Origin of the sequence: Acinetobacter sp. 3657, assembly GCF_031456775.1 — a bacterium.
Classification (GTDB): Bacteria; Pseudomonadota; Gammaproteobacteria; order Pseudomonadales; family Moraxellaceae; genus Acinetobacter.
In genome coordinates, this window is sequence record NZ_JAVDVH010000007.1 from 1 (window position 1) to 57671 (window position 57671).

The 57671-nt window shown below is 39.8% G+C and carries 57 protein-coding genes and 1 other RNA gene (1 of these 58 running past the window's edge); 35 read left to right on the forward strand and 23 right to left on the reverse strand.

The annotated features are described in order from the left end of the window. From J2Y37_RS09375 to rimI, 4 genes are all read left to right on the forward strand, one after another. A partial coding sequence (locus J2Y37_RS09375) for a hypothetical protein (protein WP_349032725.1) occupies positions 1 to 101 on the forward strand: 101 nt, incomplete at its 5' end. A 375-nt stretch (positions 102 to 476) separates the two neighbouring features. Then, positions 477 to 1358: a metal-dependent hydrolase gene (locus J2Y37_RS09380; protein WP_241323949.1), complete on the forward strand. Its 882-nt coding sequence runs from the start codon at positions 477 to 479 to the stop codon at positions 1356 to 1358. 263 nt (positions 1359 to 1621) lie between these two features. After that, complete coding sequence (locus tag J2Y37_RS09385) at positions 1622 to 2506, forward strand: metal-dependent hydrolase (protein ID WP_005198079.1); 885 nt, start codon at positions 1622 to 1624, stop codon at positions 2504 to 2506. Positions 2507 to 2611: 105 nt separating this feature from the next. After that, entirely contained in the window at positions 2612 to 3058 is a 447-nt protein-coding gene (gene rimI, locus J2Y37_RS09390) for a ribosomal protein S18-alanine N-acetyltransferase (RefSeq protein ID WP_349032630.1), read from the forward strand. A 3-nt stretch (positions 3059 to 3061) separates the two neighbouring features. Here the strand turns inward: rimI and J2Y37_RS09395 are convergent, their stop codons facing one another. The 4 genes from J2Y37_RS09395 to trxB form a co-directional block, all read right to left on the reverse strand. Beyond that, a complete protein-coding gene (locus tag J2Y37_RS09395; RefSeq protein WP_005198076.1) occupies positions 3062 to 3877 on the reverse strand; it encodes an arginyltransferase in 816 nt (271 codons plus the stop codon). Between the two features lie 28 nt (positions 3878 to 3905). Then, entirely contained in the window at positions 3906 to 4712 is an 807-nt protein-coding gene (aat, locus tag J2Y37_RS09400; RefSeq protein WP_349032631.1) for a leucyl/phenylalanyl-tRNA--protein transferase, read from the reverse strand. Between the two features lie 12 nt (positions 4713 to 4724). After that, positions 4725 to 6281, reverse strand: a complete 1557-nt coding sequence (locus J2Y37_RS09405) for a class I SAM-dependent methyltransferase (RefSeq protein ID WP_349032632.1) — start codon at positions 6279 to 6281, stop codon at positions 4725 to 4727. A 110-nt stretch (positions 6282 to 6391) separates the two neighbouring features. Beyond that, complete coding sequence (trxB, locus tag J2Y37_RS09410; RefSeq protein WP_005198070.1) at positions 6392 to 7342, reverse strand: thioredoxin-disulfide reductase; 951 nt, start codon at positions 7340 to 7342, stop codon at positions 6392 to 6394. A 302-nt stretch (positions 7343 to 7644) separates the two neighbouring features. Between trxB and J2Y37_RS09415 the strand changes: the two genes are divergently transcribed. Together J2Y37_RS09415 and rhtC are read left to right on the forward strand one after the other, a co-directional pair. After that, positions 7645 to 10686 carry a DNA translocase FtsK 4TM domain-containing protein gene (locus J2Y37_RS09415; RefSeq protein ID WP_349032633.1) on the forward strand — a complete coding sequence of 1014 codons (3042 nt, stop codon included), beginning with the start codon at positions 7645 to 7647 and terminating at the stop codon, positions 10684 to 10686. Positions 10687 to 10812: 126 nt separating this feature from the next. Further along, positions 10813 to 11430: a threonine export protein RhtC gene (gene rhtC, locus J2Y37_RS09420; protein WP_005198066.1), complete on the forward strand. Its 618-nt coding sequence runs from the start codon at positions 10813 to 10815 to the stop codon at positions 11428 to 11430. Between the two features lie 38 nt (positions 11431 to 11468). Here the strand turns inward: rhtC and J2Y37_RS09425 are convergent, their stop codons facing one another. The 6 genes from J2Y37_RS09425 to J2Y37_RS09450 form a co-directional block, all read right to left on the reverse strand. Continuing rightward, positions 11469 to 11756: a PA4642 family protein gene (locus J2Y37_RS09425; protein WP_004670118.1), complete on the reverse strand. Its 288-nt coding sequence runs from the start codon at positions 11754 to 11756 to the stop codon at positions 11469 to 11471. A 142-nt stretch (positions 11757 to 11898) separates the two neighbouring features. After that, positions 11899 to 12171, reverse strand: coding sequence for a cell division topological specificity factor MinE (gene minE, locus J2Y37_RS09430; RefSeq protein ID WP_004670120.1), 273 nt, complete (start codon positions 12169 to 12171; stop codon positions 11899 to 11901). Between the two features lie 2 nt (positions 12172 to 12173). Beyond that, entirely contained in the window at positions 12174 to 12986 is an 813-nt protein-coding gene (minD, locus tag J2Y37_RS09435; RefSeq protein ID WP_004670121.1) for a septum site-determining protein MinD, read from the reverse strand. 59 nt (positions 12987 to 13045) lie between these two features. Next, complete coding sequence (minC, locus tag J2Y37_RS09440) at positions 13046 to 13765, reverse strand: septum site-determining protein MinC (RefSeq protein ID WP_349032634.1); 720 nt, start codon at positions 13763 to 13765, stop codon at positions 13046 to 13048. Between the two features lie 106 nt (positions 13766 to 13871). Next, positions 13872 to 14930, reverse strand: coding sequence for a preprotein translocase subunit SecA (locus J2Y37_RS09445; RefSeq protein ID WP_349032635.1), 1059 nt, complete (start codon positions 14928 to 14930; stop codon positions 13872 to 13874). Between the two features lie 4 nt (positions 14931 to 14934). Next, positions 14935 to 15867, reverse strand: coding sequence for an acyltransferase (locus J2Y37_RS09450; protein ID WP_349032636.1), 933 nt, complete (start codon positions 15865 to 15867; stop codon positions 14935 to 14937). A gap of 390 nt (positions 15868 to 16257) precedes the next feature. Between J2Y37_RS09450 and J2Y37_RS09455 the strand changes: the two genes are divergently transcribed. From J2Y37_RS09455 to J2Y37_RS09500, 10 genes are all read left to right on the forward strand, one after another. Further along, positions 16258 to 16911, forward strand: a complete 654-nt coding sequence (locus tag J2Y37_RS09455) for an OmpA family protein (RefSeq protein WP_005198053.1) — start codon at positions 16258 to 16260, stop codon at positions 16909 to 16911. Positions 16912 to 17096: 185 nt separating this feature from the next. Further along, positions 17097 to 19136: a UvrD-helicase domain-containing protein gene (locus tag J2Y37_RS09460; RefSeq protein ID WP_004670132.1), complete on the forward strand. Its 2040-nt coding sequence runs from the start codon at positions 17097 to 17099 to the stop codon at positions 19134 to 19136. 23 nt (positions 19137 to 19159) lie between these two features. Continuing rightward, positions 19160 to 19612: a dUTP diphosphatase gene (dut, locus tag J2Y37_RS09465; RefSeq protein WP_004670134.1), complete on the forward strand. Its 453-nt coding sequence runs from the start codon at positions 19160 to 19162 to the stop codon at positions 19610 to 19612. A 188-nt stretch (positions 19613 to 19800) separates the two neighbouring features. Further along, positions 19801 to 21222 (forward strand): phosphomannomutase/phosphoglucomutase, encoded by a 1422-nt coding sequence (locus tag J2Y37_RS09470; RefSeq protein ID WP_349032637.1) that lies wholly within the window; start codon positions 19801 to 19803, stop codon positions 21220 to 21222. Between the two features lie 13 nt (positions 21223 to 21235). Next, positions 21236 to 22138: an acetylglutamate kinase gene (gene argB / locus J2Y37_RS09475; RefSeq protein WP_004670138.1), complete on the forward strand. Its 903-nt coding sequence runs from the start codon at positions 21236 to 21238 to the stop codon at positions 22136 to 22138. A gap of 126 nt (positions 22139 to 22264) precedes the next feature. Then, positions 22265 to 23041 carry a GNAT family N-acetyltransferase gene (locus J2Y37_RS09480; RefSeq protein ID WP_004670140.1) on the forward strand — a complete coding sequence of 259 codons (777 nt, stop codon included), beginning with the start codon at positions 22265 to 22267 and terminating at the stop codon, positions 23039 to 23041. Between the two features lie 100 nt (positions 23042 to 23141). Continuing rightward, a complete protein-coding gene (locus tag J2Y37_RS09485; RefSeq protein ID WP_349032638.1) occupies positions 23142 to 23990 on the forward strand; it encodes a class II glutamine amidotransferase in 849 nt (282 codons plus the stop codon). Between the two features lie 337 nt (positions 23991 to 24327). Then, entirely contained in the window at positions 24328 to 24783 is a 456-nt protein-coding gene (locus J2Y37_RS09490) for a bacteriohemerythrin (RefSeq protein ID WP_034595086.1), read from the forward strand. 246 nt (positions 24784 to 25029) lie between these two features. After that, the gene (locus J2Y37_RS09495; RefSeq protein WP_349032639.1) at positions 25030 to 26112 is read left to right on the forward strand and encodes a hypothetical protein; all 1083 of its coding nucleotides are present in this window, start codon (positions 25030 to 25032) and stop codon (positions 26110 to 26112) included. Continuing rightward, positions 26112 to 26426: an RnfH family protein gene (locus J2Y37_RS09500; protein WP_349032640.1), complete on the forward strand. Its 315-nt coding sequence runs from the start codon at positions 26112 to 26114 to the stop codon at positions 26424 to 26426. The genes J2Y37_RS09495 and J2Y37_RS09500 overlap by 1 nt, the downstream gene beginning before the upstream one ends. 62 nt (positions 26427 to 26488) lie before the next feature. Here J2Y37_RS09500 and bamE read toward each other — a convergent pair whose 3' ends face one another. Next, positions 26489 to 26887 carry an outer membrane protein assembly factor BamE gene (gene bamE / locus J2Y37_RS09505; RefSeq protein ID WP_004670150.1) on the reverse strand — a complete coding sequence of 133 codons (399 nt, stop codon included), beginning with the start codon at positions 26885 to 26887 and terminating at the stop codon, positions 26489 to 26491. A 111-nt stretch (positions 26888 to 26998) separates the two neighbouring features. Between bamE and fur the strand changes: the two genes are divergently transcribed. Next, a complete protein-coding gene (gene fur / locus J2Y37_RS09510) occupies positions 26999 to 27436 on the forward strand; it encodes a ferric iron uptake transcriptional regulator (protein ID WP_004670152.1) in 438 nt (145 codons plus the stop codon). A gap of 150 nt (positions 27437 to 27586) precedes the next feature. Here fur and J2Y37_RS09515 read toward each other — a convergent pair whose 3' ends face one another. Both J2Y37_RS09515 and J2Y37_RS09520 read right to left on the reverse strand, forming a co-directional pair. After that, a complete protein-coding gene (locus J2Y37_RS09515; protein WP_005198037.1) occupies positions 27587 to 28705 on the reverse strand; it encodes a PilT/PilU family type 4a pilus ATPase in 1119 nt (372 codons plus the stop codon). Positions 28706 to 28732: 27 nt separating this feature from the next. Beyond that, positions 28733 to 29770 (reverse strand): type IV pilus twitching motility protein PilT, encoded by a 1038-nt coding sequence (locus J2Y37_RS09520; protein ID WP_004670156.1) that lies wholly within the window; start codon positions 29768 to 29770, stop codon positions 28733 to 28735. A 128-nt stretch (positions 29771 to 29898) separates the two neighbouring features. Between J2Y37_RS09520 and J2Y37_RS09525 the strand changes: the two genes are divergently transcribed. The 3 genes from J2Y37_RS09525 (at position 29899) to J2Y37_RS09535 (ending at position 31335) form a co-directional block, all read left to right on the forward strand. Continuing rightward, positions 29899 to 30576, forward strand: a complete 678-nt coding sequence (locus J2Y37_RS09525; RefSeq protein WP_349032641.1) for a YggS family pyridoxal phosphate-dependent enzyme — start codon at positions 29899 to 29901, stop codon at positions 30574 to 30576. 63 nt (positions 30577 to 30639) lie between these two features. Next, entirely contained in the window at positions 30640 to 30930 is a 291-nt protein-coding gene (locus tag J2Y37_RS09530; RefSeq protein WP_349032642.1) for a type II toxin-antitoxin system HigB family toxin, read from the forward strand. Between the two features lie 3 nt (positions 30931 to 30933). Beyond that, entirely contained in the window at positions 30934 to 31335 is a 402-nt protein-coding gene (locus J2Y37_RS09535; RefSeq protein ID WP_349032643.1) for a helix-turn-helix domain-containing protein, read from the forward strand. Positions 31336 to 31357: 22 nt separating this feature from the next. On the opposite strand, the gene J2Y37_RS09540 is transcribed toward J2Y37_RS09535, so the two are convergent. From J2Y37_RS09540 to J2Y37_RS09555, 4 genes are all read right to left on the reverse strand, one after another. Continuing rightward, positions 31358 to 34954, reverse strand: a complete 3597-nt coding sequence (locus J2Y37_RS09540) for an AAA family ATPase (protein WP_349032644.1) — start codon at positions 34952 to 34954, stop codon at positions 31358 to 31360. A 9-nt stretch (positions 34955 to 34963) separates the two neighbouring features. After that, entirely contained in the window at positions 34964 to 36214 is a 1251-nt protein-coding gene (locus J2Y37_RS09545; RefSeq protein WP_349032645.1) for an exonuclease SbcCD subunit D C-terminal domain-containing protein, read from the reverse strand. A 167-nt stretch (positions 36215 to 36381) separates the two neighbouring features. Beyond that, positions 36382 to 37083 (reverse strand): BCCT family transporter, encoded by a 702-nt coding sequence (locus tag J2Y37_RS09550; RefSeq protein ID WP_349032726.1) that lies wholly within the window; start codon positions 37081 to 37083, stop codon positions 36382 to 36384. Next, positions 36984 to 38420, reverse strand: coding sequence for a BCCT family transporter (locus tag J2Y37_RS09555; RefSeq protein WP_349032646.1), 1437 nt, complete (start codon positions 38418 to 38420; stop codon positions 36984 to 36986). The genes J2Y37_RS09550 and J2Y37_RS09555 overlap by 100 nt, the downstream gene beginning before the upstream one ends. 472 nt (positions 38421 to 38892) lie before the next feature. On the opposite strand from J2Y37_RS09555, the gene J2Y37_RS09560 reads away from it, so the two are divergent. Then, entirely contained in the window at positions 38893 to 39675 is a 783-nt protein-coding gene (locus tag J2Y37_RS09560; RefSeq protein WP_349032647.1) for a crotonase/enoyl-CoA hydratase family protein, read from the forward strand. A gap of 64 nt (positions 39676 to 39739) precedes the next feature. Here the strand turns inward: J2Y37_RS09560 and J2Y37_RS09565 are convergent, their stop codons facing one another. Together J2Y37_RS09565 and J2Y37_RS09570 are read right to left on the reverse strand one after the other, a co-directional pair. Beyond that, a complete protein-coding gene (locus J2Y37_RS09565) occupies positions 39740 to 40135 on the reverse strand; it encodes an SMI1/KNR4 family protein (RefSeq protein WP_349032648.1) in 396 nt (131 codons plus the stop codon). A gap of 37 nt (positions 40136 to 40172) precedes the next feature. Then, positions 40173 to 40550, reverse strand: a complete 378-nt coding sequence (locus tag J2Y37_RS09570) for a VOC family protein (protein ID WP_349032649.1) — start codon at positions 40548 to 40550, stop codon at positions 40173 to 40175. Positions 40551 to 41045: 495 nt separating this feature from the next. Here J2Y37_RS09570 and J2Y37_RS09575 point away from each other — a divergent pair, with 495 nt between their 5' ends. Together J2Y37_RS09575 and J2Y37_RS09580 are read left to right on the forward strand one after the other, a co-directional pair. Beyond that, the gene (locus J2Y37_RS09575) at positions 41046 to 41492 is read left to right on the forward strand and encodes an ABZJ_00895 family protein (protein ID WP_349032650.1); all 447 of its coding nucleotides are present in this window, start codon (positions 41046 to 41048) and stop codon (positions 41490 to 41492) included. 74 nt (positions 41493 to 41566) lie between these two features. Continuing rightward, positions 41567 to 42475 carry a TIGR01777 family oxidoreductase gene (locus tag J2Y37_RS09580; RefSeq protein WP_349032651.1) on the forward strand — a complete coding sequence of 303 codons (909 nt, stop codon included), beginning with the start codon at positions 41567 to 41569 and terminating at the stop codon, positions 42473 to 42475. Here J2Y37_RS09580 and thiO read toward each other — a convergent pair. Continuing rightward, a complete protein-coding gene (thiO, locus tag J2Y37_RS09585; protein ID WP_349032652.1) occupies positions 42461 to 43582 on the reverse strand; it encodes a glycine oxidase ThiO in 1122 nt (373 codons plus the stop codon). The genes J2Y37_RS09580 and thiO overlap by 15 nt on opposite strands. Positions 43583 to 43592: 10 nt before the next feature. Next, entirely contained in the window at positions 43593 to 44606 is a 1014-nt protein-coding gene (gene hemB, locus J2Y37_RS09590; protein WP_004670174.1) for a porphobilinogen synthase, read from the reverse strand. Positions 44607 to 44779: 173 nt separating this feature from the next. Here hemB and J2Y37_RS09595 point away from each other — a divergent pair, with 173 nt between their 5' ends. The 5 genes from J2Y37_RS09595 (at position 44780) to ssrA (ending at position 51022) form a co-directional block, all read left to right on the forward strand. Beyond that, on the forward strand, positions 44780 to 45277 hold the full coding sequence (locus tag J2Y37_RS09595; protein WP_349032653.1) for a thioesterase family protein: 498 nt from the start codon (positions 44780 to 44782) through the stop codon (positions 45275 to 45277). A gap of 251 nt (positions 45278 to 45528) precedes the next feature. Next, positions 45529 to 46677, forward strand: a complete 1149-nt coding sequence (locus tag J2Y37_RS09600) for an HlyD family efflux transporter periplasmic adaptor subunit (protein WP_349032654.1) — start codon at positions 45529 to 45531, stop codon at positions 46675 to 46677. Between the two features lie 5 nt (positions 46678 to 46682). Next, entirely contained in the window at positions 46683 to 48209 is a 1527-nt protein-coding gene (locus tag J2Y37_RS09605; protein ID WP_349032655.1) for a DHA2 family efflux MFS transporter permease subunit, read from the forward strand. Between the two features lie 301 nt (positions 48210 to 48510). Then, entirely contained in the window at positions 48511 to 50505 is a 1995-nt protein-coding gene (gene ggt, locus J2Y37_RS09610) for a gamma-glutamyltransferase (RefSeq protein WP_349032656.1), read from the forward strand. Positions 50506 to 50663: 158 nt separating this feature from the next. Beyond that, positions 50664 to 51022, forward strand: a transfer-messenger RNA (tmRNA) gene (ssrA, locus tag J2Y37_RS09615). A 361-nt stretch (positions 51023 to 51383) separates the two neighbouring features. Here ssrA and J2Y37_RS09620 read toward each other — a convergent pair. After that, positions 51384 to 51848: a helix-turn-helix domain-containing protein gene (locus J2Y37_RS09620; protein WP_005197971.1), complete on the reverse strand. Its 465-nt coding sequence runs from the start codon at positions 51846 to 51848 to the stop codon at positions 51384 to 51386. A 167-nt stretch (positions 51849 to 52015) separates the two neighbouring features. Between J2Y37_RS09620 and J2Y37_RS09625 the strand changes: the two genes are divergently transcribed. The 7 genes from J2Y37_RS09625 to J2Y37_RS09655 all read left to right on the forward strand — a co-directional run bounded on the left by J2Y37_RS09625 (position 52016) and on the right by J2Y37_RS09655 (position 57451). Beyond that, on the forward strand, positions 52016 to 52882 hold the full coding sequence (locus tag J2Y37_RS09625) for a metal-dependent hydrolase (RefSeq protein WP_349032657.1): 867 nt from the start codon (positions 52016 to 52018) through the stop codon (positions 52880 to 52882). A 15-nt stretch (positions 52883 to 52897) separates the two neighbouring features. Further along, the gene (locus tag J2Y37_RS09630; protein ID WP_349032658.1) at positions 52898 to 53833 is read left to right on the forward strand and encodes a metal-dependent hydrolase; all 936 of its coding nucleotides are present in this window, start codon (positions 52898 to 52900) and stop codon (positions 53831 to 53833) included. After that, positions 53830 to 54741: an alpha/beta fold hydrolase gene (locus J2Y37_RS09635; protein WP_349032659.1), complete on the forward strand. Its 912-nt coding sequence runs from the start codon at positions 53830 to 53832 to the stop codon at positions 54739 to 54741. Before J2Y37_RS09630 ends, J2Y37_RS09635 begins: the two co-directional genes overlap by 4 nt. Positions 54742 to 54775: 34 nt before the next feature. Continuing rightward, positions 54776 to 55216 carry a PaaI family thioesterase gene (locus J2Y37_RS09640; RefSeq protein WP_349032660.1) on the forward strand — a complete coding sequence of 147 codons (441 nt, stop codon included), beginning with the start codon at positions 54776 to 54778 and terminating at the stop codon, positions 55214 to 55216. A gap of 120 nt (positions 55217 to 55336) precedes the next feature. Further along, the gene (locus J2Y37_RS09645; protein ID WP_349032661.1) at positions 55337 to 56020 is read left to right on the forward strand and encodes a glutathione S-transferase family protein; all 684 of its coding nucleotides are present in this window, start codon (positions 55337 to 55339) and stop codon (positions 56018 to 56020) included. Then, the gene (locus J2Y37_RS09650; RefSeq protein WP_349032662.1) at positions 56017 to 56757 is read left to right on the forward strand and encodes an SDR family NAD(P)-dependent oxidoreductase; all 741 of its coding nucleotides are present in this window, start codon (positions 56017 to 56019) and stop codon (positions 56755 to 56757) included. The genes J2Y37_RS09645 and J2Y37_RS09650 overlap by 4 nt, the downstream gene beginning before the upstream one ends. Before the next feature lies 1 nt (position 56758). Next, a complete protein-coding gene (locus tag J2Y37_RS09655) occupies positions 56759 to 57451 on the forward strand; it encodes a hypothetical protein (protein WP_349032663.1) in 693 nt (230 codons plus the stop codon). On the opposite strand, the gene J2Y37_RS09660 is transcribed toward J2Y37_RS09655, so the two are convergent. Beyond that, positions 57448 to 57671, reverse strand: the 3' portion of a protein-coding gene (locus tag J2Y37_RS09660; protein ID WP_004670267.1) for an Lrp/AsnC family transcriptional regulator. It continues 199 nt past the right edge of the window; only the last 224 of its 423 coding nucleotides appear in the window; its start codon lies beyond the right edge, outside the window; the stop codon is at positions 57448 to 57450. The genes J2Y37_RS09655 and J2Y37_RS09660 overlap by 4 nt on opposite strands.

A 57671-nucleotide genomic window follows, 5' to 3' on the forward strand; every position in this document is an offset into this window, starting at 1 on the left:
AATTAATTCACCCAATCGCAATGGACCCAGGTCTACGTTTTGCGATTCGTGAAGGTGGTCGTACTGTAGGTGCTGGTGTTGTTGCGAAAGTAACTCTCTAATCATCTAGAGTAATAAAAAAACACCCCTCTGGGGTGTTTTTTTATGCCTATTGTTTGCTCTTTATTTTCTTGCGTCGGAAAAATTAATACTTAATTAATTTTTCTCTTGCGTCGAAATAAAGCGATGGTTTATTTCTCCTCCATCGGGAAATAATTCCATAAATGATATTTCCCCTTGCGTCGGAAAAATTAATACTTAATTAATTTTTCCTCTTGCGTCGAAATAAAGCGATGCTTGATTTCTCCTCATGTCCCAAACTGATACTTAGCTGTCCTAAACTGCACTTAATTGATACCAATAAAACAGTAAGATAAAACTCAAGAAAATGAACAAAATTACTCAGTGAGAGATTTCACTTAAAAGGAGTAGGCGGCATGAATGCTAAAGTAAATATTTCTAATCGTGCAGGTGCAAGTTTTCCTGTACGTCGCATGAACTTTGACTTTGACCAAGTCCCTGAATATTGGATGAGTGGATCAGCGGGTTTAACTCATTTCATGACAGCTTTGTCTGCGTTGTTTCCTGATGGTGAAAAGCTGTTTATTGATTCTGTTCGCGCAGTACGTCATCATCCTGCGATTAAAGACAATGAAGCATTACAAAAAGAAATCAGTGCTTTTATTGGTCAAGAAGCCATGCATACGCAAGAGCATGTCGGTTTTAATCAGTCCGCACAGAAATATGGTCATGATGTTACAACTTTGGAAAAACGTACAGCGAAACTGATTCAATTCACACGTAAGAATTTTGCGAGAGTGGTTAAGCCATTTGGCATGACACAAGAAATGGTTGATTTAACTGCAACGACAGCATTGGAACACTTTACTGCGACGATTGCTTCTGAACTATTGCGTAATCCGCACATTCAAGAACTGATGACAGATGACACTATGTCATATATGTGGTTTTGGCATGCAGTCGAAGAAAATGAACACAAAGCAGTTGCCTATGATGTTTATGAAGAAATTTTTGGTCGTGGCATCAAAGCCTATGCATTGCGTAATACTGCATTAGTGGTGGCAATGGTCTTTATTTTCTTAGCACAATCATCATTTGTCTTACGCTTGCTTAAACAAGATGGCAAACTGAATCTAAAAGAATTGGGTATGATTTATAAATATGGCTATAGTCCATCAAAAGGGATTATTGCAGGGATGGTTGGTGAGATGCTTGCATATCTGAAACCAGGCTTCCATCCGAACGACTTGGATACTGTACAGTTGCTCAAAGATTGGAAAGCAAAGCTAGGTTTGTGATTTCTAGATTCAGCTATTAACTGTATGTTAAGAAAGGACAATTTTTATTGTCCTTTCTTGTTTTTTTTCATGGAAACTAAATTTTATATTCTTATTCGATAAATTTCCCTTGCTTCGAAATAAAGCGATGCTTTATTTCTCCTCATGTCCTAAGATGATGCTTTAATGACCTTATCTGCACTTATTTAATGCATATAAAAGCGCGTATAACTAATAAATAGAGCGTAATTAAAAAGAATATTTGCATTATAGGAGAACAAGGTATGAATGCTAAAGTTAATATTTCAAACCGTGCTGGTGCCAGTTTCCCTGTACGCCGGATGGATTTTGAATTTGGTGAAGTACCACGTTACTGGGCACATGGCGATGCAGCATTAACTCATTTTATGACTGCACTATCCGCACTCTTCCCAGAAGGTGAGCAATTCTTTGTCAATAGTACTCGTGCCGTGAGAAATGATCCTAAATTAGCTGATCCTATATTACAGAAAGAAATTAGTGCTTTTATCGGTCAAGAGGCGATGCATTCCAAAGAACATTTGGCTTTTAATGCAGCTGCACAAGCCTATGGTTACGATGTGCGAGAAATGGAAGCACAAACTGGACGTTTGATTAACCGTACAGTCGGCATAATTTCACAAGCGCTTAAACCTTTTGGGTTTAGCAAAGAAATGATTGGTTTGACAGGAACGTGTGCCTTAGAGCATTTTACTTCGACGATTGCAGAAGAATTGTTGAGCAACCCAGACATTCAGGCAATGTTCCAAGACGAAACGATGTATCACCTTTGGATGTGGCATGCAGTAGAGGAAAACGAACATAAGGCGGTTGCTTTTGATGTATATGAAACAATGTATGGTCGAGGTGCAAAAGCGTATTTTATGCGTTCATTGGCGCTTGTGATTGCAATGGGATTGATCTTCATCACGCAATCATACTTTACAGCGAAGCTACTCAAAACTGATGGTAAGCTTACTTGGCGTGATACAAAATATATGATCAAATTTATGTATGGCTACAAAGGCTTTATGTCACGTCAGATTCCGACATTACTCGATTTCCTAAGACCTCGCTTTCATCCAAATGATGATGATACAACTGAGCTATTAAATAAATGGCGTACTGAATTAGGTTTCAATCCAAGTTAACTTCAACGGACAGTGAAAACTGTCCATTTTTTTATTCAAATTTTGGCTAAAATTGCTGATAATCGCATCATCATATTTATAGAGTAGTAGATTTTGATCCGATTGATGCAAGAAAGTGATTTGGATAGTGTGGTTGCCATTGAGCGTTTGGTGCAAACACATCCATGGTCTAAGCAACAGTTTCAAGAATCGTTGGCTTCTTATCAATGCACTGTGTATGAGCAAGCACATCAAATTGTCGGTTTTTGCATTTTACAGCCTGTGTTAGATGAAGCAAATTTATTATTGATGGCCATTCATCCAAGTCAGCAAGGGAAAGGATTGGGCTATGTATTACTTGATTATTCAATCGAGCAATTAAAAAATAATCCGATTCAGATTTTTTTAGAAGTACGAGAAAGTAATCGCGCAGCGATTCGTTTATATGAAAAAGCGCAATTCCATCAAATTGATTTACGCAAAAACTATTATCCAAATGGTGATGGTTCAAGAGAGCATGCTGTGATCATGGTCAGAACATGCACTGATGATTTTGCAGCGCTATTTCAATAAACGCTATTTAATAATTAAATTATTCCATTCGGATGGAAGTGTACTCATTAATGAATCTCCAAGTTGCTGTATTTCATTATTGGAGAGTGGACGATTGAGCCTACGCCATTGTCCATCAAGCAATAATTCGAGTGGCGTATATTGGGATTTGTAATTCATTTTTTGTGAGTGGGGAACCCAGTAACCCAGATAGAGGTATTCAAGGTTTAGACTGCGGACATATTCGATTTGTTTGAGGATCGCAAAGACGCCTAAAGAACGACGTTGTTCATCTGGATCAAAGAAAGTATAAACGGCAGATAGCCCATCATCCATGAGATCACAGGTTGAAACCCCAATTAGTTTTTGATCTTTCCATAGCTCTAGAAAGAAACTTTCGGTACAGCTATGTACAAGGAATTTTTCAAACTGGTCAAGGTTTGCTGGATACATATCGCCATCTGCATGGCGTTCATTGATATAGCGTTCGTATAAATCGTAATGTTGTTGCGTCGCTTGAGAAGTGGGCAAAATATTCATTTTTAAATCTTGGTTACGTTTCCATGCCTTTTTCTGACTACTATTCATTTGAAATTCTTGAATAGGTACGCGACAAGATAAACATTGGCGACACAAATGGCACTCAGGGCGATAAACAAAATCCCCACTGCGTCGAAAACCGACGCGAGAAAGTTCCGACAATGTCACCACATCGATACGGTGAATTGGATCTAAAAACACCATTCGAGCTGATTTGCTATCGAGGTAGCTACAGTCATGCGGTGGCGTGATGTAATACTGTAAGTCATTTAAAAGGGACTTGGGTTGGTATGATTTCATGAATCTGTCCCTCCAAGGTGTTCGTCCGTTAACCGTCTAATTTTGCATTAAGTGCTATTGTTTTACTTGAAAATACACGTTCTTGATAGCTTTTCCAATTGATAGGGGGGGCAATAATTACATCTTGTAACGATTTTAGATATATTTGGCGAGAAAGTGTACGTGCGCCTAAACTTATGAGGTGTTCATTGACCAGTTGGCAATCCACCCAAGCGAACTGATTTTCTTGTCCGATTAGCATCAGGGTATAAAATGCCATTTTCGATACATCGGTTTCAGTGCTGAACATTGACTCACCAAAACAGCCTTTGCCAATGCTAACACCATACAAACCACCGACAAGTTGCTGTTGATGCCAGACCTCAATACTATAAGCATAGCCCGCTTTGAATAAAGCACAATAGCCTTGAATAATATCTTCGCTAATCCACGTTTCATTGGTATAGCTACGTGGCATTGAACAAGAGCGCATGACTTCTTCAAAAGCATGGTTAATCGTAATCCGATAATCATGCTTTTTCATATTGCGGATTAAGGACTTGCTTGGTTTATATGATTGCGGTTCGATAATGCAGCGAGGTTCGGGACTCCACCAGCAAATCGGTTCATCTTCATTGAACCAAGGAAATAAGCCGTGGGTATACGCTTCCAATAAAGTAGCAGGGGATAGATCCGCGCCAATACAGATAAATCCATGACCGTCAGGATCTGCTTCTATTGGATTTGGAAAATTGTATTGAGATAAGGGGAGTTGTTGCATATCAGGAAAAGTTAATAGGAATGATTCTAAACTAACTGAACTGAAACAGAATGGCAATCGTTGAACGATCACCATTCCATTGACAGGCTAATTAAATAAACGAAGTTGTTTCGCGATTTCAATTTTTTTACTATCAATAAAGATTTGCGCTTTGCCCTTTATGATCTCAAGGCTCTGAGTTTTATCAGCCACGGTATTGCCATCTTTATCTAAAACTAGCCATCCAAGTTGACTGATAACATTTTGGACATAAATCGCAAAATCACTTGCTGTTTCTAATCCATCAATAAAATGTGCACGATAGAATAGCTGATGGAAGTGTTCTGTTGGAATGCCGATACCAGTAAGTGGGCTGACTAAGACGTTATAGTTTTGATGAAAACTGGCTTGTTTCAGGATGTGATGGTTTAAATCATGGCAGTGTTTAACCGTTTTCTCTTGTGGTTTAAGATTTTGACAAGGTTGCGCCAAACCGAGATGACATAAAATTACTAATGCATTTAAAATCTTTGCGTAGTTTAGTTCTGGAAAACTTTGTTCGAACTCTGCGATTGTTAATGGTTGATAATTATCCTCAGCAAATCGATTAGCAATAGGTTGATAAATTTCTTCAATTAAATTGAATGTACCTAATAGACCATTGATACTTGTTGGTAATTGTTCTTTAGCCGTAAGTAACACAAAAGCGGTCTTGCGTAATTTTTCTTGGACTTGTAGTGGAGTCAAATTGTTCTTTCCACGAATGAATAAGTCTCTCCTAAACTGTGTATTTGCAAAATAGTCTCGGCATTGCTCTTTGAAGATTGGATGTTCAATTGCATCTAAAAACTTTTGATGTTCTTCAGAAAAGTTAATATTATCAAGATGAGAACCTAAATCAGTAGAACCAGCATAAGACAGTTTGATTTCATCAAGAATGCGGACAATCTGTTGAAATGAAAAACATTGCCAATCTTGGTTTAGATATTCATGAATCAAATAGTTGGGATTTTGTTGTTTTAAGTCTGCAACTTTTTGTGTGGCGTTTGGATTACGCTGAGCAAAAATGGGGTTTTGTTTGAGTAACTCATCACTAAAGTTTAGTGCTTCATTCACCTTTTGAATTGGGTTGGTACTTTTACTATTAAATTTGAAATGACTATGAAATAGCTCACGGATTGGCATGTTTGCAGCCCAACCAGTGACGCAGTTATAGCTGATATATACAATACCATTTGGTTTTAGAAATTTTCGAATGAATTTTAATATAATGTGTTGATTTTCATAGCTAATCCAGCTCCATATACCGTGCAAACTGATCGAGTTAAACATCGGCAAATCATGGCGATTCAGAAGTTCCTCAAAGCTATCATCATAAAAAAAATGCTCAATATGGCTTTGTTCTGCTAATTGATTGGCATGTGCTGCATGGGCAGGATTAAAGTCGGTACCGTAAAATTTAGCTTCATTACTTGTGGCGTGAATGTTAATACTAACGCCTTGTCCAAAACCAAGTTCACAATGGGTTTGGTTATCCTGAAAGTCAGGACTTTCGATGCCATTGAGCAGTAAGCAGAATTTTTGAAAATTCGGGCTCAAGTCACGATAATAACCATAGGTATAATTTACTTCTGTTTGATAGCCGTTAGTCCATGTTGTTGTCATTCATACATCCATTATTAAATTTTGTTTAAAAAGTATTCATGTTTTTGATTGTATGAATGATTTATAAAAAAAACCACCAAAAATTTGGTGGTCTTTTCATAAATTGTAAATTAGTTCGAATTGTCTAAATACTTCTCAGCATCTAAAGCAGCCATACAGCCTGATCCAGCCGAAGTAATCGCTTGGCGATAAATACTATCCGCGACATCACCAGCAGCAAAAACACCTTCAATAGAAGCTGCTGTTGCATTACCAGAAGTACCACTTTGCACTTGGATGTAGCCATCGCGTAGGTTAAGTTGACCGTCAAACATACTGGTATTCGGTTTATGACCAATCGCAACAAATAGACCTTGGACTTGAACGTCTTGAGTGCTTGAGTCTTGCGTTGATTTGATACGAACAGAAGTTACACCTGTTTTATCACCGAGCACTTCATCGACCTGATGATTCCAAATGATACTGATTTTGCCTTCTTTTTCTTTAGCAAAAAGATGATCTTGTAAAATCTTTTCTGAACGTAAGCTGTCACGACGATGAACCAAAGTGACATGTGCAGCAATATTAGAAAGATAAAGTGCTTCTTCTACAGCAGTATTACCACCGCCTACAACCATGACATTTTGGTTCTTATAGAAGAAACCATCACAGGTTGCACAAGCACTGACGCCTTGACCCATAAATGCAGCTTCAGATTCAAGACCTAAGTACTGTGCAGTCGCACCTGTTGCAATGATAAGCGCATCACATGTGTATTCAGCCATGTCACCCTTTAATACGAATGGGCGAGTTTTGAGGTCAACTTCATTAATATGATCGTAGACGAGTTCTGTACCGAAACGTTCTGCATGAGCTTGCATACGATCCATAAGTACTGGACCAGTCAATCCTTCAGGGTCACCCGGCCAGTTGTCGACTTCAGTGGTCGTGGTCAATTGACCGCCTAGTTGGATACCAGCGATGAGTGTCGGTTTGAGGTTGGCACGTGCAGCATAAACTGCCGCGCTGTAACCTGCAGGACCAGAACCCAGAATAATTAATCGTGAGTGACGAGCGCTCATTAAAGAACATCCTTCTTATATTGAAAATGCTAAAATTATACGTGAATCCACACAAGATTGGGGGCAAAACCATGTGGATAATATTGATAAGTTCAATCGAAATAGGCTATATCATGTTTGAAGAATTGATTATTTCAAAATTACGTGTCGAAAATGTGAATCGCCCTTCGATGTTAACAACAACAGTAAACAATCGTGCATCTTTTTTTTTAGAACGCGTGCATAATATAAAACTTATTGATTAAGGTAAGTTAGACCTTAAAAGATACCAACAAATAACGAATTGGGTTACAGGATTGTATATGGCTGCGGTGTCAAGTGTTTATGCACAACGCTTTTTAATGACATTATTTTTAATTTCTTTTGGCATTTATTTATTTCTTGCCACAGTGACCTACACACCTTTTGATCCGGGTTGGATGCATATCTCTAGTGATACCCAGCATGTTTCAAATGCAAGTGGGGTCGCTGGCGCTTGGATCGCAGATTTATTATTTGGTTTCTTGGGCTGGGCGAGCTTACTTATTCCTTTATTTTTATTTATAGAGGCAGTACAGGTTTGGTGGCCAAGAAGCTTTCTAAATTTACCTTTTCGCTATGCAGCACAATTCTTTTTGATCTTATCGATCTCTAGTTTATTGTATTTACACTGGAATACGCCTGCGGATACGCTGGATAATGCAGCAGGTGGCATCATTGGTTATGAGTTAGGGCAAAGCTTGTCTCACCTTTTGACCATTTATGGTGCGACATTGTTCTTACTAGCATTTAGTATTTTATTGATTACTTTAGCTTTTGGTATTCAATGGAATAAAACATGGTTGATGTTGAAAAAGACACCTGCCTATTTACAAGATTTATTCTATAGAAATGTGCCGCAGAATGAGTCCGCTTATGACCGTACTGAGCAATTGGCGGAATCAGAAATACCTGCAATAAAAAATAAAGTACCAGTACAGACTGAATCGGATGTGCAGCAAGCAACGTTAACTAGCGCAACGGTAGATGATGTTCAAGCCAAAGCAACAAAAATGGATGATTCACATCATCAGATTTTGGCTGAAAAGTTGTTTGCTGATGTCGTTGCGCGAGAGCAACAAGGTAATCAACCACAACAAACGCCGCAAACCGAAGACTTTGAGCAAACCTTACAACGCGCACATCAGTTTGAAACTGAAAGCCAACGCCTCGTTCAAACAGGTGAGGTATGGCGCGCGCTACAAAGTGATGATGCGAATCATAAACAAGAAATTGATGCGCTGTTAAGAGCTGCTGATGATGAAAATTCTTCTACAGCGCCACAGCCATCGCAGTCAGAACCAGAGATTCAGAAAAGCAATCATCGCCATTTAGACTGGAATGATGATCAAATTTTTGATGAATTATTGGCTGCAGTTCCGAATACCAAGACAGCGACGGATTTACACACACCATTTACGCCAGAGCTGCAACAAAATGCACATCATACGGTGGACATGGATATTGATTTTGATTCGCCCCTAAGTGAATCAACGCCAACAAAAAATCTTTATTCCCAAACATCGCCTGCCAAAAATACACATCTAGATGCACAGGATGATTTCGATCATTTTAATGATCTTTTAGTTGAAAGTGAGCAAGACAAAATAACCACGCCAACAAGCAGTAACCCTCATGTACAACTTGCTGCTGTAAGTACCACCGCTGAGATGCAAAAAGAAAAGTTATCCAAAGAAGCATTTATTGAAGCATGGCAAGAAACGGCTGGAAAAGCTGAAACAGATTTAGATTTAGAAGATGATTTTGATTTGGATGCGCCATTAACGGATACATTTGGGCGTCCAATGTCACGTGCGATGCAGGTTGCGCAGAAACGTCGTGACTTGCCGACTTTACCGGGCTTAGAGTTGCTGGATAAAGTTGATCCAAACAAAAAGGTGAATTTTACTGCGGAACAATTGGCGCGACTTTCTGAATTATTAGAAATTAAGCTACAGGAATTCAATGTAAAAGCACAGGTGGTTGAAGCTCAACCAGGACCTGTGGTCACGCGTTTTGAATTGGATCTTGCACCAGGCGTTAAAGCATCTAAAGTGACCAATATTTCACGTGACTTAGCGCGCTCAATGTCGATGGCATCTGTGCGGGTTGTAGAAGTCATTCCGGGCAAACCTTATATTGGTATTGAAGTTCCAAACAGCACGCGTGAAATGGTGCGTCTGATTGAATTATTGACCATTCCTGCTTTTACCGATCCAAATAGCATTCTTTCTATGGCGATGGGTAAAGATATTTCAGGTAATCCTGTTATTGCAGATTTGGGTAAAGCACCACACATGTTGGTCGCGGGAACGACAGGTTCAGGTAAATCAGTTGCGGTCAACTCGATGATTTTGTCGATGTTGCTGAAATATACGCCTGATCAATTGCGTTTTATTTTAATTGATCCAAAACAGCTAGAATTAGCCAATTATAATGATATTCCTCACTTATTAACGCCTGTTGTAACCGACATGAAAGATGCGGTGAGTGCATTGAATTGGTGTGTAAATGAAATGGAACGTCGTTATAAACTGATGTCATTTCTTAAAATTCGTAAACTCAGTGATTACAATCGTAAAGTCGAAGAGGCGATTGCAAATGGTGAGGATTTAATCGATCCTACGTGGAAACCAAGTGATTCAGCCACCCAAGAACGTGCAGCACGTTTGACGCCGCTGCCTTCGATCGTCATTGTTGCGGATGAGTTTGCTGACATGATTATGCAGGTCGGTAAAAAAGCGGAAGAAATGATTACGCGTTTAGCACAAAAATCTCGTGCGGCAGGTATCCATTTGCTGCTTGCAACGCAACGTCCATCTGTAGATGTGATCACTGGTTTGATTAAAGCCAATATCCCAACCCGTGTGGCATTACGTGTAAACAGTAAGATTGACTCGCGTACGATCTTAGATGCGGGCGGGGCAGAGGACTTGCTTGGTCATGGTGATATGTTGTTCTTAGGGCCGGGTAAAATTGAGCCTGAGCGTGTTCATGGTGCATTCATTAGTGATGACGAAGTCAATCGCATTTGTGATGCATGGCGTGAGCGTGGTGAACCTAACTATGTTGATGAAATCTTGACGCCTTTTGATGAGGAACCGTCTTCACGTGGTTTTGAAGATGGTGATGGTGATCCAAACCGTGATGCGCTTTATGATCAGTGTGTTGCTTTTGTTTTGGAAACACGCAAAGCTTCAACTTCTTCATTACAGCGCAAATTTAGTTTAGGTTATAACCGAGCTGCCCGTATTATTGACCAAATGGAAGAAAATGGTATCGTCAGTGCGATGGGTGCAAATGGCAAACGAGATATTCTCGTTTAACGAGAAAAATCCAATAATAAAGCCTCTATTTAGAGGCTTTCTTTTTATATTTGCTTATTTTTATATAGTAATAATCACATTTTTTATTTAAGCTTACGCTTTGGAGTCCCATTGCTAGGGTGAGCTATGTTAGTTGCATTGAGTACGCTAATCTTCATTCATTTTTGTGCATTAATTACACCCGGACCAGATTTCTTTTTGGTCTCGCAAACGGCAATCAGTCGTTCGCGTAAAGAGGCTGTATTGGTCGTTTTGGGTATTTGCATTGGTGCAATGCTTTGGTCACTATTGGCGTTGATGGGGCTCAATATCATTTTTGAAAAAATGGCTTGGCTTAAACAAGGGCTGTTGATTGCGGGCGGCTTATATTTGTGTTGGCTTGGCTTCCAGATGCTTCGTTCTGCTTTCTCTAAAGGGGATCAGACGGTAAATCCGATTGTCTTACCTCAATCACCTTATTTATTTTTTATGAAAGGATTGCTAACAAATCTGTCTAATCCAAAAGCAATCATCTATTTTGGTAGTGTATTTTCTCTGTTTTTAACCAATCCTTTATTTGATCAGCATCATTCATTGCTGTTTATTATTGTTTCAGTAGAAACTGCGTTATGGTTTACTTTGGTCGCATTTGTATTTTCTCTACCTGCATTTCGCACAGCGTATCAAAACTTTGCTAAATGGATCGATGGTGTTTCAGGTGGGATTTTTACTTTGTTGGGTGTATATTTAATCGGAAGTCGATAAATATTTAAAAAAAAGCCCGCATCATGCAGGCTTTTTTTTTATGCAAATTTTGCTAAGACTTCTAAGAAACCATCTTTTTGACGTGGAAATTGTGCAATTACGTCATGGATGCGTAATCCTTCAGGATTGGTTGCATTCAAATCACGGCCATCAGCCAAAAACTGAGTAATCAATCGCTCATAGTCATTTGGACGCATGTGTTTAAATGCGTGATAGAGGACATGAAAGTCAGCATTGACACCTGTTGGTGGAAGTTGGTTGAGGTAGGCAAAAACACGCTCATCTGACCATTCTTCATTGAAAGTTGCTGGCTGTGATAATGCCATGACAGTCTCCTCAGTCTTTAATAAAGGAAAAATATTCTACTCGAAGCGTAGCTTCTCGTCTTGCGACTGGGCAAAGCGTTGCTTTGCTTACCCAGTCTCATATTTTGCCTTTATTTACAAAAAATCGCTAATGAAAAAACTACTATCGATCTTCAGGTAAATTGATATTCATTTCTAACATTTCAATATTTGCTTCTGAACGAACTTGCATTTGAATATGCTGTTCATCCACACCTCGAACGTAACGACTGACGACCTGCATGATTTCTTTTTTCATTTGGTCAATCTTGTCTTGGCTTAAACGACGACCTAAGCCTTGTTCAGATGCAACAATTACCTTTAGACGATCTTTGGCAGTTTGTGCACTTGATGACTTTTCATCACTGCTAAATAGTTTACTCCAGAATCCTGCCATCATTACGCTCCAAATAGTCTAGCTAACCAACCTCTTGGCTGTACCACAATGTGTCGATAAGGACGTTCTTCACCAAGAAAACGAGCCACTAAATCATCATAGGCTTGACCAGCTTTTTCTTCTGTATAAAGAATAACAGGCTTACCTTCGTTTGATGCTTGAAGTACGCTCGGACACTCAGGAATAACACCCAAAGTCGGAACACGTAAAATATCTTTAGAAATGTCATCAATCGTCAGCATTTCTTGTCTATCTGCACGTTCTGGATTGAAACGTGTGATACACAAGTGCTTACGGATACGGCCTTCGTTTTGCTCAACTTTTTTAGTTTTGCTATCCAACATACCAATGATACGGTCTGAGTCACGAACAGAAGAAATTTCTGGGTTTGTGACAATGATTGCTTCATCAGCATGATACATCGCTAAAATTGCACCACGCTCGATCCCTGCTGGTGAGTCACAAATGATGTAATCAAACTCTTGTGACAATTCATCAATCACGCGGGCAACACCTTCATCACTTAAGGCATCTTTATCACGGGTTTGTGAAGCAGGTAATATGTATAGGTTTTCAATTTCTTTATCACGGATGAGTGCTTGTTGTAAGCGAGCCTCATTATTGATGACATTAACAAAGTCATAGACGACGCGGCGTTCGCAGCCCATGATTAAGTCAAGATTACGTAAACCTACATCGAAATCGATCACAACAGTTTTATGACCACGTTGGGCTAATCCTGTTGCAAAAGATGCGCTGGTCGTAGTTTTACCTACACCACCTTTGCCTGACGTTACGACAACAATTTTGGCCACCGAATCCACTCCTATTTATGGTCATACGCCCCTAAAAGGGCTTTTTTGGTGTTTATAAATTAAAACTGCAAAGTTTCAAATTCAAGCTCTTGCTTGGCGTTTAAATAAATATGTACAGGTTTCTTGATCAGATCTTTAGGAATATCATCTGCAACACAATATGTCCCTGCAATAGAGACCAGTTCTGCTTCGAGAGAATTGCAAAAAATGCGCGCTGAAGTATGTCCACCTGCACCTGCAATGACTCTACCACGTGCATTACCATAAATGTGAATATTTCCAGATGCAATCACTTCAGAGCCGCTGTTCATACCTGCATTTAAGATAATATCGCCTTGATCTTGTACCAAACATTGCCCAGTACGCAAAATCTCATCATGATAAGAGGTGATATGCGTATGCGCTGTGTTTTTTTGTGGTGTTTGTATTGCAGCACTATTCGCTTGCTCTTTAGCTGGGTGAGCCACCACTTGTTCTTTCGATGCTTTAATCCGCTGTAAGGGTTGATCCGCAGGTAAAACAGGGAATTGAATCGCTCGTGCTTCATCACCTAAGAGACCATCAATTACTGCCATTGGTTGTAGGCCTAGATCGATTAACACTTGAATTAAGGCAATGAGTTCTTGTTCAACGGTACTGTCTATAATTACCAAAGTTCCTAAATAAGAACCTTCATTGAGTGTGCTCGTCAATTGCTGTCGGATTGCATTATGGTCATTTGTGTCGAAAGTTAATCGACTAAAATTCACCATTCTGCCCGTAATCCGTATATCAGCCATAATGTATCCTTCAGGGCTTTTAAGCACTCTAGTGTGTTATAAATAAAAGCAAATGCTAGAACAAATTACAGCAATTCTCTAGCTCGAATAGTAAATTTTCTTGTAATCATTCTGCTTTTTTGTTCAATTGAGCATTTTCATCCAGCATTTCTTGCCATTGCTTGACTCGAACTTGTTTGCTTATCGCCTCAATGCTTTCAAATACGACAGATTTAACCAGTTCTTCCAAGTATTGATTATTAATATTTAGCTCACTGACTTTTTCTGCAATCAGTTGAAAATTTTCATTGGGCTGCTGAGGTGAGCCTGCTGTAAAAGGTTCGATTAAACCTGCGCTAATATTTTCCCCCAAGCGTTGTCCAATACTTTGAATCTGTTGCTCAATCCGCCCACCGACGATCGGAATAAGGCGTAATAGCTGGGTCAGTTCAGGGGTATTTTCGATGGCTTGATTGACAATCGCACCTACTTTTTGGGTAATCGCAGGTTGTTGCTGTTGTAAAGCAGTCGCCAAAGATTCTTGTAGCAAAGAGGAAAGTGTCGTCACAAATAACTGGCGGTGATGATCAACCAAATTATGAATGGTTTGTTGATGGCTATTATTGGTTTGTAACTCACGCTTTAGCCCATCAAGTACAGTCAGTACCACGCGATCGGATAACTCTTCCATCACCACACGATAATAAAATAAAAGTGTGCGCTGTATCTTTTCTGGGATCACTTGATAGCCCATTTCATATAAGCGGTAGGCAATAATCCCAGCCCGAAATAAACGTAGGAAACGCAAATAAGGAATAATGGCTAGAATTTCATAGAAATGAACAAACGGGAACCACCACCAACGCGCATGGTGTTTATTGATGATCGCAAAAATCCAACGTATAACCAATTCTGCAATCAAAAAGATAATAAACCAAGCTTCAGTGGTGATAACCCAAGGGTTGAGATGGGTTCGATAGAAATCAAGAACGCTGAGTAGATGAATCTGTTGAAATAACCATTCCCCAAGTGAGCTCATCAGGAAAAGGTTCATACCCAAGCAGAATAAGTTAAATACAATAATAAACACCATAAAGATGTCATAGAGCAAAAACAGTCGGAAAGGCCAACTGTTTTGATCGACACTGTGGTATTTAGATTTTGGCTTCTTATTCTGCTGAGTCATAAATTTACTTAATGTCCGATGTGTTTGTATATTTTTCTTTCATTTGCTGAATGAGCTGATCTTTTTCAGTCCAGATTTGATCGACCCATTTTTGGAAACGTTCACGAAACTCTAGATCATCCTCGTAGTTGCCCCCAAGCACCCAATCAGGAATCTCAATTTTACGTAAATCGACAGCTATGCGGGATACATCACCCAACCAAAAATCGCTATATTCAGGCGGGCCATCTGGATAAACAATGGTCATATCAACAAAGGCATCAACTTTATCACCCAGAATATTTAACGCCAATGCTAAACCACCCGCTTTAGGCTTAAGCAGATTTTTATATGGTGACTGCTGTTTGGCATGTTTTTCTGGGGTAAAACGTGTGCCTTCTAAATAGTTTAATAAAGTAAAAGGCTGACTCAGTAATTGTTCACAGGCTTTGCGTGCTTCGAGCATATCGCGTGATTTAAGCTCAGGATTTTTAGCAATCTGCTCTTTCGTATGACGTTTCATCATTGGGAAGCCCAAAATCTTAAAGGCTTGGCCAACAAAAGGAATAAAAATCAGCTCCCACTTGGTAAAAAAGCGGGTAAGCGGCATACGGGTTAAACCAAAATATTGATTAACCGTGGTGTCGACCCAGCTTTGATGATTACAAATCATCAAATATCGACCTTGTAAGCTTAGATCGAGTTTTTCATCGATGCTGATATCCCATTTTAGGTTAGGCAATACATGCTCAATGAGTTGGTTATTTATCCCAATCCAGCTATTGGCGAGTTGGATATTCGTTTCATCGACTTTCGCAGATTTTTTGAATAATTTTGTCAAACCTAAAGCCAGTACAGGAGGACCATGTAAGAAGGTACTGCCTGTGATGACTGAGCTAACGGTCAATCCTTTACTAATTTTTTGCAATAAAGATGCTTTTTTATTTGAGGTAGACATAAATCAAACCTTGAGTGCAAATGTTTAAAAAATAGATGATCCAACTATAAACAACAGAAATTGAAATACAACCGTATATTTGAGGATCTTGACAATTTTTATATATTTAGATGGGTTAGAGCGCATTTCTACAAAATATTAAAGCTTCTACTGAGGCGTGAAATACCAATTTGTAGTAAACTTAACAATGAAAATGGTGATATTATTTTTGAAAAGAACAGTCAACGTATAACGATGAAGGAAATGTGTTGCTTTATTCAAGTAAAGTGCATCAAAGTATTACAAAAATATAAATAAACTGTTTATTATTAACAAAATATCAATGGTATGGCATCATTTTCTCATTCATCATTCACCAAGACAACAAAATACATAGACAGGAGCTACGCAATGCGTGCATTAATGATTTCAACACTCGTAGGGGCTGGATTGGTACTTTCTGGTTGCCAAACTACTGGTAATAATATTGGCGGCGTAGAATATGATAAGTCTGCTCTAGGCGCATTGATTGGTGCTGCTGCGGGATATGGCGTTTCTAAAGGTAATGCAAATACAAGTAAGCAAAATAACCGTGCTGCGGCGATTGGTGCAGTTCTAGGTGGCGCTGGTGGTTTATATCTCGACAACAAAGAGAAAAAACTTCGTCAACAAATGCAGGGTACTGGTGTAGATGTTGGCCGTAATCCAGATGGTTCTGTTCAATTGATTATGCCTGGTAGCATTACTTTTGATACCAACAAATCAAATATCAAGCCAAATTTCTATACGACTTTAAACAAAGTTGCGCAAGTATTGGCTGAAGATAACCAAAGTGCGATCTTAGTAACTGGTTATACTGACAACACAGGTAATGATTCAATCAATATTCCATTATCTCAAGCACGTGCTCAATCAGTTAAAAACTATTTAGCTGGTAAAGGTATTTCAGGTGGTCGTATTGATGCACAAGGTTATGGTTCATCAAATCCAATCGCAGACAACAGTACTGCTGCTGGCCGTGAACAAAACCGTCGTGTAGAAATCAGCATTTATGCAAAACAGTAATTTTTACTGATTTTTTAAAGAACCACCTTCGGGTGGTTTTTTTATTGCTTAAATTTCTTGCGACAAGCTGTGGCGTGTTATTTGCAGAAGACATCATAATTTATACATATCCCAAGATTTATTATTGGGATTCTAAAACAGAGATGTCTATAATCATGCTCGGAAACGTGAGAGGTATTACAACGATGTCATCTGCCAGTCAATTGAATGACAAGCAACTTGAAGCCATGAAATATGTTCAAGGGCCTTTGTTGGTGCTTGCAGGTGCAGGTTCAGGTAAAACTTCAGTAATTACGAGAAAAGTTGCTTTTTTGGTGCAGCAGTGTGGTATTCCTGCTCATCGCATCACTGCAATGACTTTTACCAATAAAGCAGCACGTGAAATGAAAGAGCGTGTCAGTAAGCTCCTTTCTCGTGAAGAGGCAAAAGGGCTTTCTGTTTCGACCTTCCATACATTTGGCTTAAATTTATTACGCTTAGAATTAAAAAACTTGCCGCTGAAAGCCAACTTCTCAATCTTAGATGCAGATGACTGTAAACGAATTTTGATGGATTTGATGCAGCGTGACAATTTATCAGGTGCTGAAAGCAAAGATTTGATTGCGAAAGCGATGCGAAAAATTTCAGATTGGAAAAACGATCTGGTTTTGCCTGAACATGCACATTCAACCTGTGAAACGGTCGATGATGTTCAGCTTGCGCATCTCTATCAACTTTATGAGCGGAACTTACGTGCTTATAACGCAGTTGATTTTGATGATTTGATTGTGATGCCAACACGTTTACTTCAGGAAAATGCCGAAGTGCGTGATAAATGGCAAAACCGAGTCCGTTATTTGTTGGTGGATGAATATCAAGATACCAACACTGCCCAATATACCTTAGTTAAGCTCTTAGTCGGGGTGATGGGACAGTTCACTGCGGTAGGAGATGATGACCAATCCATCTATGCATGGCGCGGAGCAAAGCCTGAAAACATGGCTTTACTCAAAGAGGATTTTCATAATCTAAAAGTGATTAAGCTTGAGCAAAACTATCGCTCGACTAGCCGTATCTTAAAAGCTGCCAATGCCGTGATTGAAAATAATCCACACATTTTTGACAAGAAGTTGTGGAGTGATAAAGGCCATGGTGAAACCATTCGTATCATCACCTGTTTGAATGATGATGATGAAGCCGAGCGTGTGGTTAAAGACTTAATCACACATAAGCTCATGAATGGTAAAAGCTGGAAAGATTATGCGGTGCTCTATCGTGGTAATTTCCAAGCACGTGTTTTAGAAACCCAACTGCGTCAGTTACAGATTCCTTATAAATTATCGGGTGGCCAATCATTCTTTGCGCGTGCTGAAATCAAAGATGTGATGAGCTATTTACGTTTAATCATCAATCCTGAAGATGACAGTGCTTTCTTACGAATTATTAATACCCCAAAACGTGCCATTGGTCCGGTCACTTTAGAAAAGCTCGGTCTATTTGCACAAGAAAATACTTTGTCATTGCTAACGGCATCATCCGATCAACGTTTGTCGATGGTGTTGCCAAAGAAAGCGACGACACAATTACATGAGTTCGCGGATTTTATTGCTACATTCACTCGTGAACTTTTAGATGATGATGAACCTGTACCTAAAGTCCGTCAGATGATCAACGAAGCTGGCTATATTGATTATGTGCGTGAACAAGCGGCGACACCAGCACAAGAAAAAACCAAGATAGATAATATTGAGACGCTATATACCAGTATCCAAAACCTGATCAATCGTGCCGACGATGTTGATGAGAAAAATATCGAAAGCGTAATTCGTAAACTGGTGTTGTTGGATATGCTTGAACAGCAACAAGAGGAAGAAGACACTGACAAGGTGAACCTATTGACGCTGCATGCTGCTAAAGGTTTGGAGTTTCCTTATGTCTATATGATTGGTTTGGAAGAAGAGTTACTGCCACATAAAAACTCGATTGCAGCAGAAACCATCGAAGAGGAACGCCGTTTGATGTATGTGGGGATTACCCGTGCGCGTCAGGGCTTAACACTGACACTGGCAGAGCAGCGTAAAAACGGTGGGCAAATGCGTCAGATGACACCAAGTCGCTTCTTGGATGAGCTACCGCAAGATGAGCTGGAATGGCATGGTCGTAAGAAGAAACTTGCGCCAAATGTTGATCCGAAAGAGCAGGCGCAGCATTATCTCGCAAATTTAAAAGCTTTATTGAAACGTTAAGAAAGTGTAAGTAGGAAGTTGAAATGAAAGTCCAAGTTAAAGTATTAGATGCACGTTTAGGTCAAGAGTGGGCATTGCCTTCGTATGCAACGACAGGTTCAGCAGGTTTAGATTTACGTGCTTGCTTGGATGAAGCGATTGAGATTGCTGCAGGTGAAACAGTTTTAGTCAAAACTGGCTTGGCGATTTACATTGAAGATCCAAATTTTGCGGGTTTGATTTTGCCGCGTTCTGGTCTAGGTCATAAGCACGGTATCGTGTTGGGTAACTTGGTTGGTTTGATTGATTCAGACTATCAAGGTGAGTTGATGGTGTCTGTTTGGAATCGTGGACAAAACACCTTCCGTTTAGAACCTGGTGAGCGTTTAGCACAATATGTGCTCGTACCTGTTGTACAAGCACAATTTGAACAAGTGAATGAATTTGTTGCGACTGAGCGTGGTGCAGGTGGTTTTGGACATACAGGCCAACAATAACGTTTCAATTAATCTTTTGGAGTGCAATGTTCTCGCGTGGAACGTTGCATTTTTCGTATTGATTGTTGCTTAAATATATATTAAAAAGCAGCTGACGATTTATTTTAATTTTTCTCAACAAGGGTGCGTTAATTTCTTAATAGTATTTTTTTGAATAGTCTTTTGATTATAAAAAATAGGGGCTTACTGTGAATATAAAACATACATTTCCTCTGAATATTTTTCGTGCTTATGATATCCGTGGAAAATTGAGCAAGCTAACGCCTCATGTTATTCGTTCAATTGCCTACGCTTTAGTACTACAGTATAAAAAAGCTGAACAAAACCAAATCGTAATAGGGTACGATGCGCGTTTAACCAGTCCAACTTATGCCAATATTATTCAGCAAATATTTGAACAACAGGGTTTTACAGTCACCAACATTGGGTGTTGTTCATCACCAATGATGTATTACATTGCGCGAGATCATGGTGGTAATGGCATCATGGTCACTGCAAGTCATAATCCAAAATCGGATAATGGGATTAAGTGGATTTTGAGTGGTGAACCACCGAATCCTGAAGCGATTCAAAAAATAGGTCAATTGGCTCAAGTCTCTTTGACTGATTTAAATCAAACATATGATTTTGAAAATGTATTGCATAAGATTATTCCTCAGTACTGTTTGCAGTATCAGCAATCATTGCTCAGCGATATTCACTTATCACGCCCTTTGAAAGTTGTTTTAGATGGTTTGCATGGTTCGGCTGGTCGTTGCGCAAAACAGGTCTTAGAAAAATTAGGTTGCGAAGTGATAGCTTTACGCTGTGAGGCAAATGGTGATTTTCCAGATCATGCACCTGATCCATCGCATGCCGCACATTTAAGACAATTACAAGCCGCAATTATTTCTGAAAAAGCAGATTTAGGCATTGCTTTAGATGGAGACGGGGATCGGGTGGTTCTACTGGACGAACACGCGCATATTATTAGCCCTGATCGTTTATTGTCTTTGTTCGCACAAATGTGTTTGTTGCAACATCCACATAAAGAAATCGTATTTGATGTGAAGTGTTCTCGGATGGTTGCAGATACGGTGCAGCAACTCGATGGACAAGCGAAAATGATTCGTACAGGCAGTAGTTTCTTACGTGCTTATTTATCACAGTCGCAAGGTGAAGCCGTGTTTGGCGGGGAATATGCTGGTCATTATGTCTTTAATGACGGGCGTGGTTTTGGCTATGACGATGGTTTATACGCCGCATTGCGTGTAATGGAGTACTTTACCCAATCCAATGCAGGCAGTTTTTCTGAATTATTCGCGATTTATCCTGAACGATATTGCACCGAAGATACCTATATCAGTACCCACGAGGCGAATCCTAAACAAGTTTTAAATGATATTGAGATTTTAAGTCATCGTTTAGGTGCTCGTTTAAGTAAAATTGATGGCGTAAGACTTGATTTTGACGATGGTTTTGGCATTATTCGAGCATCCAATACGGGTGAGTATTTTACCGTTCGTTTTGATGCAGATAACCCAGATCGATTAATTGAGATTCGCCAAGAATTTGTTTCTATGTTGCAAGATCAATATCCTCTAATTGCACAAGAACTCGCACAGGCTTAATAAGGAGAGATACATGCCACCTCACGAGCATATCGGCATTGATAAAGCTAAAATTTTGATTGAAGCTTTGCCGTACATCCAACGTTTTGCAGGCAAAACTTTGGTGGTGAAATACGGTGGCAATGCGATGACTGATCCAGAGTTGGAAAGTTCATTTGCTCGAGACATCGTGTTATTAAAAACAGTGGGTTTAAATCCAATTGTGGTGCATGGTGGTGGACCTCAGGTTGATTCATTATTAAAGCGTTTAGGCCAAGAGTCTGATCGTATTGATGGTATGCGTGTCACTGATCAGGCGACGATGGAAGTTGTCGAAATGGTCTTGGGCGGTAGTGTCAATAAGTCCATCGTCAACTTGATTAATCAACATGGTGGTCGTGCCATTGGTTTAACGGGGAAAGATGGAAATTTGCTTCGTGCGCGTAAATTGTTGATGGAAAAACAAGAAGCGGATGGTTCAATCTCTCAAATTGATTTGGGCATGGTTGGCGAAGTCATCGGCGTTAAAACCGACGTACTTGAGATGTTTACCCAAGGTGATTTTATTCCTGTAATTGCACCATTAGGTGTCGATGACGAAGGTAATACCTATAATATCAACGCGGACTTGGTTGCTGGAAAAGTGGCAGAAGCACTGGGTGCTGAGAAATTGATTTTACTCACCAATATTACTGGCGTACTCGATGAAAATAAAAATCTGTTGACGGGTTTAAGTACGCAGGAAGTTGATCGTTTAATTGAGACGGGTGTGATTTATGGCGGGATGATTCCTAAAGTTGGTTGTGCGCTTGATGCGGTCAAAGGTGGTGTAGTGAGTGCGCATATTGTTGATGGTCGTGTGCCACATGCAACCTTATTAGAAATCTTTACCGATCATGGTGTTGGTACGTTGATTACTAATCGTATGAAGCATTAAATATTCATACCAAGATGAAAAGAGACCTCATATAGGTCTCTTTTTTGTCATCAGCTCTTCATGTTTTAGTCATGGCAATGTCATTTAAGCGATTTAAGGTAAGTCTAGTCATAAGGAGCTTTCATTATGCTAGAAAAATTAAACCAATATCGCCAAAATTTGACTTTACCTTTACGTCAAAAACCTTCGCAAACCCAGTTTCGTTTTGAATGGGTAGATAATTTAAAAGAATTACAACAAGTACAACGTTTTAGAGCAACGCAATTTAGCCATCAATTTGGGATGACTTTTGAAGATGGTCTCGATCAAGATATTTATGATTTTGGTTGTGAACATGCGGTGTTACGTGAGAAATGGACAGGGGAGATTGTGGCTTATACACGGCTTAAATTGTTCCAAGGACATGAAATCGGACAAAGTTATAGCGCACAAGAGTTTGATGTGGTCCCACATTTTTCACATTTGCCGAATGTATTGGAAATCGGACGAACCTGTGTTCACCCACAATTTCGTTCAGGTAAAGCTTTATCCATGTTATGGCTGAATTTAGCCCCGAAAGTTCTTTGGTCAATGCGTGCCAAGTATTTAATGGGCTGTGTCAGTATTCATCTTGAAGATAATTCAGCCCGTGCTTATTACACACACCGTCAAATTCAACAACTCGCTGCACATCAGAGCATTGATATTCGTTCAAAACGTGCTTTTGAGCCTGAACGTCCTGACTATAGCTTTCCACAAGACGAACGCATGCCCAAGTTATTTCAAACGTATTTAGGGATGCAGTCGAAGTTATCAAAGCAAGCATTCTATGATGAAGATTTTAAGTGCTTAGACTATTTCGTATTCTTAGAAGTCAATAAAATCGCGACCTCTTTTGTGATGAATAAAATGGTGCAACGTTAGAGCTTTGTCAGTTTTAATCGGGTCCTGTGCACATATTGAGATTTACAAGGCATCTGAACCTCATGCACAATAGGTAAAGATGTCAGAAAGTTAAAAAGATATGTGCCAACTATTAGGAATGAACTGCGCAACACCGACAGATATTACTTTTTCCTTTCGTGGTTTTTCCCAACGAGCTGGTGTGACGTCTGATCATTGTGATGGTTTTGGTATCGCTTTTTTTGAAGACAAAGCCTGTCGTTTATTTGTCGATAATCAATCCGCAGTTGAGTCACCAATTGCGGATTTGGTGCGCAACTATCCAATCAAATCACGCAATGTCATCGCACATATTCGAAAAGCCACGCAAGGTAAAATCACCTTAGAAAACTCGCATCCGTTTTTACGTGAGTTGTGGGGCAGACATTGGATTTTTGCGCACAATGGTGATTTACACGATTTTAATCCTGTATTGAATGGGCGTTTTGAACCTGTAGGCAATACCGATAGTGAATATGCTTTTTGTTACTTATTAGATCAAATGGTTGAGGCGTTTGGCTATACTGAGCCTAGCCTTGAAGATCTCTTTTCTCTGTTAGAACGTATCGCCCCTCAAATCGCTGAACATGGCACATTTAATTTCTGCTTATCCAATGGTCAAGCACTATTTAGTTATGCCACCACCAAACTGCATTGGCTTGTGCGAGAGTATCCATTTCAACATGCACATTTGATTGATTTGGATGTGGAAGTCGATTTTAGTGAAGTGACAACAGCAGAAGATCGGGTCGCTGTGATTACCACTGAGCCTTTAACTCATAATGAGGAGTGGACTGCTTTTCAAGCGGGTGAAATGATTTTATTCCAAGATGGAAAATCGATTAAACATGCATTAACGTGCGTTGAACGACTTATTCGTGAAGCAGAAAATCCATCACTAAAACGGGTCACTAAAGCCGATCAATATTAGACGCTTTGTATTATTCCCATCTCGAGAAAAATGGATTCATAAAACAAATCTATCCATTTATAAGAATGAAGTAGCATCGCTCAAATGTAGGTTTTTTCTTAATTTAAATATGTATATATCTTATATATTTCAATAAAATTAGATAGATAATTTTTCTAACTGGTTAAAAAATACTTGAGTGTTTTAGTGGGTGAAAAAATTAAAATAAATATAAAACAATAGGTTAATTTATTTATTTGAAAAATATGTAAAATCTGACAAAAATGCTTTGTTTTTATTTCCCTCCTTTATCGATATTATTCTTTTATTCAATAAATAATATTGATCTTGGGGGATTTTGGGGATGAAATGGTCTGTTGATTATAATACAGGTATTGAGGTTATTGATGATCAACATCGTCGTATTCTAGATTATATTAATGAAATAGATGAATTAAAACACAGCAATGATCGGGTAAAAATGAAAGGTGTTTTGGATAATATTATTGATTATACCCAATCCCATTTCACCTTCGAAGAAAGCTTACAAGAAGAAGCGAACTATAAGTATCGTGTCCCACATAAGCGTGTACATGACTTATTTATCAAGAAGATAGAAGTTTATCGAGAGCGTTTTGAATTGGGACAGGAAATCGATAAAGAGTTACATGAAGCACTGTCTAAATGGCTGATTAATCATATTCGTCATGATGATGCTGATTATGTTGGTGCGGTCAAAGAAAATATGATTGGCATCATTAAAGAGAATGAAAAGAAAAAAGGGAAAAACTGGTTCTCTCGCTTTTTCTCATAATAATAAGATAATAAAAAAAAGGCCCTTTATTGTAGAAAAATAATAAAGCAAGTATTAGTGTAAATAAAGGGTCTAATGAGTAAAATAATAATTCATGCGCGGCAAATCATCTAGATGGTGGTTTGCCTTTTTCTTTCTCTATCTTTTATTTTGATTTTCAGGCTTGAGAAAGGCAAAATAGATTGAATATTTCATTGTAAGCACCATAAAGTGCAATGAGTTCAAAGATTTTTCAAGGAATGCATTATGCAGGACACAACTCTGTCACGCTGGTTAGCTCCAGTGATGGCGTTTTGCTTATCTTTTGTCATGATTACCACTTTAGCCCCTACGGTTGGCGTCCAAATTGATCGTCAATTGGATTTCTGGTTGTTATGGTTAGGCACAATGTTTTTATTGGCATTGCCCATTGCTTATCTTGAAATTGCTTTAGCAAAGCGATCACAGACAACAGCATTGCAAGCATTATCCACACTCACACGTGATGCTGATGCGTCACCAAGATGGCGTATTGTTGGCTGGTTAGCAGTTGTTTTTATCCCATTTTTTGCGGGTAGTGTTTTAACAACAGCAAGCAGTGTGGTGAGTCCACAAATTGCATTCGATCTTTCTGATCAAGTCCTTTTTGCTATTTTTGCCGTTATCGCACTCGGTCTATCCTTTATTCCACGCCAGTTTTTACTTGCGTTGACAACCTTGGGTGTGGTTGCAGCTTTTATCCTTGCAAATGTGATGGGTACTGAGCTATCTGCATGGCATTGGACCGGTATTGAATTTAAAGAGTGGGGCAATGCCACTGTGCTTGCGTTAGTCGCAAGTGGTTTAGGGCTTGGTTTATATTGGCAAAGTAGCTTATCAACGGTGAAGCAGCGGCCAGCAGCGACTACAGCTGTATTGCCGATTTGGCTTGCTCAACTTGTTGCTGTAATTGCTTTTGGTTTTTTCTCTGTTCAGGCTCAACTTCCTGCATTGGCATGGGTATTCGCTGCGATCATGACGGCAGCATTGTTGATTCAATTGACAAGAGAACAGTTAGCACAACGTCAACTCGCTCCTATCATCCAATGGGTGATTATTGTTGCTGCGATCGCAGTGTGGGCTATTCCACAAGTTGAACAAGTCTTTAATACGCTGCTAATGTTATGGGGCTTGGCGATTTGCTTAATCTATGCTGTTTTTGCTGGCTGGATTATGAAGATCAGTCATTTGCGTAAAGCGATGGGCTTTAGCAATGAGTTATTTTATAACTTGTGGCGTATAGCTGTACGTGTGGTCTTACCACTGTCAATCGTTGTTGCTGCCATCGCTGTGATCGGACAGAGCCTTTAATGAAACAAATGAAGCAAGTTTGGGTTGCTTTTAGCAACCCTGAGCAACAGTTTCATATTGCGGTTGCATTTGTTGAAGGGATGACGGCATTACAAGCCATTCAGAACAGTGGTTTAGCCGATCAAGTCAATTTACCTGAACCTTTACAACTCGGTGTCTTTGGTGCAAAGATTGAAGCTGAAACCGTTCTTCAAGCAGGCGATCGGGTTGAAATTTACCGTGCGTTGACGATTAACCCAAACGATATTCGGCGTAAACGAGCTGCTAAAAACCCAGTAGGGCGTTTCGCCAAAGGTAATCGTTTCAAACTATGAGCTTGATAAAGAAAACCCCTCACGAATGATTCGATGAGGGGTTTTCTTTTATAGTAAAGCGACTATAGTGGTGGTGCAGTCAAAATCGCTTCTTTTGATGCCGGTAAGCCCGGTTGTGATTCTGGGATCGTATCTAAACCTTCGATACGCTCTACATTTCCAGTTGCATCAAAGTAAATTTTGAGATGTTGACCATGTGCTGCAGGTATTTTTGCTTTTTTGGCATAAGTGCCTGGGATATAGTTGTAGATATAGTCCCAACGTTGAGGATTCAGTGGATCTGAAACAGTCGGGCTTCCTAGCAAGAAACGGACTTGCTGGAAACTCATGCCGACTTGTACCTGAGATGCTTGTGCCTTGGTTAAGGGCGTTCCTTGTGGAATGTCGACTTTATAAACACCAAAGACAGAACAACCGCTTAGTACTGAAGTGACGAATAACGCCAGCATGATTTTTTGCATTTTGCTACACTATCCTGATAAATGATGATGCATTTGATCCGAGGATAGATCATACTGCATCTAAACTCTATTTCCTATTCCAACTTAAGATTTGTTGAGAGACCTTTTTTCATGCCTATTTCCAATCAAGACTTACGCAAAGCTGGACTTAAAGTTACCCTTCCTCGTATTAAGATTTTGGAATTATTAGAAAATTCAAAACAACATCATTTAAGCGCAGAAGATATTTATAAAACTTTGCTTGAACAAGGTGAAGATGTCGGTTTGGCGACAGTTTACCGTGTGTTAACACAATTTGAAGCTGCAGGTATCATTCAGCGTCATCATTTTGAAAATAATCATTCAGTTTTTGAAATCATGCAAGAAGATCATCATGATCATTTGGTTTGCTTAAATTGTAATAAAGTAATTGAATTTACTAATGATATTATTGAAAGAGAGCAGCATTTAGTTGCAGAAAAGCATGGTTTTGCCTTAACTGGACACTCTTTGAATCTTTATGGTTATTGCAAAGATACTGAATGCCAAGAGGCTTATCGTAAAAAATAAGTTTGATTCGGTTAAAACTGATTAGTTCACTAAAAATGAACAATTAAAAAAAGGAAGGTTACAAAAACCTTCCTTTTTTTAATTCCTCCCAACCTCCCTTTATCAAAGGGAGAAGTACCCCTCTTTGATAAAGAGGGGCTAGGGGAGATTTTACTGACCATCAAAGGTAATATTGCGACTCGCATTTAAGAGTTGGTCTGCACCTTCTTCTGAAAGTTTAATGGTGAGACGTAAATCATTTGGTGAATCTGCATGTTTAAGTGCATCTTTATAAGTGATTTCACCTGATTTATAGAGGTCGAATAAGGCTTGGTCAAAGGTTTGCATGCCAAGTTCACGCGAACGTTTCATCAGATCTTTGATCTCATGAATCTCGCCCTTACGGATATAATCAGCTAATAATGGTGTATTGATTAAAATTTCAATTGCAGCACGTCGTGAATTGCCATCTGGTGTTGGAATCAATTGCTGAGCAACCATCGCTTTTAAATTCAGTGACAAATCCATATACAGTTGCGTATGACGATCTGCTTCAAAAAAGTGAATAATACGATCCAGTGCTTGGTTGGCGTTGTTTGCGTGTAGGGTTGCCAATACCAAGTGACCAGTTTCTGCAAAAGCAATCGCATAGTCCATGGTCTCACGAGAACGAATCTCACCAATCAAAATAACATCAGGTGCCTGACGTAGTGTATTTTTTAAAGCAACTTCAAATGAGTCAGTATCAATACCGACTTCGCGTTGCGTGACGATACAACCTGCATGTTGATGTACAAATTCAATCGGGTCCTCGATGGTGATAATATGACCTTTGGAGTTGTGGTTACGGAAACCAATCATCGAAGCCAAAGAGGTTGATTTACCGGTTCCCGTTGCACCCACAAAGATAATAATGCCGCGCTTGGTCATGGCAAGATCTTTGAGTACGGTTGGAAGTTTCAACTCATCCATCGTTGGAATGACGGTTTCAATTCGACGTAATACCATGCCTGGCATATCACGTTGTTGAAATGCACTAACACGGAAACGTGCGGTTTTTTCACGGTTCATAATCGCAAAGTTACATTCACGTGTTTCCGCAAATTCTTTGCGTTGTTTATCACTCATAATTGAGTGCAGTAACTGACCGACGATTTCACCTGATAATTTTGTTTTGGCTACAGGGACAATCTGTCCGTTAATTTTCATCGATGGTTCTACATCATCAGTGACAAATAAGTCAGATGCGTTTTGTTGAATCATCAAATTGAGCAAGTCATTAAAGTCCATGAGATTTCTCTAATCCATTTGTAATTTTTATAGGAATGATTCAGGTTGCTTGGCTGCGGTACGTGCCGTTTGAGGACTAATCAGACCTTTAGAAACCAGTGTTTTAAGACTTTGATCTAATGTGGTCATACCGTAGTTGGCGCCTGTTTGAATCGCAGAGTACATTTGTGCGACTTTATTTTCACGAACAAGGTTACGAATCGCAGGAATCCCGATCATGATCTCGTGTGCAGCCACACGACCACCGCCATTCTTTTTCAACAAGGTTTGAGAAATTACCGCCTGTAATGATTCCGAGAGCATGGCACGAACCATATCTTTTTCTTCAGCAGGGAAGACGTCGATCACACGGTCAATGGTTTTGGCTGCTGAGGTGGTATGCAGCGTACCAAAGACCAAGTGACCTGTTTCTGCTGCGGTTAAAGCAAGACGAATGGTTTCTAAGTCACGCATCTCACCGACTAGAATAATATCAGGGTCTTCACGCAATGCTGAGCGTAATGCTTCATTAAAGCCATGTGTATCACGATGCACTTCACGCTGGTTGATCAGACATTTTTTAGACTGATGTACAAATTCGATTGGGTCTTCAACTGTTAAGATATGGTCATAACGATTTTCATTGATATAGTCGATCATCGCCGCAAGGGTGGTGGATTTACCCGAACCTGTTGGCCCTGTAACCAATACAATACCACGTGGATAATCGCAGATTTGCTTAAAAATCGTACCTAAACCTAAGTCTTCCATCGTCAAAACTTTAGATGGAATGGTACGGAAGACAGCACCAGCACCACGGTTTTGGTTAAATGCGTTCACACGGAAACGGGCAATGTTTGGGACTTCAAATGAAAAGTCGGTTTCAAGGTCTTCTTCAAAATCACGACGTTGTTTGTCATTCATGATGTCATAAACGAGACGATGGACATCTTTGTGCTCTAGAGCGGGTAGATTAATTCGGCGAACCTCACCATCTACACGAATCATCGGTGGCATGCCCGCCGAAAGGTGCAAATCCGATGCACCATTTTTTACTGAAAAGGCGAGTAATTCTGTGATATCCATAATTTCCCCGAAACAATTAAAAAAGTAATTCATTATTTTGTAGAATAATATAAGACTTTCCCCGAAGCTTACCAAGACTTCTGATTGTGGTTATGCAAAAAAAGATGTCGTGAATGAGAACTGTGTCAATGAATTTACTCCAACAGCAGCGCCAACAAGTATTAAGCCAAATCGAACAGGCTTGTCAGCGAGTTAATCGAACGGCAGCATCTGTACAATTATTGGCTGTCTCCAAAATGCATCCGAGTAGCAGTCTCCAAAAAATGTATGCGGCTGGACAACGTTGTTTTGGCGAAAATTATTTGCAGGAAGCTTTAGAAAAAATAGATAACCTTCAAGATTTAGATATCGAATGGCATTTTATCGGCCATGTACAACGCAATAAAACCAAACATTTAGCGGAAAAGTTTGATTGGGTGCATGGGGTCGATCGTCTAATTATTGCTGAGCGGTTGTCTAATCAGCGTTTAGACGGTCAGCAAGCTTTGAATATTTGTCTTCAGGTGAATATTGATGCACAAGACTCTAAAGATGGTTGTCAGCCTGATGAAGTGGCGGAGTTAGTTCAACAGATCAGCCAACTGCCAAATCTGCGCCTACGTGGTTTGATGGTGATTCCTGCACCTGAGAATAGTGCTGCATTTGCTGATGCTAAAACTTTATTTGAACAAGTAAAGTCTCAGCATGCACAGCCTCAAGATTGGGATACATTGAGTATGGGAATGTCTGGTGATTTAGACTCTGCTATTGCGGCGGGTTCAACGATGGTCAGAGTTGGGACAGCGCTATTTGGGGAGAGGGGCTGATTTTATTGCAAAATGCTATAATGAGTATATAATGAGCAGAAGAATAAATGTCTTGTATAAATTATGCATATTTTAACTAAAGGGCGCATAAGTGAAGCGATAGAAAAATACCCACAGGCTGCATCTGCACTTAAAAGTTGGTACAGCATAATGAAAAAGAGCGAACCGAAAGATTTTGCCGATCTTAAATGTTTGTTTCCAGCAGTAGATAAAGTGGGCAAGTATCATGTATTTGATATTGGGGGGAATAAAATCCGCTTAATTGCAGTTGTTAAATTTCAGGGTAAAAAGTTATATATTCGCCATGTTTTATCGCATAAAGAGTATGACAAAAACCAATGGAAAGAGGATTAATTTATGAATGCAATTGTCCAACAAGCAATTGAGCACTGGAAATTTATTGCGCCAGTACTTACACCGCCAAACAATGATAATGAATATGATGCACTTGTCTCAACTTTAGATGAGTTATTAGATATCACGGGTGATGATGAAGATCATCCTTTATCAGGTTTGGTTGATCGTATTGGTGATTTAATCGCTGCCTATGATGATGAACATTACCGTATTCCACATGCCGAACCACATGAGGTTTTGGCTTTTTTGATGGAGCAGCACCATTTAACACAATCTGATTTATTTGATGTCGCACCGCAATCCGTTATTTCCGAGATTCTTAATGGCCATCGTCAACTCAATGCGAATCATATTAAGGCATTAACCAAACGCTTTGGGGTATCGGCGGATGTGTTCTTTTGATGGAATTAATTTATTTTCCTTATTAACCCACCACTTCAATCCGACTCGAACCAGATCCAATCGGTTGTACCTGAATCTGTACAGGAATACGTTCATGCATTTCTTGAATATGCGAGATTAACACCACTTTACGCCCTTGGCTTTGTAATTGATCCAGTGCATTCATCACCATATGTAAAGAAGACGCATCCAATGTTCCGAAGCCTTCATCAATAAATAGCGACTCGATTTTCATCGAACCTGATGCCATATTGGCGATCGCCAGTGAAATCGCAAGGGCAGTGAGGAATGATTCACCTCCAGAAAGCGATGCAACAGAGCGGGTTTCGCCGTCCATATCATGATCAATAATGGCAAGGCTGAGGGAATTATCCAAACGTTTGAGGGTATAGCGTTGCGACAGCATAGTCAGCTGTTGATTGGCATATTCCAATAAAATATCGAGATTATATTGCTGTGCTAAATCACGGAAATCTTTGCCTTTTGAATCTCCGATGAGACTGGAAATCTTACTCCAGCGGTGTTCTTGCTGCTGGATTTGTTGAATTTGATCAGCAAACTGTTTTTGTTTGACTAGGTTTTGTTGATGTAATTCTAGTTGAACTCTGATTTGATCTCGTTGATCTGTCACTTGCTGTAAATTTTCTTGGTTGATATTCATTAATTCAGTCAGTTGCTCAGCTTGAATATTCGGCTGCTGTTGTAAATGTGCATTTCGTTGTTCTTGGATTGTTTTAAGTGCGTAGTCTGCTTCACTCAAGAGACGATCTGCATTTTGTATGGCTAAACGAATCTGCTGTTCTTGGGTAGCTGAAATTGCAAGTAACTCGCTAAGTTGGCCTTCAGTAAAATGTTCGTGTTGATTCAGCCATGTCGCTACTTCAGCTTTACATTGCTCAAGCGAATGATGATTCTGCTGCTGTTGCGCTTTAAGTTGTTCCAGTTGATTTTTTTGTTGCTCAAAGTTTTGACGGGATTGCTCAAAACTTTGCTTCACTTGCTGATATTGACGCTGCAATTGCTGACGTTGTTGATCATGTTGAGTTAACCATTCATTGGCTTTGAATTCAGTTGAACCCGTCATGATAACGATCAGTTGATTGGCTGCTTCAGTATTTTGTTTACCTTTGGCTTCGATATCTTTTAATTGTTGTTTTAAATCGGAGTGTTGTGCGGTTAGTCCAGCCAAATTCGATTTTAATAGGCTCAATTGTTGATCCGCATGCTCCTTTTGCTTGATGAGACTTTCAGCTTGATCAAGTTGCTGATTACGCTGCTGCAAACACTGCAAAATTTGCTGTGAAAATGACAAGGTTTGCGCAGACCATGATATTTTCTCATCGGGATTCAGGCAGTCAACGATATGCTGAATATGTTGTTGTAACTGTTGTACTGTTTCAAGTTGATGACGTGTATTTTGAATGATCTGCGTTAGGCTGTATTGATCTTTATGGGCTTGGCTGAGTTGTTGTAGATCTATTTCAATCTGTTGTTTAGATTGCATTGATTGGGTGATTAAAAGTTGCAACGATGCTGTGATTTCATGCTGAGCCAAATTGAAATCCAGTTGAATCTCGGATTGCACTATAAGCTGCTGTAATTGATGATCCTGAATCTTTAATTTTTCACTGATCTGTTGCAAAGCATTTTGGAGCTGTACTTGTTCAGTCTGAATCTGAGTCAATTGTTGCTGGGTGGTTTGCCAAAGCTGAAAACACTGCTGTTCCTGCTGAATGGCTTGTTGTTCTTGCTGCTGTTGAAGTTCATACAACGCTTTAGAAATCTGATTGGCATCATCACGGTAGGGGTGTTCGGTACTACCGCAAACTACACAGGCTTCACCTTGTTTCAGTTGAGCGCGTAAATGTTCAATATTTTCTGCATGTAATAAACGTTGTTGCTGCAAGATATCTTGTAATTTTTCACGTTCATTTTTTGCAGATTGATAATCTTGCTCAGTTTTTTTCTTATTCTGTTCAAGCTGTTGAGATTGCTGCTGTACAATCTCGAATTTGCTTTGCAAAGACAAGACTTCATTTTTTAACTCAAAATAGTGCTGAAGTTTTTGCTGAATGATATCGAGTTGATTTAGTCGATTTTGTTGTTGTTCTTTTAATTTCTGTTTTTGCTCAAGCTGAATATCGATCTGCTGCGCTGTTCCAAATTGTTGAACTAAACCATTTAGCCTTATTTGATCTTGCTCAAGTTTGGCTTGGGCGTGTTGAATATTACCTAAAGCATTTTCAGCTTTTTGGTGTTGTTGGATAAATTGTCTGAGTTGTTGGATATGCGCATTTAAACCTTTATCTAAAGGTGAGAATTGAGTGCTTTGTTGTTGCTGCTCGCTGCAAATTTTTTGTTGTTCAATTAGGGTTTGAATACTTTGCTCAAACTGTTGCTGCTGAGTTTGCAAAGGCTGTTGTTGGTTTTCAATTTGGATTAATCGATTTTTGGTTTTGTTATAGTCATCTTTAATATGTTCGCGTTTTTGCAAATATGTTCTTAAATCGGCAAGTTCTTTGTGGTGCTTTTGTTCAAAATTTAGAAATTGATTTAATGCTGATTCTGCTTGGGAATACAGCGTTTTTTCTTGCTCGAATTGAGTCGATAAAGTCGCGAAGCTATTTTGTTTTTGCTGAATTTGAGGTTCGAGTTGTTGTTGTGTTTTTTGAAGTTGTTGTTGCTGGAAAATAACTGGTCGTATGTCTGAGAAGGTCTCTAGTTGTACGAGCAATTGACGATCTGCTGCTAAGCTATCATGGGCCTTGAGTTGAGTGGCGTGGTATTGCTGTTTTAAGACAATTTCACTTTCCATCTTATGTTTTTGTTCAAACCACTGCTGTTGTTGTTTAAGTTGGTTTTTTTCATTTTCAAATTGTTGAACTTGTTGTTGTAGCTGTTGAAATTTGTTTTTTAGCTCAGCAATTTCTTCATCCGAACGGATTTCAATATGACCTAAGACATTTTCCAGTTGTTTACGTTGATTCGTTATTTCACGCGTCTTTTCAAACGCCAATTGACCAATCTTCGCAAAGATACTGGAATTGGTCAGATATTCTAATAATTCACCACGTTCATTATCACGGGCTTTGAGAAATGCAGTCACTTCTGATTGTGCCAGTAAAACTGCACGCGTAAATTGCTCAAAACTGAGTTGCGTGATTTGTTGAATATAATTTTCTACGGCTTTGGTCTTATCGGCAATGACCACACCATCGGTAAGGCATTTCAGCGAGCGCTGTACGCTTTGTAGTTTGCCATTGGCATTTTCACGCGCGCGTTTGATTTCCCAACGGGCTAAATAATGTTTTTGATCTTGCGCCACAAAACACAGTTCAGCAAATCCATGACCCGTACCACGACGTAACACTGTGAGAGGAGAATTAGTGAGTAATTCTGAACCGTCCACATCCAAGAGTTTGCCATCACTGTCTTTAAGTCTCGGAATTTTATTAAATAACGCAAGACACATGGCATCTAAAATAGTGGATTTACCTGCGCCTGTTTTGCCAATAATTGCAATCAGTCCAGCATTGGCTAAAGGTTCAGTTTCAAAATCAATAAAATGCTCACCTGCTAGAGATGCCAAATTTTTAAGTCGGATCGATAAAATTTTCATGGCAGCTCTTTAGTTACGGTGATCATCTTCAAGTTGTTTTTGTGCTTCGGCAACCAAGCTTAGGAAGTCTTTGCTGACGTCATCATCAACGCTATAACCTTTTTTTTGCCAAATTTGCTGAAATAGTTTTTCAGGCGTCGGTGGTTCAAGGCTAATACTTTGCTTCATCTCAGCATTATTTTCATTGGATAAGTATTGTCTTGAAATCCGCACTAAACGATAGCGATCTTTGGGTAAGGCATCTTCAAATTGTTGTCTTAAATTGGGTTGAGGAGGGGTTGCCGTATGATATTCAATATCGACATATTCTCGATGATCAATATTCTCAATCACTTCGTTCGCTAAACTTTTTAGGCGTTGCATCACCTCAGTGAGTTCACCTTTAATTTTATGAAGTTGAATGGATCGTGGGATAGCGATGGCTTCAAATTCAAATTTATTTTGGTCTTTTGCTGGATCAATGGTGACCTCAACCACTTGGTGTTTATAGTTGATTTCACTAAATGACAGAGGAATAGGTGAGCCACTGTAACGAATATGCGGATGTTGTACTTTTTGTGGTTTATGTAGATGGCCCAAAGCCACATAATCAATCACATCATCAAATAGCGTGGTGGAAAGTGCTTCTTCATTGCCAATGATAATCGGTCGTTCTGAATCTGAAGTTTCGCCGCCTTGCATATGTGCATGGGACATCAGGATGAGAGATTGATCATCGGTTTTTCTGCGTTTTGCCTCAGCGATCAATTGTTGATGTAAATAGGCAATCGCACTTTGGCTTTCCGTGGTGTGTTCATTAAAACCTGTAATTTCGGCTGATCGTAAAAATGGCAGGGCAATGCACCATGCCACAATCTGTTTTTGTTCATTATAGATTGGTAATATTAAGCGTTCTAGATCAAGTGTTCTGTCATCATTCCAACGAATCACACCGACTGTTTTGGCATTGTATTTTTCTAAAAGTGGCTCCACTTGTTCGATGCGATAACCTGAATCGTGATTACCTGCGATCATCAAGGTTTGCATGTGTGGAGCGATGTCATGCGCATCGGCTAGGAATTGATAGAGTTGTTTTTGTGCTTGTGAGCTTGGATTGATCACATCAAAAATATCACCTGCGATCAGCAAAGCATGTGGTTGTTTTACCTTGATTTGTTCGAGTAACCATGTCAAAAACTGTTCATGTTCGTAATGGCGGGAATGGTTATAAAAAAACTGCCCCAAATGCCAATCGGAAGTATGAAAAAAACGCACAGTCATGAAATGGAAAGTCCCAGTTTTGAATAGGAATAAGGTAGCATAATTTACAGCTAGAAAATGGAATGGCGTTATTTGAATGCAACAAGTGCGCTTAAATTGTTTGAAGATCGTTCAGCAATGCATCGAAATGCTTTGCTGAACTTATAATCTCTTTATAGCGTTATGAATTAATGATGAAAGTCATTCTCCATTTTCCACGGCAATGTTTTAGGTGAAATATGTAAGAAGTGAAGGTATTTTTCAAACTGATTTAAAATATCATTGATGAGTGAGCTTTGATCGAAACCATATACATCATAAGCTCGACCTCCACGAAGTAAGAAAACTTCTGCTCTATAATATTTTTCTTGGTCAGCATATTCCTTACGCTTCAACTCTTTCATATAGCTTGGCGTGCTGTATTCACACATTCGTATTTCGTAGATAAACTCGACATTATTGGGTTCAGATAATTTAAGCTGTACCCGAGAATTTACCTCATCATAGGTCACTTCAAATGGCCAATCTTTTTCTTGAAAGCCTTGTTTAACTGCCTCAATACTTTGATACGCGGTAGATGCAATAAACTCTCTGACTTGTTCTTGGGTAGGAAAGGCCACTAAATAGTTGAGACGCCTTTGTATTAATGTTTGAGTGTCATCATTTTTTTGTGCGTTATGTTGTGAGGGTTGATGATGGGTCAAGCTGGCATTTCGATGTTGTTCGATCGCCAGTGCTTTGCACAACCCAATGATGGCGATTAACATAATAATGGTGAAAGGTAATGCACTCACGATGGATGCAGTTTGTAGGGCTGAAAGTCCACCTGCAAGTAATAAGCCTGAAGCAATGAGACCTTGTGTTGTGGTCCAAAATACACGCTGCCATATGGGGTATCTGTGACGCCACCTGAAGTCAATGAGTCAATAACCAATGATCCAGAATCCGCAGAGGTGACGAAAAAAGTAATAATGAGGATTACACTCAAAAAGGACAACAATGAGGTGAGTGGTAAGTGCTCATATAACTTAAACAATGCAATGGCTTTGTCTTGCTGCACATCTTGAACGAGAGATTGGTAACCTTCGACTAAAATTAAATGTAGTGCTGTATCCCCGAACACAGAGAACCATAAAAAAGTAAAAATGGTCGGAATGAGCATGATACCCACGATGAACTGTCGAATGGTTCGCCCGCGACTAATTTTCGCAATAAAGATCCCTACAAATGGTGCCCAAGAAATCGTCCATCCAAAGATGAATAATGTCCAGTTACCAATCCAGTCATTTGCTGTATAGGCTTGCAAACTAAAAGTTCTCTCGACGAGGTTGCTGAGATAACTTCCTGTATTTTCTACAAAGGTTTGTAAAATAAATAAGGTTGGTCCGACGATAAACACAAAAAGCATCAGTGCCACTGCGAGCCCAATATTGATAACCGATAGCCGTTTAATACCTTTATCCATGCCTGCGACGACTGAAAATGTGGCTAATAAGGTAATAATTAAAATGGTCGCAATTTGTACAGGGATACTGACGGGAATAGAGGGGAATAAGTAATTTACACCTGTATTGATCTGAGTGACAGATAACCCTAGCGTGGTTGCAATACCAAATAAAGTCCCTAAAACTGCAAAGGTATCAACAGTATGTCCCATCCAGCCATTTATTCTATTTCCAATAAATGGGAACAGTGTGGAGCGCATGGCAAGTGGTAGCCCATGTCGAAAAGTAAAATAAGCGAGTGACAACCCGACCACACCATAGATAGCCCAGATATGAAATCCCCAGTGGAAATATGAAATCTGCATCGCTTGTTTTGCAGCTTCAATCGTTCCGGGAGCGCCTTGAGGCGGGGCACTAAAATGTAAAACGGGCTCTGCAACGCCAAAAAAGAGCAATGCGATGCCGTAACCAGCTGAAAAGAGCATGGCAAACCACGACAAGAAACTATACTCAGGTTCAGCATGATCTGGGCCTAATTTGATATTTCCCCAGTTACTCATCGCAATCCCGACAATAAAAATCAGAAATGCGGCGACTGCGAGCATGTAAAACCAACCAAAGGTGTTGGTCACATAATTGAGAACTTGAGAGAAAAACTGCCCTGCTAATTCTGGATTGCTGATGGTACCGAGAAGAACCAACACAATGACGATGATGGTTGGGATAAATACAGGAAATAAAATTGCGGTTCTAAAAAAACCTTTCGTTTCAGTAAATGTCATATAAAACCTTGCTAATTCGATATTTTTCTTTAATTTCTAAGTCGATCGAGGGTTTATATAACATCATTGATAAATGATATTTCGTTTGAATCGGTATGAATAGGAATGTGCTTGGGTCGACATAATTTTGTTCATATTGAACATACTATCGTCAAAAACCAGATAGTACAAATCAACAAAAAATACAAAACACAAAGCTAAAAGAATTTTTACAGTGGTTTCGTGCTTATGAACTGGGATGGATCACTTTAAAAATATCATCTGCAATCGCCAAATATTGAGGAAAAAATACTGTACAAGATGATCATTGATCATCTTTAAACGATCATCTAGTTTGGTATTTAGACGATGATTCGACACTTTCATTATTCATACCTTCTTTGTATTTCCCTCACCGAGAGAATGAGGAACGATTGAAGTTCCGCAAGGGCATGTATGAAAGAAGTCTATTTAAAAAAAGAGGAAATAGAAAATGAGCTTAGGTAAAGTAAGCCGCGAAATAATTGGCCATATCATGTTGATTGGGTTAGACCGAGTCCCCAAACGCAATGCTTTTGATAGCCATATGATTTCAGATTTGTCCCGAGCTTTGACGGAATATGAAGATGATCCTGAATTACGTTGCGCCGTGATTTTTGCCCATGGTGATCACTTTACCGCAGGTTTGGATCTTGTTGAATTGCAGTCCAAAATTTCAGAGGGAATTTTTAATTTTCAGGAAGGTCAAATTAATCCTTGGGGCGTTGGCGGTCGGCACAGAACCAAACCCTTGATCGTTGCGGTACAAGGAATCTGCTATACCGCAGGAGTGGAATTGATGCTCAATGCTGATGTGGTGATTGCCAGTGATGATACTGTATTTGGTCAGCTCGAAGTACAACGTGGCATCATGCCTTTTGGTGGAGCAACGGTACGCTTTGTGCAGGCAGCGGGCTGGCAAAAAGCCATGCCATATTTGTTGACAGGCAAGACTTTTAATAGCACAACAGCGAATGAACTTAATCTAATTTCTGAAATCGTTGAACAAGGTAAACAGCTTGAACGGGCAATCGAAATTGCCAAAGAAATTTGTACTTCAGCACCGCTTGCGGTACAAGCATTATTAGCCTCGGCAACGGATGCAGTAACTCAAGGACAGACATTTGCATTTGAAAAAATGAATAGCTATCTCATGCCACTCTTTGTATCGCAGGACGCACAAGAGGGTATACGTGCCATGCTAGAAAAACGTCCACCAGAATTTAAGGGACAATAAGTTTCAAAGTGTTATTTATCCATCAAGAAAATATACTTTGACTTGATGCAAGCTCTAAATTTGATTAGCACAATTGCTTAAAATCAGAAGCAACCTGCTGTATTTCATTAGTATCATGAAGCCAAACATAGACAACATCTGAAAGTATTTGTGGGGTGTGAGCATAGGGAAGAAAAATTAAATAATCTCCGCATCCATTACGAGCGATAGCAATGGCATCTTTTGGAAAACTGATCCATTGTCTCGCAAGTTTTGTTTCATGCAAGAGATGATTACAAGTACGGATTTTTCTTTTTTGATTGGATTGATCAAAAAAGGGGAAAATTTGCCAGTAATCTTCTGCGATAAAAACATCACCACCATTTTCCACAAGCATTTTATTTTTAAATGATTGGGGGAAAACGAGATTCACTTCTTTCTCCGTAGCTAAAATATATTGTTCTTCTATGGGAAAAGGCATAGTTAAATCTCAATAAGATTGAATTCAATGGTCTATTTTATATAGCTTTTTCATTCATTTCACAAATCCCAAAAACATTATTGTCTAAATCGAGAAAATAGCCCTGCCAGCAACGATTTGGAATGGCAAATTTATCCATGGCGACGATACCGCCTAGGCTTAAGATTCTAGCGGCTGTTTCATCGAAGTTTGCAACCTCGATGGTGCAGGTAAAAGCATTGGTACCGCACTCAGTCGGTGGGGTTGCAACAGGACGCTGTAATAAACCACCGTGAATACCTTTCGTTTCTATACGATAATATTCAATCGGTAAATCCTCTACTTTTTCAAACTTCCAGCCAAAAGTTGACTCATAAAAAGCTGTATCACGTTGTGGGTTTGCAGATTGGATTTCAAAATAAATAATAGCGTTCATCTCATTCCCTGATATTTATTGTCTTTGAATTATTCTAAATAGATTGGGTGATATGGACATAAAGATTTATGTAAGTATATTTTATTGGAATACATCCCTTGACTGGAAATACAAATTTTATTCGTTTAATCATGTTGAGATAAACGTATTGAAAATGAATGTAATTAAATTAGCGAATACACCATCACTTGTAGAGCAGGCGGCATTTAAAACACAAATTTTAGGCAAATAAAAACCGACGATTCGAGTGATGGTAAATCGTCGGTCAAATCTTCATCATAAGTTCTGGCTGCTAACAAAACCAATTCCGAAGAGGAAAAGTCATAATGAAAGGTCACCGAAAACGTTGCGGATGCCGTGCAATGTAGCTTCGGTTGCTGCGACCTTGTACTCTATATAACGAGACTAGATGCAGATTGGTTGACATAAAAATGAAAAAAAAGTGAAAAAAATCTATAATCATTGATCAAGGTCGATCTAATTGGGTATATGTTTATGATTTCATTGCGTTTGTATTATTTATGGTTTTTTATCATTTGTCTCATTTCGACTTTATTGGCTGGTGTACTGGCTGCGATTTTACCAAATAGTATCGGCGGTATCCTCACCGCACTTCCTTATCTGATTGCGATCATCTTTGTATTATTCAAATTTTTAAAACAACAACAACGTGCACCCAGTACCCAAGAGAAAAAACGTTTAACACTCGCCTTTACCCTGATTTTTTGGGGATATAATGTATTGGGCTTATTGTTGGGGCTATTTATCTTTGCTCGTAAAGATCCTGAAGTTTGGCAGAACTTCCTCTTATATTTGCAACAACCTAAATTCTTGCTGACTGTACTCGCGATGTGGTTGATGCTGGCGATTCCATTATTCTTAATTACTTATTGGTTTTATGGCAAGCAAGCACAGCGAATGGCGCATAAGATGTTTGGATAGTTTCAAAGTCATCTTGTAATTCATTTTTATTCTGTTATAGCTACTTATACATATCATTTTTGATAGGTAGCATCATGCAAAAATTGACTGTACTGGTAACTGGGGCGAGTGGTTTCATCGGCTCTCAACTTTTACCGTTTCTGTTAGAACAAAAATATCAAGTTATTGCCTTAACTCGACAAAAACAAAAGCGTGCTCAACATCCTCATTTAACTTGGGTGACTGATTTAGAACAGGTTCAGCACTCTGAAATAGACTATGTGATTAATCTCGCTGGTGAAAATATTGGGCAGAAACGCTGGAGCGAACAACGGAAAAGGCAACTCATAGAAAGCCGAGTCAGTACGACAGAAAAGCTCTATGAATGGTTAGAGCGTAAACAGATTTATCCTAAATGTATTATTTCAGGTTCAGCGATTGGTTATTACGGGATTGATCCGACTGAACAATGGGCGACAGTGTGCGATGAAAATTCGCCTCCACACGATATTTTTATGTCAGAACTATGCCAAGCTTGGGAACAGGCAGCATTAAAATTTTCTAATCAAAATACCAAGATCATTCGTTTAGGTGTGGTTTTTGCGGGTGATGGTGGAATCTTGCCGCAGATGCTCTTACCTATTAAATTGAATATGGTCAGTAAAATTGGTACAGGATTACAACCCGTAGTATGGATTCATATTCAGGATGTACTTCGCGCCATTTTATTTTTGTTGACTTTGGAAAGCTCACAAAAGGTTTATAATCTTGTTGCTCCTGAACAATCCAATCAACAGCGTTTTGCCCGTATTGCAGCCAACGTTTTAAAGCGTAAACCATTTATGCGGATGCCAAAATGTATCTTTGAATGGGGCTTAGGTGAACAGTCGCAATTGATTTTAAATGGGCAATATGTACAACCAAGTGCTTTATTAGCGCATGGGTTTGAATTTAGTTATCCCGATCTTGAGTCTGCATTACAACAAATTCTAAGGCGTGACTAAGGCCAAGCGCTGCAATCGTTGAGGTGAATAAGCTGTTGGATTGACAAAAGTTTCTTGTCCTAATATCAACTGGCGTAGAAGTTGAGCCGATCCAGCACCCATACATAGCCCATTACGGAAATGTCCAAAGTTTGCCCATAGATTTTCTATTTCAGATATCGCACCAATATAAGGAATACCGTGTGGCGAACTAGGGCGTAAGCCTGCCCAACGTTTCACAATCGGGAACTGTTCCAACTCAGGAATCATCTCCAAACAAGCCGTTAAAATGTCATGTTGTGTTTGTTGATCAACGGCAGTGCTAAATCCACACTCCGACATACTCGAACCACATACGATATGACCATCTTGACGTGGAATCAGATACATCACACGATTCATACACATGGTGGGGAGCCAGTTTTCAGGGGTTTTAAACAGTAGCATCTGACCTTGGACGGGATGAACAGGAATATTTCGTTGTATTTGTTCAACCCAGTGTTGACTCCATGCTCCAGACGCAAGTACCACTTGATCGGCAAAATATTGTTGCCCATCTTCCGCCTGTAAGCCATGCACTTTTTTATTTTTAATAATGAGTTTTTCAATCGGGCAGTATTCAAAAAAACGGACTGAAGAGTGTTGTTTTAAATAGCTGATCAGTGATTGGAGTAAACGAGGATTGCGGACATTTGAAAGCTCTGGGAAATAGATTGCTTGTTCGAAGTCCGTAGAGATATGCTGATTTACCTGTTGGATGTCATCGCCTGTTAAGTATTCACAACGTTGCATCGGCTCATGATATTTTTCAGCATATTCCAAGCCTATTTGGAAGTCACCCTTATCAAAAATCAGCATACCTGTATCGTGAATTTGAAAATCAATGCCTGTGATGGGGTATAGTTTCTCATTCCACCTTTGATATAGGGATTTGCCATATTTGGCGAGTTGATTCACTTCAGGTGCATATCGCCAAGGGTACATCGGGGAGAGGATACCGCCACCCGCCCACGAAGCGGCTTGACCAGCTTGTTGTTGATCAAAAATATCGACTGAGCAGCCTTGTTCAGCAAGCTCAAGTGCAGTCATTAAGCCGCTAATCCCTGCACCAATGATGGCAATATGCATAAGTGGAGTTCTATTTCATCTCTTTCAGTTTACGCGCTGCTTCTTCTGCAAAATAAGTCCAGATACCATCTGCACCTGCACGACGACAGCACATCAATGATTCTAAAATCACACTGTCAGATAACCAACCATTTTGAATCGCGCCTGCAAGCATGGCGTATTCACCACTCACCTGATAGATGAAGGTCGGAACGCCAAAGGTGTCTTTTACCTCACGGACGATATCGAGATAAGGCATACCCGGTTTGACTATCACCATGTCTGCGCCTTCTTGAAGATCCAATGCGATTTCATGCAACGCTTCGGCACGGTTGCCGATGTCCATTTGGTAATTATATTTATTGCCGCCTTTTAAGTTGCTTGCTGAGCCAACTGCATCACGGAATGGACCATAGAAGCTAGATGCGTATTTCGCTGAATAAGCCATGATGTTGGTATAAATAAAACCATTTTGTTCAAGCGCTTGGCGAATCGCACCAATACGACCATCCATCATGTCACTTGGGGCAACTACATCAGCACCTGCCGCAGCATGGCTTAAGGCTTGTTTAACCAAGCATTCAACTGTTTCATCATTCAAGACATAACCTGTCTCATCAATAATCCCGTCTTGACCATGCGTGGTATATGGATCAAGTGCGCCGTCTGTAATTAACACCATTTCTGGTAATTCTTTTTTTAATAAACGACACGTGGTTTGTACTAAACCATTTTCATCCCAAGCGGCTTCAGCCGTCAGACTTTTATCTTGTTGTGGGGTAACTGGAAATAATGCAAGTTTTGATACCCCCAGTTCCAACAAGCTTTCAGCTTTTTTGAGTAATAAATCAGCAGATAAGCGTTGCACATTTGGCATACTTGGGATGTCTTGAGTTTGTTGCTGTCCAGGTAATACAAATACTGGATAAATCAAATGATTAGCTGTGAGTTGTGTTTCACTGACCATGGCACGAAGTTGGTCATTTTTACGGATACGGCGCATGCGAGTCGCAGGAAAAGCAGGACGATTGAACGTATAAGTCATAACAATCTCGATGTTCAGTATTACACTATAGGAGTAATTGAATCTTTTTAAGTCACGCTAGGGGAGAACTTAGCGGCTTAGGTCAATTAAATATCCTCGCTATTGTAGCCCCATAATTTTAGATTTGTACAAAATAATGGGATGTTTATCGTTCCTTTGGATTTAGACAGCGTATGAATGATGTAAAGAAAAACTGGACAGGTAATATTCAGTTAGGTGCTAAAGCCGATCATGGCGTGGTGTTAAAACAGCTTTGTAAAGCATTTAATTCTTCACCATTTTTTAAGCACTGTGGCATGGTCATGCGAGTGGTTGATGATCAAATCGAGGGTTATATCGACATGCAATCTGAACTGATTGGTAATGTCGCTTTCCAAATTTTGCATGGTGGTGTTGCTGCAACAATGCTGGATAGTATTGGTGGTGTGGTGGCGATGGAACAACTTTATCGTCGTGCAAGCCCCGAAGATTTACCAGATACCATTAAAAAAGTGTCTCGCTTAGCGACGGTCGATATGCGTGTTGATTATTTAGCACCGGGGCGGGGGAAATTCTTCATCGCACGTGCAGAAACATTACGTTTAGGGCGCAAGGGCTGTACCATGCGCATGACCATGGTCAATGATGAAGAGAAACCGATTGCAACCGCAATTGCATCTTATGCATTTTAGCTATCTCCTGAATACTAAAGCGTCTTTGGACGCTTTTTTTATTTTTATAATCCATATCAAAAAATAATCATAAACATAAGCCTGATGAATCTTGTTTTTTTAAGTATAGCGATTCTGATGGTCAGAATAATTATAGCCCTTTGTTTGTTTTTAGCTTTTAAATTTTAATATTCCGTTAAGTATTCAAAATTAAGCTGGTCGGCTGATTAAACCAAAAGTTAAAAAGTCGTTTTAATTTTCAGGAATAACCTATGACTGACGCCCCAGCAAATTCACAGAATATGGTTTCAGACTCGGCATCAGATGATGCGATGAAAGCAAAACGTAAAAAGTTTCTTGGATTTTTTGCGCTCATTCTGATTCTTGCCGCAATTTTGTATGCGATTTGGGCGCTATTTTTCAATCATTCCGTCAGCACAGATAATGCTTATGTCGGCGCAGAAACTGCTCAGATTACTTCAATGGTTAGTGGGCAAGTGGCTGAAGTATTGGTGAAAGATACCCAACAAGTGAAACAGGGTGATGTGTTGGTTCGGATTGATGAACGTGACGCCAAGATTCAATTGGCTCAGGCGCAAGCCGAGCTTGCAAAAGCACAACGTCAATATAAACAAAGCCAAGCCAATAGTCGTTCTTTGAACTCTCAAGTTGGGGTACACAATGATGAAATTATCAGTGCCCAAGCCCAAGTCAATAAAGCTCAAGCGGATTTTGATCGTGCTGTATTGGAGCTGAAACGACGTAATGAGCTTGCTGTTTCAGGGGCGATATCCAAAGAAGAACTCAGCAAAGCACAAAGTGCCGTTTCTACGGCTAAAGCCAGTTTGGATTTAGCTCAGGCGGGTTTAGCTCAAGCAACCTCAAGCCGTAAAGCTGCTGAAAGTACGCTCGCGGCCAATGAAGCATTGATTCAGGGTGTCAATGAAGCTTCAACGCCTGACGTTTTAGTGGCTAAAGCACATCTCGATCAAGCAACACTGGATCTGGAGCGTACCGTGATTCGTGCACCTGTTGATGGTGTGGTGGCGCGCCGTAATATTCAAATTGGACAACGTGTTGCACCAGGCACAGTGATGATGTCGGTTGTTCCAATTTCTGCGTTATATGTCGACGCCAATTTTAAAGAAAGCCAACTCGCTAAAGTAAAAACAGGGCAAAAAGTCACTTTAAGCGCTGATTTATATGGTGATGACGTGGTTTATCACGGTGTAGTACAAGGTTTCTCTGGGGGTACAGGTTCAGCATTTGCTTTGATTCCCGCACAAAATGCGACAGGGAATTGGATCAAGGTGGTACAGCGTTTACCTGTGCGAATTACGCTTGATCCTAAAGAACTTGCAAAGCATCCACTGCGGGTTGGGCTGTCGATGCAAGTGAATATTGATCTCGCATCGAAGTAATTGCTATGAAAACTCAGAATCCTTTCGCTGAACTGAGTGGTGGGCGATTACTGCTTGCTGCTTTTGTCATCGCACTCTCAAATTTTATGGTGGTACTGGATACCACCATTGCCAATGTTTCAGTGCCACATATTACGGGGAACTTAGCTGTTTCCAGTTCACAAGGCACATGGGTGATTACCTCCTACGCCGTTGCTGAAGCGATTTGTGTACCACTCACAGGTTGGCTGGCTGGACGTTTTGGAACAGTTCGAGTGTTTGTGTTTGGGCTGATTGGTTTTACGATTTTTTCATTCCTGTGTGGTTTAGCGACTTCATTGGAAATGCTGGTGTTTTTTCGTATAGGTCAAGGATTGTGTGGTGGACCACTCATGCCATTGAGCCAAACCTTATTAATGCGCATTTTTCCACCTGAAAAACACGCACAAGCGATGGGACTATGGGCAATGACCACTGTCATTGGACCGATCCTTGGACCCATTTTGGGTGGTTTGATTAGTGATAATTTGTCGTGGCATTGGATTTTCTTTATCAATATTCCCGTGGGGATTTTTTGTGCTTTAGCTGCGGTGCGGTTGTTATCTGTGACTGAAACCAAAACTGAAAAATTGCGTATAGATGCGATTGGTCTTGGTTTACTGGTGCTATGGATCGGTGCGCTGCAATTGATGCTCGATTTGGGTCACGAAAGAGATTGGTTTAATAGCAGCAGTATAATTATGCTCGCTTTGGTCGCTATCATTGGGTTTATTGTATTTATGATTTGGGAGCTTACGGAAAAGTATCCTGTGGTGAATTTATATGTGTTCCGACATCGAGGTTTTAGCGTTTCGGTACTTGCTTTGGCTTTTGGTTTTGGATCATTTTTTGGCAGTATTGTTTTAATCCCACAATGGTTGCAAATCAACTTGGGTTATACCGCAACATGGGCTGGGTATCTCACGGCAACGATGGGTTTTGGTAGTTTGACCATGTCACCGATTGTGGCAAAACTTTCCACTAAATACGACCCGCGAGCATTAGCCAGTTTTGGTTTGGCTTTACTTGGCGTGGTGACGATGATGCGGGCATTTTGGGTCACGGATGCTGATTTTATGGCATTGGCTTGGCCACAAATTTTGCAAGGCTTTGCAGTACCTTTCTTTTTTATTCCACTGTCCAATATTGCGATGGGTTCAGTATTGCCACAAGAAATGGCATCTGCCGCAGGGTTAATGAATTTCTTGAGAACGATGGCTGGGGCAATCGGTGCTTCTATTGCGGTCACGATCTGGGATGATCACGCCAAAGTGGCACGGAGTGAAATGGTCAATGGCTTACATCCACAAGAAGTACAGAATGCGTTAATCCAAAATGGATTTTCCTCTGATGCAACTTTAGGCATGATCGCAAGTCTGGTGGACAAAGAAGCCATTACGATTTCTGCCAATCATGTCTTTATGATTATGGCGATGGTGTTTGTATTTGCCAGTATCCTGATTTGGATGAGCCCTAAACCGAAAGGTAGCGTGGATGGTATGCCTTCTCACTAATCATAAAAAACACTTTTAGATGATGGTTTTCGGCTTGTTTTCTAAATACTGGTTGAGTTTGGAAATGGCAGATTATGTTTGTATTTATCAAAATACGGCATGCTAGAATCGGGTAGATCAGTTAAAAATTAAGCTAGATAAAACAAGGAGGAATATTATTAGGTACTGGGAATAAACCTAACTCATTCAATATTATTAAAACTTTAATTTTATCAAATATTAAAAAACCTCAATACCTGAGAACAATTAAACTTGCATAGCAATTGCATGGATAGGCAGGCATAAATAGTGGAGTGATCACGTGAATAAAAGATATACATTTCTTTTCAGTAGCTTATTAGCAGTCGGTTTATTACAAGGGTGTGGAAGTGATTCCTCATCAGATCAGTCCAAAGATGATTCAAATATTGGTCAGCCACCGCAGTCGAATTTAATTGTAGATAATGACCCGAGCAGTTGTAGCAAATTGGCGCAAGATGGTTCAAGTGTCGTGGTTGGATCTAACCAAAATGGTGATCCATCAGCTCCTGAAGCTGCATCGGGTTATAAGTTAGGTCATACCGTAAAATATGCAGATAAATATATGGTGGTGGCAAATACCCCACTCGCGGTAAAAGCAGGCTGTGATATTTTAAAAGCTGGCGGCAGTGCAGTTGATGCTGCTGTTGCCGTACAAGCTGTACTGGGTTTAGTTGAGCCACAATCAAGTACCATTGCTGGTAGTGGTTTTATGATGTACTACGATGCCAAGACTAAAACCGTAACTGCCTATGATGGTCGGGAAACAGCACCTGCCGCAGCCAATGAATATTATTTAATTCGCCAAAATATAGATGATCCAAACTCACCTGCACCTGTACCAAGTGCTCGTCGTAGTGGACGCTCTATAGGCGTGCCGGGCGTCATGCGTTTGTTGGAGCAGGCTCAGCAAGAACATGGCAAACTTAAATGGAACCAGCTTTTTGATGAAGCGATTCATTTGGCTGACCATGGCTTTCGTATTCCGGGGCGTTTAGCCAGTGCTATTGAAAGTAATGCCAGCAATCTAGCGCTAGATGCAAATGCGATGAAGACCTATTTTTATCCTGATGGTACACCTAGAAAAGTAGGTGAAAGCATGACCAATCAGGACTATGCAAAAACGCTAGAAGCACTTGCAAAGCAAGGGGCTGGGGCAATGTATAGTGGTCCGATTGCTAGAAATATTGTTGAAAAGGCTGGGCAGATGGTGGGAGATGATCCAGCACGTACACCAATGACACCAAGCTTGATGACTTTGCAGGATTTATCCGATTATCAAGTTAAAAAACGCAACCCCATTTGTACGACCTACCGTGACCGTTACTACATTTGTACGATGCCACCTCCATCTTCGGGTGGTATTGCTGTTGCTCAAACACTGGGTATTTTAGAAAGCTTTGATATGGCTAAATACCCACCTAAAAACCCAGAAAATGAAGGTGGAGTACCGGATGTAATGGGTGTGCATTTGGTGTCTGAGGCAGAGCGTTTGGCTTATGCCGACCGTGACAAATATGTAGCAGACACTGACTTTGTGCCTTTACCTGCACGTGGTATTGCTAGTTTGCTTGATAAAAACTACTTAAAACAACGTGCCGCATTGATTAACCCAAGCCAGAGTATGGGGGTGGCACAGGCAGGTGATTTCAATTCAGCTTTTGGTGTCGATAGCACTGTTGAGCATGGTACAACTCAGTTCACGATTGTGGATGCTTATGGCAATGTGGTTTCAATGACATCGACTGTTGAATCGAGTATGGGGTCTTTTCACATGGTGGATGGTTTCTTACTGTCGAATCAGTTGACTGACTTTAGTGCTAATCCTTATGACAGCACAGGGGCACTGGTTGCCAACCGTGTGGAAGGTGGTAAACGTCCTCGTAGTACGATGGCACCTACTTTGGTCTTTAAGGGCAGCACGCCAGATGAGTTTTATATGGCAACTGGCTCACCTGGGGGCGGAACCATTATTCAATATGTGGTAAAAACTTTGGTTGCTGCGCTGGACTGGAACTTAAATGCTCAGCAAGCAACTTCTCTGTTGAACTTTGGTGCAACCAATAGTCTAAATACCAATATTGATAGCTCCAATGATCAGCTCTCTTTGATTGAACTGATCGAAGGTTTAAAAGCAAAAGGGCATAGTGTTGCTAATACTGCGCAAACGAGTGGTATTTCAACGATTATGAAAGTCAAAATTGATAAGCAAAGCAAATATGCGGGTGGGGCAGATCCACGCCGTGAAGGCATTGTTTTAGGCAATGGAGCTTTGTAGACTAAACTTAAAAAGCTGTCATTTTTGGCAGCTTTTTTTATGCAGGCCTTGAAAAAAACAAAAGCTACTCAATTATATAAATATGCCCATTAATGGCGGACTGTTGATAAAATGCGCAGTATTTTATTTTAGTTATGCTATGATGTGCGTTCAACTATGGGGATGTTTCTGGCTTCGACGCTGGTGATGAAACTTATAGATGCATGCCGAGAGCGCATTTTCTCTCGTAAATCAAATTTGCATTTTTTAGTCGCAAACGACGAAACTTACGCTCTAGCTGCCTAAGGGCAGCTTGTCCGCTTCACTGAATACTTGTGGTTAGTGAACCCGACTGTAGCGCACGCACACAAGTCCGTATAGAGCCAAGCCTCGGGGCTTTATACCAAACTAAGAGGATCGCGATTTGTACCCTGTTCGTCGGGTCACAAAGAGTTAAAATAGTAGACGATATCTAAGCATGTAGTATTCTCGAGTGTAGTGCTGGCGGACGCGGGTTCAACTCCCGCCATCTCCACCAAAATTCTCTATATAAAAAAGCCACTTATCATAAGTGGCTTTTTTATTGCCACATTTTCTTACTTAACCCAATAGGGTTTGACCTTATTTCACATTTCTGGGTAAAAATTGGGTAATTTTTACCGCTCGAAAGCGGTATCGGTCATTTCAATTTATTGTAGTTGGTCAACAGAGCAAATCTAACCCATCAAAAAAGTTATTTTAAATCCGCAACAATTCAGATTCATTTAAGCTTAGCCAATTAGTCTATGCATACGGTAAAGCCGTATCAGTATGAAAAACCCTTCGCCACATTCCTCAGATGTGGCTTTTTTTTATGTCTAAAATTCAAGATTTATAGTTTTATTTTAGAATTTAATATATTAAATCTTCTTCATTTCTTCTGAAACATAGACAGGGGACATTTGTCTTGCATCAAGTTCTTCACCGCAGCAGTCACATGTAAGTGTGGGCTTGGTGACATTGCCACAGCTTTTATGTAGATAGCGAAGTTCTGGGAATTCTTTATTTTCATTTTGCCAAAGATTTCCCCAACCACTCATGGTGACAAGGATTGGGTAAAGTGCCAGTCCTTTTTCTGTCAGTCTATATTCATACCGTTTTGGCGCTTCATGATAGAGCACTTTCTCAAAAATATTGTTGTCTACCAAACGATTAATCCGTTCAGTTAATAAATGACGAGTGATACCCAACTGCTTTTGAAAGTCATCAAAACGTCGAGTTTTCATAAAGGCATTACGAATAATAAGTAAGGTCCAGCGATCCCCAAAGATAGACAACGTCCTTGCGATCGGGCAGTTCATTTCACCAAGTTCATGCCATTTCATTGAATACCCCATCTATTTATCTTTACAGGAACAAGACTGTCATTTTAGGACAACTTGAGCCATTAAGACATCAGCTTTATTGACAATATATCTTAGCATCGTTATTTTGATTATATAAGTTCTTTTTTGGAACTTGCTATTTTGAGATAAACTTTTTGAGGTGAGTCATGTCTGTATCCGTGTTGAAAGAAAAAACAAAGCAAAAAACACCTGCATCATTTCCTGTACGCCGTATGGATTATGAGTTTGCAGATATGCCAAAGTATTGGTGTAATAATGAACCTACATTTACTCATTATTTCACAGGCTTATCCACGTTATTTCCTGAGGGCGAATCCTACTTTGTGCGATCAGTTCGTGCTTTGCGTGGACAGATAAAAGAGAATGAGCAATTAGATCGTGATATTGGCGCATTTATCGGTCAAGAAGCCATGCATTCCAAAGAGCACCACGCATTTCACCTTAGTGCTCAACAATATGGTTTAGACCCTGAGTCATTAGAAAAAATCACGGGAACTATTCTCAAAGCAATTGAAAAAACGTTCCCAAAAAAATGGAATTTATTAGTCACAGTCGGTCTAGAACATTACACCGCAGTACTGGTGGTGGAAATGATGAAAAACGTCAATGAACTAATGACTGATGAAACCATTCGTAACCTCTGGTTATGGCATAGTGTTGAGGAGACAGAGCATAAAGCCGTTGCCTACGATATGTATCAATATTTGTATGGTCAAGGGCTGTCTGCGTATATCCCTAGAATTGTGATTTTTACGTTTAGTATTGCTTTGATCACACTGATGTCAAATGTTTATCAAGTGATGTTAATGTCTAGAGATAAACAAATGCTGAATCTAAAATCTTGGGCAAAATTTGCTGGGTTTACGGTACAAGCATATCGAACGTTTGTACCACAATTTTTCTCTTATTATCGTTTTAACTTTCATCCAAATGATACGGATGAATCTGAAATCGTGGCGCAAACCAAAATAAAAATTGGTTTGTCTAAAACTACACAGTTTCTACCATCATAATTCTAGGAGAAATTTATGCAATTACAAGCATCAAAAGCAAATTGGGTAATGACTCCTCGACAAGTTAAATTTGAATGGAATGATTCACCATTGCATTGGATTCCACAAGATCCTTTGGCAAGTCATGGCGTTAATCATTTTAGTTTTACTTTGGTTCGTGGAGAATATTTTTTCTGCCGAATGTTTAATAAAGCATTGCCATTTATTCATGATGAAAAACTGATAGAAGATACCAAAATATTTATTCGACAAGAAGCGATTCATTCGCAAGCACATAAAGGCTCTATTGAAAAGTATCTGGTACGTTATGGTGTTGATGTTGAAAATCAATATAAGCGTGTAGTAAAACTTTTTGATCATCTTTTAGCAGATAAACCTTTAGGTTTTAATTTACCAAAATCATGGCAAAGGTCTTGGCTAAATACTAGAGTGGGACTTGTTGCTGCGGCAGAACATTTTACCGCAGCAATTGGTGAATATGTTTTGACGCGTTCGGATTGGGAAGCACGTGGTTGTGATCCTGTCGTCAGTGATTTGTTTACATGGCATAGCGCTGAAGAGGTTGAGCATCGTACAGTTGCCTATGATGTTTATCAGCATATTTCAGGTAATTATCCATTACGCGTTGGTATTATGGCTGTGACCGCACCAATTTTTACCTATCTTATGGCAGCAGGGACAGTGCAGTTGGCAAAAGATGATCCTGCTATTCCAAAGCAGCAAAAAAGTATTTGGCGAATTGAGTTTTGGAAGGCTTGGCATCGTTCTGATTTAAATGGATATTTACCTGGGCCTGTATGGTATTTAAAGACAAGTCTACGTTTTTTAAAACCAAGTTATCATCCATATTATGAAGCTTCGACTGAGCGTGCTCAAGCTTATCTAGCTCAATCTGCTGCTGTTCTTGCACCTCTTAGTGGTAAATCATCTTTGCCGGAGGTGGTGTCGTGAATCACGTTGAAAAACATAAGTTCTACGTTCACTCTGGAAATATCTGTCTAGCTGCTTATCGTTGGGGAATAGAGGATTTGCAAAAAGATACGGTTGTTCTTATACATGGCTACCCCGATTCTGCTGATGTTTGGCAATCTGTTGCAGAGTTTTTAGTACCTAATTTTAATGTGATTGCTTATGATGTAAGAGGCGCAGGCTTATCTGATATTCCTGAATCTACAGCAGGATATGCTTTTGATTTATTAGTTCAGGATTTAGCTGAGATTGTTTGTGCGGTAAGTCCAGATCGACTCGTTCATATTGTTGGGCATGACTGGGGGGCTTTACAAGCATGGGAGGCCGTATTAGGAGACCGTTTAAAAAACCAAATTGCCTCATATACGGCACTAGCGCCTAGTGCGGATCATGTCGGTTGGTGGTTCCATCGTCAACTTAAAAGAAGAAATCTGCAAGGCTATTTTAATGTAGTCAAACGTTTAACAGCATCTAGTTATATGGGAATGTTACAGCTACCGATATTGCCAGAATTAACTTGGCATTTAGGATTAGATAAAACGTGGCCAAAGCTTCTGGGCTATTTAGAAAAGACAAAAGTTGAAAAAAGTCCAACGCAGCTTAGAAATGCAATTAGTGGATTAGGGCTTTATCGTCAAAATTTAACAGCACCGCTTTTAAGACCATCACGTCGGACAACCACAATACCTGTGCAAATGTTATTAATGAATCAAGATCCTTTTGTACCAGTTTCGATGAGTAGAGGTATGGAGGAATGGGTGAGTGATATTCACTACACCGAAGTTTCTGCTGGGCATTGGGGGATTTTAAGTCAGCCTCAGGCGGTTGCAGAAAAGATTCAACAATTTGTGCGACTTTACTCAGTCAATCAACCGAAGCAAATTACATAAAAGTATGATCAAAACAAACAGTGAGAGTGAATTAATGAAAAGCCCAAATCAAATGACTGGTTTAGAACTCATGCAAGCATTTCAGCAAGGCTTAGTACCAGCTCCCGGTATTGCGAAAACAATGGGGATGGAAGGTGTCGGAGAGGTTGAATATGGTCGTATCGTATTTATTGCGGTTGCAGATGAGCGTCATACCAATCCACTAGGTGGCGTGCATGGCGGTTTCGCAGCGACAGTTTTGGACTCAGTGACAGGCTGTGCAACACATACTGTGCTTGCGGCAGGTGAGGGATACGGAACAACCGATTTAGCCATTAAAATGTGTCGTCCAATGCCCTTTAATAAAAAGTTAATTGCTGAAGGCAAGGTCATCAATGTCGGAAAGAGTTTGGTGATTTCTGAAGGTTATCTGCGTGATGAAGATGGAAAATTGTATGCCCATGCCACTGCCACCAATATGATTATTCGTGCTTAGCTGAAGTGTAAGGTGTATAGCCTCTAAGTGATATGCTTCATTGGAAGCATATTGCTTTTATTTGTGCCTCCTACAAATCTCACTCTGTACAAGTAACATAATAATTTTATAGGGAAAACAATGAAAAAATCAGCGGTGTTACATCAATGGGAAATTTCACCTTTCTGCCAGAAAGTAGCCAGAATGTTGAGGTTCAAAGAAATTCCATTTGAAACCGTAAACTACAATGGTGTTTTGGGTGCAAAAGTTCCCATGCTCAGTAAGGTCGGTAAAGTACCTGTATTAGATATTAATGATCAACGTCTTCAGGATAGTACGCGAATCGCCCGTTATCTCGATGAAGCATACCCAGATTCCCCAAGACTTTATCCAACTGATCCATTACAAAAGGCTTACGTCGAACTTTGGGAAGACTGGGCAGACGAATTATTGTATTTCTATGAGGTTCATTTTCGAGTCAGTGATGCTGATGCCTTAAACCACGCTGTTGCAATTAGTGCCGAAGGTCGTCCTAAGCATGAAGCATTTTTGATGAAACCTTTATTGAGATCGGCTTTGAATTTCCAGCTCAAAATGCAGGGCACAGGTCGTATGTCAAAGTCAGATATCGAAGCTGAGTTTATTCGTCATCTAGAACGTATTGAACTGGTGCTAGGTGCTACAGGTTGGTTGGTTGGTGATCGTAAAACAGTTGCAGACATTGCAGTGGGTTCACAGCTTTTAGAAATTATACGCACCAGTAAAATTTGGGGACCGAAAATTAACAGTTATCCAAACATCGCGGCTTGGATCGTATTGATATGAGTATGCGAGTCGCTGTCGTCATTGGGGTGGGAGCAGAGCAAGGCATCGGTGCAGCCATATCACGGCGGTTTGCTCAAGTCGGTTTAAAAGTTTATGTGGTTGGTCGAACCCTCAGTAAGTTGCAAGCAGTGACTCAAACCATTACTCAGCACGGTGGAAATGCTGTTGCTTATAAACTAGATGCAGAAGATCCTGAACAGATTCAGTCTTTATTTAAGAAGATTATTTCTCAGAATGAACAGCTTGAAGTGGTTGCACATAATGTCGGTGGCAATATTCCATCCCTGTTTTTAAAAACCAAGCTCTCATTCTTTTCAAACATGTGGCGGTCTACCTTTCTATCTGCCTATTTAGTTTCACAATCGTGCCTCAAGATTTTTGAGCAGCAACAAAAAGGAACCTTGATTTTCACAGGTGCGAGTGCATCCATACGTGGCAAACCTTTTTTCGCAGCATTTACTATGGGCAAATCGGCGCTACGTGCTTATGCGCTCAATTTAGCAAGTTTGTATAAGCCGAAAAATATACATATTGCGCATGTTGTGGTTGATGGCATGGTCGATGGAGATCGGGTCAATCATGCATTGTTTGGTCTTGGACGTTTAGCGAGATTGACGCGCGGTACAGGTGGTTTAAATATTGAGGCAATTGCAGACAATTATTTAATGCTATATCAACAAAGCAATGATTTGTGGACACATGAATTAGATTTACGTCCTTTTCGGGAGCGGTTTTAAGATGAAAAGGATCTTTAATTACTTCTTTCGCCAAGACTTAGAAGCACAGGGCTGTATCGTTGTGGTTGGTGATGAAATACATCATCTTAGCCATGTTTGTGTGGAACAGCGTAAGCAAAAAAAGTTACATGTTTATCAAGTCTTGAATGATGCTAAACATACTTCAATACACATAGAATGTCAGAATCCAGAACTTACGACGATCTATTTAAATTTAGTCAATCCTGTTGCATTAAAAAACTTGATGCAGCACATTCGACAGCAAGCACATCACATTGAACTTTGTATATTTCAACCCAGTTTTAAAGTGTTAAATGAAGAAGATATGCTTTCTATTCAACAGGTTGAGTTACAGTGGAAAAACACAGGGCTAAGTGCGGTCAGTATTTCACAAATAATGATTAAGCATATGCTTGCACAGAGAAAAGGCACATTCATTTTCCTTGGTATGCAAAATAAAATAATATCAAATGCTGATCTTCTCGCTCAAAGTATGTTTGCGAGTATTCGGGCATTGTCACAGTCATTATCAAGAGAGTTTCATCCTAAAGGGATTCATATTGCCTATTGTGAGCTAGAAACATGGGATCGCCAGAATCAGCCATTAATGAAATCTATTCATCAACTATGCTGGCATATTCACAAACAACCTAACTCCACTTGGAGTCAGGAAGTGAGTATAAGAGGGCTTTAAATTTTATAAGTCGATAACAAAATACTGGTCTCACTATTATAGATCCCTGAAATATTTCGGATCCTTTCCAAAGCTTTATCAAAATTCTCTAAACTATCTGATTGTAATTCCACCAAAATATCCCATTTCCCATTGGTGGTATGCAGGCGCTCCACCGCAGATTCTAAGCGTAATTCTCGAATGACGGCCTGCGCTTTGGTTCCTTCAACCATAATGCTCA

Coding starts and splice junctions, on each gene's coding strand:
- J2Y37_RS09600 (WP_349032654.1), top strand. CDS start 45,529: ATGACTGACGCCCCAGCAAATTCACAGAATATGGTTTCAGACTCGGCA.
- J2Y37_RS09425 (WP_004670118.1), bottom strand. CDS start 11,756: ATGGCATTATCACAGCCAGCAACTTTCAATGAAGAATGGTCAGATGAG.
- J2Y37_RS09515 (WP_005198037.1), bottom strand. CDS start 28,705: ATGGACTTTAATGACTTGCTCAATTTGATGATTCAACAAAACGCATCT.
- J2Y37_RS09555 (WP_349032646.1), bottom strand. CDS start 38,420: ATGACATTTACTGAAACGAAAGGTTTTTTTAGAACCGCAATTTTATTT.
- J2Y37_RS09630 (WP_349032658.1), top strand. CDS start 52,898: ATGCAATTACAAGCATCAAAAGCAAATTGGGTAATGACTCCTCGACAA.
- minE (WP_004670120.1), bottom strand. CDS start 12,171: ATGGCAGGATTCTGGAGTAAACTATTTAGCAGTGATGAAAAGTCATCA.
- argB (WP_004670138.1), top strand. CDS start 21,236: ATGCCACCTCACGAGCATATCGGCATTGATAAAGCTAAAATTTTGATT.
- rhtC (WP_005198066.1), top strand. CDS start 10,813: ATGTTAGTTGCATTGAGTACGCTAATCTTCATTCATTTTTGTGCATTA.
- J2Y37_RS09595 (WP_349032653.1), top strand. CDS start 44,780: ATGAATGATGTAAAGAAAAACTGGACAGGTAATATTCAGTTAGGTGCT.
- J2Y37_RS09565 (WP_349032648.1), bottom strand. CDS start 40,135: ATGCCTTTTCCCATAGAAGAACAATATATTTTAGCTACGGAGAAAGAA.
- J2Y37_RS09580 (WP_349032651.1), top strand. CDS start 41,567: ATGCAAAAATTGACTGTACTGGTAACTGGGGCGAGTGGTTTCATCGGC.
- J2Y37_RS09380 (WP_241323949.1), top strand. CDS start 477: ATGAATGCTAAAGTAAATATTTCTAATCGTGCAGGTGCAAGTTTTCCT.
- J2Y37_RS09445 (WP_349032635.1), bottom strand. CDS start 14,930: ATGACTCAGCAGAATAAGAAGCCAAAATCTAAATACCACAGTGTCGAT.
- J2Y37_RS09640 (WP_349032660.1), top strand. CDS start 54,776: ATGAAAAGCCCAAATCAAATGACTGGTTTAGAACTCATGCAAGCATTT.
- J2Y37_RS09395 (WP_005198076.1), bottom strand. CDS start 3,877: ATGAAATCATACCAACCCAAGTCCCTTTTAAATGACTTACAGTATTAC.
- rimI (WP_349032630.1), top strand. CDS start 2,612: ATGCAAGAAAGTGATTTGGATAGTGTGGTTGCCATTGAGCGTTTGGTG.
- J2Y37_RS09530 (WP_349032642.1), top strand. CDS start 30,640: ATGCATATTTTAACTAAAGGGCGCATAAGTGAAGCGATAGAAAAATAC.
- J2Y37_RS09535 (WP_349032643.1), top strand. CDS start 30,934: ATGAATGCAATTGTCCAACAAGCAATTGAGCACTGGAAATTTATTGCG.
- J2Y37_RS09455 (WP_005198053.1), top strand. CDS start 16,258: ATGCGTGCATTAATGATTTCAACACTCGTAGGGGCTGGATTGGTACTT.
- J2Y37_RS09460 (WP_004670132.1), top strand. CDS start 17,097: ATGTCATCTGCCAGTCAATTGAATGACAAGCAACTTGAAGCCATGAAA.
- hemB (WP_004670174.1), bottom strand. CDS start 44,606: ATGACTTATACGTTCAATCGTCCTGCTTTTCCTGCGACTCGCATGCGC.
- J2Y37_RS09650 (WP_349032662.1), top strand. CDS start 56,017: ATGAGTATGCGAGTCGCTGTCGTCATTGGGGTGGGAGCAGAGCAAGGC.
- J2Y37_RS09405 (WP_349032632.1), bottom strand. CDS start 6,281: ATGACAACAACATGGACTAACGGCTATCAAACAGAAGTAAATTATACC.
- J2Y37_RS09485 (WP_349032638.1), top strand. CDS start 23,142: ATGTGCCAACTATTAGGAATGAACTGCGCAACACCGACAGATATTACT.
- J2Y37_RS09415 (WP_349032633.1), top strand. CDS start 7,645: ATGGCTGCGGTGTCAAGTGTTTATGCACAACGCTTTTTAATGACATTA.
- J2Y37_RS09495 (WP_349032639.1), top strand. CDS start 25,030: ATGCAGGACACAACTCTGTCACGCTGGTTAGCTCCAGTGATGGCGTTT.
- dut (WP_004670134.1), top strand. CDS start 19,160: ATGAAAGTCCAAGTTAAAGTATTAGATGCACGTTTAGGTCAAGAGTGG.
- J2Y37_RS09385 (WP_005198079.1), top strand. CDS start 1,622: ATGAATGCTAAAGTTAATATTTCAAACCGTGCTGGTGCCAGTTTCCCT.
- J2Y37_RS09620 (WP_005197971.1), bottom strand. CDS start 51,848: ATGAAATGGCATGAACTTGGTGAAATGAACTGCCCGATCGCAAGGACG.
- J2Y37_RS09450 (WP_349032636.1), bottom strand. CDS start 15,867: ATGTCTACCTCAAATAAAAAAGCATCTTTATTGCAAAAAATTAGTAAA.
- J2Y37_RS09655 (WP_349032663.1), top strand. CDS start 56,759: ATGAAAAGGATCTTTAATTACTTCTTTCGCCAAGACTTAGAAGCACAG.
- thiO (WP_349032652.1), bottom strand. CDS start 43,582: ATGCATATTGCCATCATTGGTGCAGGGATTAGCGGCTTAATGACTGCA.
- trxB (WP_005198070.1), bottom strand. CDS start 7,342: ATGAGCGCTCGTCACTCACGATTAATTATTCTGGGTTCTGGTCCTGCA.
- J2Y37_RS09540 (WP_349032644.1), bottom strand. CDS start 34,954: ATGAAAATTTTATCGATCCGACTTAAAAATTTGGCATCTCTAGCAGGT.
- J2Y37_RS09570 (WP_349032649.1), bottom strand. CDS start 40,550: ATGAACGCTATTATTTATTTTGAAATCCAATCTGCAAACCCACAACGT.
- minC (WP_349032634.1), bottom strand. CDS start 13,765: ATGGCTGATATACGGATTACGGGCAGAATGGTGAATTTTAGTCGATTA.
- J2Y37_RS09625 (WP_349032657.1), top strand. CDS start 52,016: ATGTCTGTATCCGTGTTGAAAGAAAAAACAAAGCAAAAAACACCTGCA.
- fur (WP_004670152.1), top strand. CDS start 26,999: ATGCCTATTTCCAATCAAGACTTACGCAAAGCTGGACTTAAAGTTACC.
- J2Y37_RS09480 (WP_004670140.1), top strand. CDS start 22,265: ATGCTAGAAAAATTAAACCAATATCGCCAAAATTTGACTTTACCTTTA.
- J2Y37_RS09520 (WP_004670156.1), bottom strand. CDS start 29,770: ATGGATATCACAGAATTACTCGCCTTTTCAGTAAAAAATGGTGCATCG.
- J2Y37_RS09605 (WP_349032655.1), top strand. CDS start 46,683: ATGAAAACTCAGAATCCTTTCGCTGAACTGAGTGGTGGGCGATTACTG.
- aat (WP_349032631.1), bottom strand. CDS start 4,712: ATGGTGATCGTTCAACGATTGCCATTCTGTTTCAGTTCAGTTAGTTTA.
- J2Y37_RS09525 (WP_349032641.1), top strand. CDS start 29,899: ATGAATTTACTCCAACAGCAGCGCCAACAAGTATTAAGCCAAATCGAA.
- J2Y37_RS09560 (WP_349032647.1), top strand. CDS start 38,893: ATGAGCTTAGGTAAAGTAAGCCGCGAAATAATTGGCCATATCATGTTG.
- J2Y37_RS09575 (WP_349032650.1), top strand. CDS start 41,046: ATGATTTCATTGCGTTTGTATTATTTATGGTTTTTTATCATTTGTCTC.
- J2Y37_RS09645 (WP_349032661.1), top strand. CDS start 55,337: ATGAAAAAATCAGCGGTGTTACATCAATGGGAAATTTCACCTTTCTGC.
- J2Y37_RS09500 (WP_349032640.1), top strand. CDS start 26,112: ATGAAACAAATGAAGCAAGTTTGGGTTGCTTTTAGCAACCCTGAGCAA.
- bamE (WP_004670150.1), bottom strand. CDS start 26,887: ATGCAAAAAATCATGCTGGCGTTATTCGTCACTTCAGTACTAAGCGGT.
- J2Y37_RS09545 (WP_349032645.1), bottom strand. CDS start 36,214: ATGACTGTGCGTTTTTTTCATACTTCCGATTGGCATTTGGGGCAGTTT.